General features: G+C 49.3%; 60 protein-coding genes (2 of these 60 cut by a window edge). 26 read left to right on the forward strand and 34 right to left on the reverse strand.

The annotated features are described in order from the left end of the window. The 3 genes from AB4875_RS02060 to gshA all read right to left on the reverse strand — a co-directional run. Positions 1–82 carry the start of a disulfide bond formation protein B gene (locus AB4875_RS02060; protein WP_368374376.1) on the reverse strand. It extends 413 nt beyond the left edge of the window, so only the first 82 of its 495 coding nucleotides appear in the window; its start codon is at positions 80–82; the stop codon falls past the left edge of the window. A gap of 100 nt (positions 83–182) precedes the next feature. Then, complete coding sequence (locus AB4875_RS02065; RefSeq protein WP_368374377.1) at positions 183–800, reverse strand: acyl carrier protein phosphodiesterase; 618 nt, start codon at positions 798–800, stop codon at positions 183–185. Further along, a complete protein-coding gene (gshA, locus tag AB4875_RS02070) occupies positions 797–2,362 on the reverse strand; it encodes a glutamate--cysteine ligase (protein WP_368374378.1) in 1,566 nt (521 codons plus the stop codon). The genes AB4875_RS02065 and gshA overlap by 4 nt, the downstream gene beginning before the upstream one ends. A 137-nt stretch (positions 2,363–2,499) precedes the next feature. On the opposite strand from gshA, the gene AB4875_RS02075 reads away from it, so the two are divergent. The 5 genes from AB4875_RS02075 to AB4875_RS02095 all read left to right on the forward strand — a co-directional run bounded on the left by AB4875_RS02075 (position 2,500) and on the right by AB4875_RS02095 (position 9,916). After that, a complete protein-coding gene (locus tag AB4875_RS02075; RefSeq protein WP_368374379.1) occupies positions 2,500–3,396 on the forward strand; it encodes a Dyp-type peroxidase in 897 nt (298 codons plus the stop codon). 198 nt (positions 3,397–3,594) lie between these two features. After that, a complete protein-coding gene (locus tag AB4875_RS02080; RefSeq protein WP_368374380.1) occupies positions 3,595–5,706 on the forward strand; it encodes a PQQ-dependent dehydrogenase, methanol/ethanol family in 2,112 nt (703 codons plus the stop codon). 353 nt (positions 5,707–6,059) lie between these two features. After that, entirely contained in the window at positions 6,060–6,272 is a 213-nt protein-coding gene (locus tag AB4875_RS02085; protein WP_368374381.1) for a hypothetical protein, read from the forward strand. 211 nt (positions 6,273–6,483) lie between these two features. Next, a complete protein-coding gene (locus AB4875_RS02090) occupies positions 6,484–6,765 on the forward strand; it encodes a YidH family protein (protein ID WP_368374382.1) in 282 nt (93 codons plus the stop codon). Positions 6,766–6,928: 163 nt separating this feature from the next. After that, a complete protein-coding gene (locus AB4875_RS02095; RefSeq protein ID WP_368374383.1) occupies positions 6,929–9,916 on the forward strand; it encodes a hypothetical protein in 2,988 nt (995 codons plus the stop codon). 71 nt (positions 9,917–9,987) lie between these two features. Here AB4875_RS02095 and AB4875_RS02100 read toward each other — a convergent pair whose 3' ends face one another. Next, positions 9,988–10,851: an acyl-CoA thioesterase gene (locus AB4875_RS02100; protein WP_368374384.1), complete on the reverse strand. Its 864-nt coding sequence runs from the start codon at positions 10,849–10,851 to the stop codon at positions 9,988–9,990. Positions 10,852–11,021: 170 nt separating this feature from the next. Between AB4875_RS02100 and AB4875_RS02105 the strand changes: the two genes are divergently transcribed. From AB4875_RS02105 to AB4875_RS02125, 5 genes are all read left to right on the forward strand, one after another. After that, positions 11,022–11,180, forward strand: a complete 159-nt coding sequence (locus tag AB4875_RS02105; protein ID WP_103685093.1) for a YqaE/Pmp3 family membrane protein — start codon at positions 11,022–11,024, stop codon at positions 11,178–11,180. After that, on the forward strand, positions 11,177–11,560 hold the full coding sequence (locus AB4875_RS02110; RefSeq protein WP_368374385.1) for a DUF4112 domain-containing protein: 384 nt from the start codon (positions 11,177–11,179) through the stop codon (positions 11,558–11,560). The genes AB4875_RS02105 and AB4875_RS02110 overlap by 4 nt, the downstream gene beginning before the upstream one ends. Positions 11,561–11,856: 296 nt before the next feature. Beyond that, positions 11,857–13,872, forward strand: a complete 2,016-nt coding sequence (locus AB4875_RS02115; RefSeq protein ID WP_368374386.1) for a hypothetical protein — start codon at positions 11,857–11,859, stop codon at positions 13,870–13,872. A 211-nt stretch (positions 13,873–14,083) separates the two neighbouring features. Continuing rightward, a complete protein-coding gene (locus tag AB4875_RS02120) occupies positions 14,084–14,512 on the forward strand; it encodes a BLUF domain-containing protein (RefSeq protein WP_368374387.1) in 429 nt (142 codons plus the stop codon). A 532-nt stretch (positions 14,513–15,044) separates the two neighbouring features. Continuing rightward, entirely contained in the window at positions 15,045–15,770 is a 726-nt protein-coding gene (locus AB4875_RS02125; protein ID WP_368374388.1) for a spermidine synthase, read from the forward strand. A 134-nt stretch (positions 15,771–15,904) separates the two neighbouring features. On the opposite strand, the gene AB4875_RS02130 is transcribed toward AB4875_RS02125, so the two are convergent. Further along, on the reverse strand, positions 15,905–16,858 hold the full coding sequence (locus AB4875_RS02130; protein ID WP_368374389.1) for an NAD(P)-dependent alcohol dehydrogenase: 954 nt from the start codon (positions 16,856–16,858) through the stop codon (positions 15,905–15,907). A 278-nt stretch (positions 16,859–17,136) separates the two neighbouring features. On the opposite strand from AB4875_RS02130, the gene AB4875_RS02135 reads away from it, so the two are divergent. Continuing rightward, complete coding sequence (locus AB4875_RS02135; protein ID WP_368374390.1) at positions 17,137–18,504, forward strand: WS/DGAT/MGAT family O-acyltransferase; 1,368 nt, start codon at positions 17,137–17,139, stop codon at positions 18,502–18,504. Positions 18,505–18,575: 71 nt separating this feature from the next. Then, positions 18,576–19,067, forward strand: a complete 492-nt coding sequence (locus tag AB4875_RS02140) for a DUF2505 domain-containing protein (RefSeq protein ID WP_368374391.1) — start codon at positions 18,576–18,578, stop codon at positions 19,065–19,067. A gap of 254 nt (positions 19,068–19,321) precedes the next feature. Here AB4875_RS02140 and AB4875_RS02145 read toward each other — a convergent pair whose 3' ends face one another. From AB4875_RS02145 to AB4875_RS02190, 10 genes are all read right to left on the reverse strand, one after another. Then, a complete protein-coding gene (locus AB4875_RS02145; RefSeq protein ID WP_368374392.1) occupies positions 19,322–21,019 on the reverse strand; it encodes a Na(+)/H(+) antiporter subunit D in 1,698 nt (565 codons plus the stop codon). Continuing rightward, positions 21,006–21,290: a hypothetical protein gene (locus tag AB4875_RS02150; protein WP_368374393.1), complete on the reverse strand. Its 285-nt coding sequence runs from the start codon at positions 21,288–21,290 to the stop codon at positions 21,006–21,008. The genes AB4875_RS02145 and AB4875_RS02150 overlap by 14 nt, the downstream gene beginning before the upstream one ends. Continuing rightward, positions 21,287–22,786, reverse strand: coding sequence for a proton-conducting transporter transmembrane domain-containing protein (locus tag AB4875_RS02155; RefSeq protein ID WP_368374394.1), 1,500 nt, complete (start codon positions 22,784–22,786; stop codon positions 21,287–21,289). Before AB4875_RS02155 ends, AB4875_RS02150 begins: the two co-directional genes overlap by 4 nt. After that, positions 22,786–24,261, reverse strand: a complete 1,476-nt coding sequence (locus AB4875_RS02160; protein WP_368374395.1) for a monovalent cation/H+ antiporter subunit D family protein — start codon at positions 24,259–24,261, stop codon at positions 22,786–22,788. Before AB4875_RS02160 ends, AB4875_RS02155 begins: the two co-directional genes overlap by 1 nt. Further along, positions 24,255–24,611 (reverse strand): cation:proton antiporter subunit C, encoded by a 357-nt coding sequence (locus AB4875_RS02165; protein WP_368374396.1) that lies wholly within the window; start codon positions 24,609–24,611, stop codon positions 24,255–24,257. The genes AB4875_RS02160 and AB4875_RS02165 overlap by 7 nt, the downstream gene beginning before the upstream one ends. After that, a complete protein-coding gene (locus tag AB4875_RS02170) occupies positions 24,608–25,612 on the reverse strand; it encodes a DUF4040 domain-containing protein (RefSeq protein WP_368374397.1) in 1,005 nt (334 codons plus the stop codon). Before AB4875_RS02170 ends, AB4875_RS02165 begins: the two co-directional genes overlap by 4 nt. A gap of 10 nt (positions 25,613–25,622) precedes the next feature. Further along, a complete protein-coding gene (gene mnhG, locus AB4875_RS02175) occupies positions 25,623–25,925 on the reverse strand; it encodes a monovalent cation/H(+) antiporter subunit G (protein WP_368374398.1) in 303 nt (100 codons plus the stop codon). Next, complete coding sequence (locus AB4875_RS02180; protein WP_368374399.1) at positions 25,922–26,200, reverse strand: MrpF/PhaF family protein; 279 nt, start codon at positions 26,198–26,200, stop codon at positions 25,922–25,924. Before AB4875_RS02180 ends, mnhG begins: the two co-directional genes overlap by 4 nt. Next, on the reverse strand, positions 26,197–26,667 hold the full coding sequence (locus AB4875_RS02185; protein ID WP_368374400.1) for a Na+/H+ antiporter subunit E: 471 nt from the start codon (positions 26,665–26,667) through the stop codon (positions 26,197–26,199). Before AB4875_RS02185 ends, AB4875_RS02180 begins: the two co-directional genes overlap by 4 nt. A gap of 66 nt (positions 26,668–26,733) precedes the next feature. After that, positions 26,734–27,171, reverse strand: coding sequence for a Rap1a family protein (locus AB4875_RS02190; RefSeq protein ID WP_368374401.1), 438 nt, complete (start codon positions 27,169–27,171; stop codon positions 26,734–26,736). 270 nt (positions 27,172–27,441) lie between these two features. Here AB4875_RS02190 and AB4875_RS02195 point away from each other — a divergent pair, with 270 nt between their 5' ends. From AB4875_RS02195 to AB4875_RS02220, 6 genes are all read left to right on the forward strand, one after another. Next, on the forward strand, positions 27,442–28,311 hold the full coding sequence (locus tag AB4875_RS02195) for a dienelactone hydrolase family protein (protein WP_368374402.1): 870 nt from the start codon (positions 27,442–27,444) through the stop codon (positions 28,309–28,311). A 159-nt stretch (positions 28,312–28,470) separates the two neighbouring features. Further along, positions 28,471–28,899, forward strand: a complete 429-nt coding sequence (locus AB4875_RS02200) for a DUF1353 domain-containing protein (RefSeq protein WP_368374403.1) — start codon at positions 28,471–28,473, stop codon at positions 28,897–28,899. A gap of 235 nt (positions 28,900–29,134) precedes the next feature. Next, the gene (locus tag AB4875_RS02205; protein ID WP_368374404.1) at positions 29,135–29,557 is read left to right on the forward strand and encodes an MAPEG family protein; all 423 of its coding nucleotides are present in this window, start codon (positions 29,135–29,137) and stop codon (positions 29,555–29,557) included. A gap of 87 nt (positions 29,558–29,644) precedes the next feature. Next, complete coding sequence (locus AB4875_RS02210; protein ID WP_368374405.1) at positions 29,645–30,082, forward strand: hypothetical protein; 438 nt, start codon at positions 29,645–29,647, stop codon at positions 30,080–30,082. A 153-nt stretch (positions 30,083–30,235) separates the two neighbouring features. Next, complete coding sequence (locus AB4875_RS02215; protein WP_368374406.1) at positions 30,236–30,637, forward strand: DUF1330 domain-containing protein; 402 nt, start codon at positions 30,236–30,238, stop codon at positions 30,635–30,637. Positions 30,638–30,692: 55 nt separating this feature from the next. Beyond that, entirely contained in the window at positions 30,693–31,637 is a 945-nt protein-coding gene (locus AB4875_RS02220) for a 2-hydroxyacid dehydrogenase (protein ID WP_368374407.1), read from the forward strand. A gap of 93 nt (positions 31,638–31,730) precedes the next feature. Here AB4875_RS02220 and AB4875_RS02225 read toward each other — a convergent pair whose 3' ends face one another. The 6 genes from AB4875_RS02225 to moaA all read right to left on the reverse strand — a co-directional run bounded on the left by AB4875_RS02225 (position 31,731) and on the right by moaA (position 37,888). Beyond that, positions 31,731–33,191 carry a TrkH family potassium uptake protein gene (locus AB4875_RS02225; protein ID WP_368374408.1) on the reverse strand — a complete coding sequence of 487 codons (1,461 nt, stop codon included), beginning with the start codon at positions 33,189–33,191 and terminating at the stop codon, positions 31,731–31,733. Between the two features lie 49 nt (positions 33,192–33,240). After that, on the reverse strand, positions 33,241–33,864 hold the full coding sequence (locus AB4875_RS02230; protein ID WP_368374409.1) for a DUF502 domain-containing protein: 624 nt from the start codon (positions 33,862–33,864) through the stop codon (positions 33,241–33,243). A gap of 116 nt (positions 33,865–33,980) precedes the next feature. Continuing rightward, a complete protein-coding gene (locus AB4875_RS02235) occupies positions 33,981–35,426 on the reverse strand; it encodes a VWA domain-containing protein (RefSeq protein WP_368374410.1) in 1,446 nt (481 codons plus the stop codon). A 5-nt stretch (positions 35,427–35,431) separates the two neighbouring features. Next, the gene (locus AB4875_RS02240) at positions 35,432–36,364 is read right to left on the reverse strand and encodes an AAA family ATPase (RefSeq protein WP_368374411.1); all 933 of its coding nucleotides are present in this window, start codon (positions 36,362–36,364) and stop codon (positions 35,432–35,434) included. Positions 36,365–36,389: 25 nt separating this feature from the next. Then, entirely contained in the window at positions 36,390–36,875 is a 486-nt protein-coding gene (locus AB4875_RS02245; protein ID WP_368374412.1) for a cupin domain-containing protein, read from the reverse strand. Positions 36,876–36,886: 11 nt separating this feature from the next. Next, positions 36,887–37,888: a GTP 3',8-cyclase MoaA gene (moaA, locus tag AB4875_RS02250; RefSeq protein WP_368374413.1), complete on the reverse strand. Its 1,002-nt coding sequence runs from the start codon at positions 37,886–37,888 to the stop codon at positions 36,887–36,889. A gap of 124 nt (positions 37,889–38,012) precedes the next feature. On the opposite strand from moaA, the gene AB4875_RS02255 reads away from it, so the two are divergent. The 3 genes from AB4875_RS02255 to AB4875_RS02265 all read left to right on the forward strand — a co-directional run bounded on the left by AB4875_RS02255 (position 38,013) and on the right by AB4875_RS02265 (position 40,330). Continuing rightward, positions 38,013–38,630: a hypothetical protein gene (locus tag AB4875_RS02255; RefSeq protein WP_368374414.1), complete on the forward strand. Its 618-nt coding sequence runs from the start codon at positions 38,013–38,015 to the stop codon at positions 38,628–38,630. Between the two features lie 233 nt (positions 38,631–38,863). Further along, a complete protein-coding gene (locus AB4875_RS02260) occupies positions 38,864–39,877 on the forward strand; it encodes an aromatic ring-hydroxylating oxygenase subunit alpha (protein ID WP_368374415.1) in 1,014 nt (337 codons plus the stop codon). A gap of 114 nt (positions 39,878–39,991) precedes the next feature. Continuing rightward, positions 39,992–40,330, forward strand: a complete 339-nt coding sequence (locus AB4875_RS02265) for a hypothetical protein (protein ID WP_368374416.1) — start codon at positions 39,992–39,994, stop codon at positions 40,328–40,330. Here AB4875_RS02265 and murI read toward each other — a convergent pair. Together murI and AB4875_RS02275 are read right to left on the reverse strand one after the other, a co-directional pair. After that, positions 40,317–41,102, reverse strand: coding sequence for a glutamate racemase (gene murI / locus AB4875_RS02270; RefSeq protein WP_368374417.1), 786 nt, complete (start codon positions 41,100–41,102; stop codon positions 40,317–40,319). The genes AB4875_RS02265 and murI overlap by 14 nt on opposite strands. 23 nt (positions 41,103–41,125) lie before the next feature. Beyond that, the gene (locus AB4875_RS02275; protein WP_368374418.1) at positions 41,126–41,605 is read right to left on the reverse strand and encodes a peroxiredoxin; all 480 of its coding nucleotides are present in this window, start codon (positions 41,603–41,605) and stop codon (positions 41,126–41,128) included. A 226-nt stretch (positions 41,606–41,831) separates the two neighbouring features. Here AB4875_RS02275 and AB4875_RS02280 point away from each other — a divergent pair, with 226 nt between their 5' ends. The 4 genes from AB4875_RS02280 (at position 41,832) to AB4875_RS02295 (ending at position 44,700) form a co-directional block, all read left to right on the forward strand. Further along, positions 41,832–42,596 (forward strand): adenosylcobinamide-GDP ribazoletransferase, encoded by a 765-nt coding sequence (locus AB4875_RS02280; RefSeq protein ID WP_368374419.1) that lies wholly within the window; start codon positions 41,832–41,834, stop codon positions 42,594–42,596. A 116-nt stretch (positions 42,597–42,712) separates the two neighbouring features. Then, complete coding sequence (locus AB4875_RS02285) at positions 42,713–43,270, forward strand: glycine zipper 2TM domain-containing protein (RefSeq protein WP_368374420.1); 558 nt, start codon at positions 42,713–42,715, stop codon at positions 43,268–43,270. A gap of 85 nt (positions 43,271–43,355) precedes the next feature. Next, on the forward strand, positions 43,356–43,757 hold the full coding sequence (locus AB4875_RS02290; protein WP_368374421.1) for a PA2779 family protein: 402 nt from the start codon (positions 43,356–43,358) through the stop codon (positions 43,755–43,757). Further along, positions 43,744–44,700, forward strand: a complete 957-nt coding sequence (locus AB4875_RS02295) for a PA2778 family cysteine peptidase (RefSeq protein ID WP_368374422.1) — start codon at positions 43,744–43,746, stop codon at positions 44,698–44,700. The genes AB4875_RS02290 and AB4875_RS02295 overlap by 14 nt, the downstream gene beginning before the upstream one ends. A 95-nt stretch (positions 44,701–44,795) precedes the next feature. Here AB4875_RS02295 and AB4875_RS02300 read toward each other — a convergent pair whose 3' ends face one another. From AB4875_RS02300 to AB4875_RS02335, 8 genes are all read right to left on the reverse strand, one after another. Further along, positions 44,796–45,125: a hypothetical protein gene (locus AB4875_RS02300; RefSeq protein WP_368374423.1), complete on the reverse strand. Its 330-nt coding sequence runs from the start codon at positions 45,123–45,125 to the stop codon at positions 44,796–44,798. A 118-nt stretch (positions 45,126–45,243) separates the two neighbouring features. Continuing rightward, positions 45,244–45,477 carry a CDGSH iron-sulfur domain-containing protein gene (locus AB4875_RS02305; protein WP_368374424.1) on the reverse strand — a complete coding sequence of 78 codons (234 nt, stop codon included), beginning with the start codon at positions 45,475–45,477 and terminating at the stop codon, positions 45,244–45,246. A gap of 90 nt (positions 45,478–45,567) precedes the next feature. After that, positions 45,568–46,137: a hypothetical protein gene (locus AB4875_RS02310; RefSeq protein WP_368374425.1), complete on the reverse strand. Its 570-nt coding sequence runs from the start codon at positions 46,135–46,137 to the stop codon at positions 45,568–45,570. Between the two features lie 99 nt (positions 46,138–46,236). Continuing rightward, positions 46,237–46,974, reverse strand: coding sequence for a DUF4145 domain-containing protein (locus AB4875_RS02315; RefSeq protein ID WP_368374426.1), 738 nt, complete (start codon positions 46,972–46,974; stop codon positions 46,237–46,239). A gap of 463 nt (positions 46,975–47,437) precedes the next feature. Further along, the gene (locus AB4875_RS02320) at positions 47,438–49,756 is read right to left on the reverse strand and encodes a Tex family protein (RefSeq protein ID WP_368374427.1); all 2,319 of its coding nucleotides are present in this window, start codon (positions 49,754–49,756) and stop codon (positions 47,438–47,440) included. A gap of 79 nt (positions 49,757–49,835) precedes the next feature. After that, positions 49,836–50,480: a TetR/AcrR family transcriptional regulator gene (locus AB4875_RS02325; protein ID WP_368374428.1), complete on the reverse strand. Its 645-nt coding sequence runs from the start codon at positions 50,478–50,480 to the stop codon at positions 49,836–49,838. A 194-nt stretch (positions 50,481–50,674) separates the two neighbouring features. Further along, positions 50,675–51,160, reverse strand: a complete 486-nt coding sequence (locus AB4875_RS02330; protein ID WP_368374429.1) for a phasin family protein — start codon at positions 51,158–51,160, stop codon at positions 50,675–50,677. A 183-nt stretch (positions 51,161–51,343) separates the two neighbouring features. Then, positions 51,344–51,820, reverse strand: coding sequence for a hypothetical protein (locus AB4875_RS02335; RefSeq protein ID WP_368374430.1), 477 nt, complete (start codon positions 51,818–51,820; stop codon positions 51,344–51,346). 322 nt (positions 51,821–52,142) lie between these two features. Between AB4875_RS02335 and AB4875_RS02340 the strand changes: the two genes are divergently transcribed. Beyond that, on the forward strand, positions 52,143–52,979 hold the full coding sequence (locus AB4875_RS02340; protein ID WP_368374431.1) for an esterase/lipase family protein: 837 nt from the start codon (positions 52,143–52,145) through the stop codon (positions 52,977–52,979). On the opposite strand, the gene AB4875_RS02345 is transcribed toward AB4875_RS02340, so the two are convergent. The 3 genes from AB4875_RS02345 to hslO all read right to left on the reverse strand — a co-directional run. Beyond that, a complete protein-coding gene (locus AB4875_RS02345) occupies positions 52,976–54,196 on the reverse strand; it encodes a class I SAM-dependent methyltransferase (protein ID WP_368374432.1) in 1,221 nt (406 codons plus the stop codon). The two genes, AB4875_RS02340 and AB4875_RS02345, sit on opposite strands and share 4 nt — an antisense overlap. Positions 54,197–54,327: 131 nt before the next feature. Beyond that, positions 54,328–55,980 (reverse strand): phosphoenolpyruvate carboxykinase, encoded by a 1,653-nt coding sequence (locus AB4875_RS02350; protein WP_368374433.1) that lies wholly within the window; start codon positions 55,978–55,980, stop codon positions 54,328–54,330. Between the two features lie 69 nt (positions 55,981–56,049). After that, on the reverse strand, positions 56,050–56,706 hold the 3' portion of the coding sequence (hslO, locus tag AB4875_RS02355) for an Hsp33 family molecular chaperone HslO (protein ID WP_368374434.1). Its footprint extends 195 nt past the window's final position; only the last 657 of its 852 coding nucleotides appear in the window; the start codon falls outside the window, past its right edge; its stop codon occupies positions 56,050–56,052.

Consider the following 56,706-nt stretch of genomic DNA (forward strand, 5'->3'; position numbering starts at 1 on the left):
ACTGGGTGTAAAGTGCATACGCTAGCAGCGCGCTGCAGCAGACAACAATAAAAGCGTATATCCATCGGGGCGTCAGTGACATAGATTTTTCTCTCTCCGTAAGCGCCATACAGTAGGGGATTGCGTAAATACTGACAAGTACGACCTTGGTCGCGGCAGTTGGTGCCAGTTTCACTCAGTTTTTAGGGTGTAGATAAGCTGCTAAATTCCTCAAACAACTGCTCCTGCAGCGCCGGGTATAGGCTAAGGAACTGCTGCTCAATAAAAGGCAGGCGAAGCGCGAGTTCCCCACCGCAGTAACTCAAGGGGTTTTCTCTAGGTACTCGCTTTGCGATACGCGCCAGCATGGCCTCAATGTTATCCCAGCTGTCCATTTTACTGAGGACATCGTATTCCGCCAAAAAATGTATTTGCCTTGCGGCCGCTCGCGGGTAGTCGCCCTTGTTCAGGAGTACGTGCTGATAGCAATCCTGAGTAAAGCTATTAATCGGACTTGCGTGTAGCTCATTCCAGCGCAGACTCAGGCAGTGATCAAAGCACACATCTAACATAATGCCGCCGTAGCGACGATAGCCCGCTGGCAATATAGCGAGGCACTCGCTAACCAGTGTATGACTGTCGGTGAGTGCGTCTATGCGGCGGTGAAGGCGAATGCCGATTTCCCATGCTGCGGGATAATTACCCTGCAGTGGGCCTTTAACAAAGTCGCCTAGCAGCCCACCAATCAATAGGCCCTGTTGATCTAAGCCAGTGCGACTTGCCAGCTGGTGGGCCAAATGAAAGTGGGCGAGATAATTCACAGATCCTGATACTGCTCATAGAAGCGACGGAGATATTCGTCGAAGTTTTCGTTTTGCTCGGCCTCAACCTCTGCTAGGGCAGCAATCGAGGTTTCGCGCATGCTTGCAAAGCGTTCGCTCTCTTCGGCGCTTAGGCCGCGCTCGCGAAATACCTTGGCGTGTTGCAGCGACTCTTCCATGGCGTAGTGATAGTAGCTGTCGTTGCGTTTCTCTAGCGCCGCCAAAATCTGTGCCGACGGGGTGAGGCTGACATCGTGAACCTTGGCAAGTTGGGCTTCGCAGCTTTGGCTATACGCATCGCTGCTGTGGGCAGAATCGAGCTGGGCGGCAACCCGACCAATCTCGCCGATTAATTCTTCCGCCCATTCTGCCAGCGGCCTAGGACTGCCGCTTTGTTCTAGCTCTAGACCAGGTTCACGACCGCGATTCACCACCGTCAATAAATTGCGACTGATCTCAGCGTTGTGGTCGTCGTTACAGGGCGGGCTATCTTGATAAAGGCAGTAGAGTAAAAAGGCATCAATAAAGCGGATTTGCTCTGCGTTAATACCCACCGGCAACATGGGGTTCACATCAATACAGCGCACCTCTATATATTCCACCCCACCACGGCAGAGGGCGCCCAGCGGAATCTCGCCGCTCTCGGTGACACGCTTAGGGCGAATGGGGCTGTAAAATTCGTTTTCAATTTGGAGCAGGCCGGATGATAGTTGCTCGCCCTTGGCAATACCTTCGTAGTCGCTATGCGAAGTGGTGATGGCACCCTTCAATGTCTCCACATAGAAATCTAAATGGTTGTAGCAAATGTGCAGGTTTTTCTGGGCGTTGCTTTGATAGCCCAAGTCACCCATACGCAGTGACGTCGCGTGCGGGCCGTAAAGGGTGTGCTCTCCCAATGGCTGCAATTGATGTGGTTTACCGTTTAAAAAGCAGCGCGATACTGCCGGTGCGGCGCCAAATAAATAGATGAGCAGCCAAGCATAGCGGCGGAAGTTACGAATTAAGCCAAAGTAGTTATTGGTGATATAGGTCTTGAGTGGCAAATCGCTATTTTCGGCGGCGTGTAACTCTTCCCACACCGATTTGGGTAGAGAGAAATTGTAGTGAATACCAGCAATGGTTTGCATTTTGCGACCGTAGCGGTGCCCTAAACCTAGGCGATAACGGGTTTTCATAGTGGCGGTATTGCTGCTGCCAAAGCGGGCGACGGGAATGTCGCTGTCGTTTTTGCCCAAGCGACAGGGCATGCTCGCATTCCAAATGGTTTCATCGCCCATTTCACTCACAGCAAAGCGATGTATGGCGTCTAACTCATTTAAGGTGTCGTCTATAGAGTTGCTTACCGGGGTGATGAACTCCAGTAAGGCTTCTGAGAAATCGGTGGTGATTGAGGGATGGGTCATGGCCGAGCCAAACGCCGCGGGGTGATCGGTTTGGGCCAGTATTGCCTCGGGGTCGGCTCTGAGGCTTTCTTTCTCGACGCCGCGCTGGATCTCTCGCAAGAGATGTTGTCGTGGAGCTGCTGCAAAAAATGCCAGCCTTTGTTCTAGCGATGTGGCCAAAATGGCTTCCTCAGCGGAGCTTGAAAAGGCCGCTAAGTGTAAATCCGTGCTGGGTTGTGAACAAGCGTTGTAAGTGACGTGATTGTCATGTTCATCAAGTCCTGATAAAAGAAGGCCCTGAATTGAGGAGAACGATAATGTCTGAACCACAGGCCGGTATTTTTGTTGAGGGGAGCAGCTCTCATTTTTTTCTGGAATATAAACTTGTTGACGGTCTAAGCCTTGAGCAGCTGAGCGATTCGGTGTCGAAGGCAGTGGCTTTGAGCGACGCCGGTGTAAATCGGGTATGGGCATTTGGTGCCGATTGCTGGCGCAGTATTGCACCGGCTGCCTGCCCCGCCGATTTAAAGCCGTTTGCGGCAATTGGCGAGGGTCGGCAGGTAGCCCCTGCAAGCCAGCGAGGTATTTTTCTGTGGCTGCATGGCGATAATCATAGTGCAAACTTTGATGCGGCGATGACTGCCACCGCTGCATTGGCGGCCGTTGCGACGCTGCAGTTAGAGAAAATCGGCTTTTTGTATAAAGACTCCCGGGATTTGACCGGCTTTATAGATGGCACCGAAAACCCCAAGGGGCGAGGGCAGCAGACGGTCGCCTTAATTCCGGAGGACGAGCCCGGCGCCGGTGGTAGCTATGTGATGAGTCAGCAGTGGGTGCATAATTTAAGGTCGTTTAGCGCCCTGAGTCAGCCTGAGCAAGAGGCGGTCATTGGCCGTACCAAGCCCGACAGTATTGAACTCAATGACGAGGCAATGCCGGATAATTCCCATGTTAGCCGCAGTGATGTAAAAATAAATGGCGTTGCCCAAAAATTATACCGGCGTAGTGTGCCCTATGGTGGTGTCTTGGAACATGGCTTGTATTTTCTGGCATTTAGCGCCGATATTCGCCGATTCGACCATATATTGCAGAGCATGTTTGGCGTCAGCGGCGATGGTGTTCACGACCGTTTAACGGACTTTTCCACGCCAGTGAGCGGAAGTTATTGGTTTGCGCCATCAGCCGCTGAACTTTTTGCAATCGGCTCCCTCTAATCATTTGAAGTCTCCTACTCAAGGTATATTTTGAGCGCTCATATGAGCGCTCTTTTTTTTGCCTGAATTTTCTTGTCCCCCTCCGTACTGAAGCTGACTGGCAACAAGCTTGCCGAATTACGAATCACTTTACTCCTGTCAGTTTGCTTGGCATTGTTCGTCCACAGTTAAGTGATTGTCTAAGATCTGGAGATAATAATGAATAATATCGGTCTGCCCCCCTTGCGGTGGGTCAGTTTGGTTTGTGCTCCGCTATTTCTATTGGCGTGCAGTAAAGCGCCTATACCGGCAGATATGGCGTCGGCTGCTGAGCCAGTCATCGTTCAGGAGTGGAGTAAGCACGGCGGCAGTGACGCAGAGCAGCGGTTCTCGCCGCTTGAGCAGATTACCCCTGCCAATGTTGAGCAATTAGGCTTGGCGTGGGCATTCGATTTGGGCGTTAGTCGCGGTATTGAGGCGACACCGCTAGTGGTTGATGGTGTGATTTATGTGACCGCTACCTGGAATAAAGTGTCTGCGCTAGACGCGAGAACGGGTGAGCTGCGCTGGCAATTTGACCCCCAGGTCGATCGCAGCAAGGCGGCCGATTTGTGCTGTGATGCGGTGAATCGTGGGGTCGCTTATTCCGACGGCAAAATCATCACGGGCACTATTGATGGTCGCTTAATCGCATTAGATGCCAAAACCGGCAAAAAATTATGGGACGTTGTCACCGTAGATCAAAGTCAGCCATACACCATTACCGGTGCGCCGCGGATTGTTAATGGCAAGGCCATTATTGGTAATGGCGGCGCGGAATACGGTGTGCGTGGCTATGTGTCAGCTTATGACGTTAATAATGGCGACATGGTTTGGCGCTTTTATACGGTGCCCGGTAATCCTGCCGACGGCTTTGAAAGCCCAGCAATGGCCAAGGCCGCAGAAACCTGGAAAGGCGAGTGGTGGAAATACGGTGGTGGCGGCACGGTATGGGACTCCATGGCCTACGACCCAGAGCTGGATTTACTTTATGTTGGGGTTGGTAATGGCTCACCCTGGAATCAAAATATTCGCAGCCCCGGTGGCGGCGACAATCTCTATCTCTCTTCGATAGTCGCGCTGCGGCCCGAGACGGGCGAGTACGTTTGGCATTACCAAACGACCCCAGGAGAGACTTGGGATTACACCGCCACCCAGCATATGATTCTGGCGGAGCTAGATATTGATGGTAAGCCGCGCAAAGTTATTATGCAGGCGCCCAAAAATGGCTTTTTCTATGTGATTGATCGCGCCACCGGTGAACTTCTGTCGGCAGAGAATTACGTTCCCGTTAACTGGGCAACGCATATTGATACGAAAACTGGTCGGCCGGCAGAAGTGCCCGAGGCACGTTGGGGTGGACGAGCGCCACACTTACAATTGCCGGGCCCGTTTGGCGGGCATAACTGGCATCCCATGTCGTTCAGCCCCGATACCGGACTTGTTTATATTCCTGCTATCGAAGCCCCCTATATATATTCAGATGATAAAAACTTTAGCTTTAAAGAAGGCCATTGGAATACCGGTGCAGACAGCGCGATGGGTTCGCTGCCCACCGACATGGCGCAATTTAAAGCCATAAAGGCTGCGCTGAAAGGTCGCCTATTGGCCTGGGATCCGGTTAAGCAGCGTCCGGCTTGGCAGGTGGAGCATGGCAGCCCTTGGAATGGCGGGGTCTTGTCGACCGCAGGCGGCTTGGTATTTCAGGGTAATGCCGATGCCAAGCTGGTTGCCTATCGGGCCGACACAGGTGAGCGTTTGTGGGACTTCTTTGCCCAGACCGGGATTGTGGCGCCACCGATTAGCTATGAGTTAGACGGTGAGCAATACCTTGCGGTGGCCTCAGGTTGGGGCGGAACCTTCACCCTGGTTTATGGTGGTCTGTTCCCCGCAGGAAGCGATGCCGGTGTCGGCCGTTTAATGGTATTTAAACTAGGCGCCACCGCCAAGTTACCGGTCTTGGCAGAGTCTACTATGGCAAAACCGACACCGCCGGCATCTACTGCCAATGCGGCGACGATCGCTAAAGGTAAGCAACTTTACGATAACAATTGTGTTGTTTGTCATGGCGATCACGTTATTTCTAGTGGACTAATTCCTGACTTGCGCTGGTCGCCGCTACTTAATAGCGATGAGGCGTTTAAAGCCGTGGTGATTGACGGTGGTTTAACGTCGCGCGGTATGCCTGCTTTTAGGGGCATAATCAGTGAAAGCGAATTAAAAATACTGCGTGCCTATATTATTTCTGCGGCCAATGAAGGCCTGGAAGAGAAGCTGGGAATAGGTAAATAAAATAAGTTAGGAGCGACAGGTTTTCTGTCGCTCCTAACAAGCATGCCATCATTGCCTCGCCTTTCCGAAATTTTAGAAATGATAGCAGGGCTTATGTTTAACTCGTGTTCAACTTTCTCGCCGTTTTTATTCTATATACCCTGTTTTTTAATATAGTTGTTCTAGTTGCGTAAAAATTATTTTTGCACATTTCAAATACATGGCATAAAAAACATTTTTCATGGTAATTTGCTAAATGTTGGTCTGTTTTAGTGATTAATTTGCAAAACCTTTTTTAAAAATTTGACGACGGAACCGAGTCATATCTTCAAAGTCTAATGATCGGTTATTTTCTGACGAGGCGTTGAGACATTATGAAAAATATTCTAATAGGAAGTTCTTTGGTGGTGGCGGCGATATTTCTAAGCGCATGTTCAGATGATAAAGCAGCAGCGCCAGCAGCGAATCAAGGATCAACTGCCGTAAGTATTGACACCGGCGATGGTTCTTTTTCGTTTAAAACTAATAGTGACGGAGATAGTACTTCCGTCAGTGTGGATGCTGGAAAAGACAGCGATAAAAAGTAGTTTGTAGTAATAGAGTTTTATCTCTGCGTAGTTAATCCCACGCAGAGATAATTCTAAACAATAAGTAAAAAGCCAATTCAAATAGTTCAAAACTCATAGCAAGCACTTGCCTCGCGTCTCAGATTATTAAGGTATGGGCTATGGTATAGAAGACATAGCTTGCATATATTGTCATCATGCACGGGCAAACCTTAACGAAGCGATTAAATGTATGAGTAATGACTCAGAGATACGTGACTTACTGGCTTTGGAACGCACACGTCTTGCTAATGAGCGGACATTTCTTGCATACATCCGCACGGCCCTATCATTGATTGCTGGTGCAATAGTATTATTTCAGTTTTTCGCATCTCTGCATGCCTATCTTGCGATAGCGTGGGTTCTCGTAATTTTTGGCTTACTAGTGCTCATCTTTGGAATCTATAGATTTTTTTATGTCCGATCTGAGCTTAGTAGATATCGAGCTAAGCCAAGTAATTCACCCAATCAATAGACATAGATTCGCACATTAAATTGTATAGTTATTAAGCATTACCCCCCCGTTCACGGGGTAGCGCTTATTGGCGTAACGAAATATTCTCCCGAGTTAGCTAGCAGTACTGCGTTGGTTTATAGCGCGAAAATACTGAGCGGAATAATTAACTCTGGAGAAGTGTATGTCTCGCATAAAATGTCTGCATTTGCCGTTACTTGCTGTCGCGGTCTCATTGGCGGCTTGTAATGAACAAAACCCCGGCGCAGGCGCTGAACAGCAGTCAGTGGCGGTCGCTCCATCATTAGGCCTAATCCGTAATGCACAGGTTAAAATATTTCAGGGAGACGGTACGACCTTACTCGGCGAAGGAACGAGTGCCGCCAACGGAACGGTTGATGTTAGTTACCTTAATTACACGGGGCCGGTCGTCATTGAAGTTCTTGGTGGTAGCAGCGCGACCTATTTTGATGAGTCTTTAAAGCAGTTTGTTGCGCTTCCAGCGTCAGCGACTGTTCGTGCAATTGCAGTATTACCAGCTGTGAGCCTTGCCGTAACTCCTTTAACGAATTTAGCCTATGAAATAGCTAAAGCGCGCAGCAGTGCTGCGCTTACGGCCGCCGAAGTTGCTGATATTAATGAGCAAGTACGCCTGAGCTTAGCTCCCGGTATTAGCAGTATTTTGGCGATTCCAGAGTTAGTTAGCAGCGCCACAGGCCCAAAGCTCGATAATACAGATGCTGGTAAACACGCATTAGTTCTAGCGGCTTTGGCTGACTTGTCTTCTGGCAACGCCAGTCCAGCCTTGAATACATTGCTGGCTATGGCAAGTGATGGTGCGGATGGGGCGTTGGATGGCTTGGTGGATGGTTCTTCAATAACCGTGCCCTACGTCGATTTTATCGCCGATATGGCCGCAGCATTGTCGCGGCAAGCAAATACCTATGGAAACGATGCCTTGAAAGCGGCTTCGGCAGATCAAAAACCTAGTAGTGCCACTATTGAAGAAGGGAATACGGGTGGCACTGGCGGTTCAGGTACAGGCGGTACCGGTGGGTCGGGTACAGGCGGAACGGGTACAGGTGGAACTGGCACGGGTGGAACAGGCACCGGTGGAACAGGTACAGGTGGAACAGGTACAGGTGGAACAGGTACAGGTGGGACAGGTACAGGTGGGACAGGTACAGGCGGATCAGGTACCGGCGGTAACACAGACCCCGCAGTTAACAATGAAGGTAAAGGGCGTTTCACCGGTGATGGCTTTACCGGTGACGTAAATGGTGTGACATACACCTACACCGATTCAGTTAACGTACTACCAAATAACGCCGACAAAACTCAGTTCTATATTGAAGGTCGCGACAGCGCCGCGACAAGCAAGTGGCGAGTAGTCATTCCGAATGCAGTTGGAACATATAACTGTGATGACTCCGGCGATGAAACGGTTTTGCAGCACCTTAACCAAGGCGGATTAGCGGTTAATTCCGGTGTGGGTTCAAATGATGGCGACTGCATAGTTAAGGTCTTGCAAGTTGGTGCGGTTTACGAAGGATACTTTACTGGGAAACTCTATGGCGCAGTAGGAACCCCTCTGAAGCCGGTAACAAATGGCTACTTTTATGCAACCTCAGAGGTTGTTGATACTGGCGGCGGTGGCGGTAATACGGGCGGCGGCAGCACCGATGGTGGCGTTAGTGGTGATCTAAACAATGCCGTTTACGATTCCTTGAATGGTCGAAATGGCGCAACTGTGAGCTTTGTTGGCAGCGCGGAATCTTATAATCTAGGAGTTGCTGACGTTGGTAGTGGTTTTGGCTTGCGCGGCCTCGACTTCTATGTTGATCGCACAAGGGACGTGAATACGACCTTATTCCAAGAAGCTTATCCAAGTTATTTAGAGGTCGATATCACTAATCCAGTACTGGGCGAGCAAGATTGTGGCGATGAGCTAAAAATCCGCTTGAGTATGGCAGGTGGCGCAAATTCCGGACGCTATTCTGCGAGCGAGTGTAAAATGCGTCTTGATTATGCCAGTGATATTGGCGGTCTTCAGGGTGTAATTTTATCGGCTACATTAACTTCGACATCAGATACCAGTCCGACATTTGAGTTAGTAAACACGCCATTCCGTATTTACCACCATGTCGGTACTGCCGGTGAATTGGTCGGTGACTTGCCGCTGGATGTTTATGGTTCTATTGAAATAGGTGATGAAGGCAGCTTTGAGCTTGGGCCTGATCAGCACTTCTTATTGGAAAATCGCGTTGGTCTTGGCGGGACGAGCCCTGATGATGGCTCACCAGCATTTACCGGTAATGCATCAGATGTAATCAGCATAGTAACTCAGGGCCATCCTAGTTCTGGCTTTGCGGTAGATACGACCTACAACTGCGGAACAGAGTATCGCTCACGTGCTGGTGGCTTAGAGCTGGCTATAAAAGTGGGTACTTACCTTTTGGAGACTAGGTATAGCTCGTCTAATAATGAGGCCGCAAATTGTCAGATTGTAACGGTAGGGCGTGGCGGCAAGTATTATGATGCGTCTTACACTGCAACGCTAATATCAAATGACACCTCACTGGAAGAGTCGCTGCGTACTTTGCCAGTGACTGGAAAATTCCGCAATTACGCGATACGCCTAAATCGACCAGAAGGTGGTGTCGATGATGAAGGCGCTTTCACTAGTGAAGAGTCAGGAATGACTTTGCAAATTGTTGATGGCAGCGCCGATTGGCAAACAGGAGATCGATTCAAATTCCTAGATGATCAATTCGACCAAGTTTCCAGCTTTGAAACCGGTTATAACTTCTATGCGAGACGTGGCGAACGCAATATTCAACACGGTGTTGAGCTTAACAATATTCCGCGTGGGGTAGGCGTTTATGATTGTGCTAACTTGGACGCCAATAGTTTTAATCGAACACTAAATGTTGTTTTATCAGGCGGCGTTATATACGAAACTACCAGCTATGATAGCGAGCTAAAGAAAGTTGTCACCTTACCGGGTGCTGCATGTCAGGTAGAGGTTATTAGCGAGGATAATGGCTTCGTTAACGGCACTTATTCTGCAACGGCGATTGTTGTAGATGGTGAGCAGATCATGCCTGACGGTGATAATGTTGTGCGGATTTCAGGGAGCTTCCGTCGCAAATTAGAGCCAGCTCAACAGTAATTTACGCAGCTTCCTTGAAGTATATTATTTTGCCCCAGCAATTGCTGGGGCTTTTTTTATGGGAACGCGGTTTAGCGCAACACGGCCTCTTGGGTAACGGACGCAATTAGCAGACCTGATTGTGTAAATATTTTGCCGGTGACAAGACCTCTGCCATTCGCAGCCCAGTGGCTTTCGGTTCGGTATAGCAACCACTGATCTACTTTAACCGCTGCGTGTATCCACAGCGAGTGATTCAAAGACGCCAGAAATTTTATCCCGGCTTCGCGTCCGTGTGGCACGGCTATTGTACCCGGCAGCCAATAGTCGGACATCATAGCCAGAAGAGAGTGGTGGTCGCGTTCATCGCCGACATCAGCAGCCGAGGGGGTGCGAATCCAAAAATCGCGAAAGGCGGTATCGGGACTTTCAAAATAGTGTTCTGGATGCAGCATCCGCAGCTCAAAAATATAGGGCTTGGAAAGCACCGCAATGATGTGCTCTGGTAGGCGATGACTATTTTGCTGGGCAAACATTTCTAGACTGAGTAGTGACTCAGGGTCGGGCGGATTGCCGAGCTCAGTAAATTGATGACTTAGACCCTCCTCGCCTGCGTGGAAAGAGCACAGTAGCTCGAATATCACCCGCCCACCTTGCTCTGCCGTCACCCGGCGAGTCGCAAAGTTTCGGCTATCACTGAGGCGTTCAACCGCATAATCAATGGTGTCATCGATCATCCCGCCCCGCATAAAAAAGCCGTTTAGGCTGTGGCATTTCCAATTGCTTACCGTGCGTGTCGCGGCGGCTAGCGATTGACCAAGGGCTTGGCCGCCAAAGGTGACGCCGGCCATATTGTCGAGGTTGTGGCGAGCGCGAAAGCGATCTTTAGCAATTTCGTCTAATTGCAGCATTTCACTGGCAGTGGGAATGTATCGGGTATTTGTAGAGACGTTCACTGAGATCTTACTCGCTGCAATGCGTGAGGGGCCTAGAGCATATGGAACAACAGCGATCACTTCAACCAGGGCGCTTGATTAAAGCGCGCTCGACTTAATACTGAGCGCTGTTATTATGTATTAGTAAGCAGGCGGTATAAGACTATTCAATAGTATAAGGAATCAAAAACTTGGACATCATCCGTATTATTTTTGCGATATTGCTGCCGCCACTTGGGGTATTTTTACAAGTGGGTTTAGGTAAGCACTTTTGGTTAAATATTATTTTGACACTCTGCGGTTATTTGCCGGGAATTATTCATGCGGTTTATATCATTGCTAAAAAATGATAAATCCCACGGCAGAACAGCGACTGCAACGCAGTCGCCAATTCGCGATTTTATTAGACGGCGCCTGGGGTATTCCTTTTACCCGAGTAAAATTTGGTGTCGACGCTCTACTTGGTTTGCTGCCGGTCGCGGGTGATTTAGTAAGTGCCATACTTGGCTTAGGTATTGTTTGGCAGGCGCATATGCTTGCTGCGCCCTCCTCGGTAAAATTCAAAATGTTGGCTAATATCGGCCTGGATTTTGTGCTTGGAATTGTGCCAATTATCGGTGATATCGCGGATGTGGCGTTTCGAAAAAATATCCGCAATGTTGACTTGCTTGAGGACTGGTTAAAAAACAAAGCTCTTAAGAGGGCAAACCCCCAAACCAAATTGGGCTAGCTGCATCGCTATAGACCCCTAGTTAGCCTAGTGTTCCGATACTCAAAGCGAAAATGGCGCCCATACCGCAGACTCCAATATTGATGGCTAAAAATGGGTATTCAGCTCTAGCAGAGTCAGGCACGCGCAGTCTTTGCGTGCTAGTAAGCAAGTGAATTGTCCCCTAAGCGCCGAGCTTAATGTTGTATACGCTCGTTGTTGTCAGCGCGAATCAAATGTAAAAGGCGCAGCCTAGCTGCATTTTACCTGTGAAGTCGTAGTAGTATGGGGTCACGATTATATGAAATCAGCTATTTATGACTATAGAAAACCAAAAGTTGGTCGAGTTACTTGGCGACCTTGATGATGCAAGTCGAGCATTGGCAGCAGCAGAAGCAATCGCCAAACATGCAGAAATCGGGCGGGTTCTAGATACCGCACGGCTTATTATGGTTGAAGATGGTGGCCCGGCCGCACTTGAGAGTCGCTCTCAGGTATTGGAGGAAGCTGGGGTGTACCTAGGCACCGACTGGGCTGAGCCCCAGCAACTGCTTCCAACCCTAACCCCTTTTTCTTTAGCCAGCGCAGAGGCGGCCACGGTCACCATCGAGTGCTTAAGCGAGTTGCGCTTGCTTGCCGTCGCACTTGGGGAATATAAGCACTCAGCCATTTCTGCTGAGCAGGCCCACCACTTCTTAACCCAGTCTATTGCACTTAACCTTGAGTTACTGTTCTCGGCGGCATCGGAGGCTGAACGGGTCAAGCAGGGCTCACTTGCAATGGTGCCCCGAGCGCTTATGCAGCACCTCGCCCAGCGGATTGGCTTTGAACATATTATTGACCAGCTAATAGAGGAAATCTGGCGTTTACTCCGACAACGTCCGATTCAAGTGAATCCGGTCAAGAGTATGATTACCCAAATCGCCATATGTCAGACCAGCGAAGGTATGGATTTTGGTACCAGTGGCCTCGGTGCGGCAAGGCTAGTAAGCAGCCTCTACGGACCGACTCAGGCCAGCACTGGCGATCCTGGTATTCCCTATTACGAGCAGCGCTTGGCAAGCTTGGACGGCCAAGCTCTGCAGGCCGAAGCCTTGGGCTTTTCTAGGGCAATGTACGACACCGGTTTGGTGTCGCCTTACCATGCCAGCTTTCTGCGCTTTATATTAGATGACTATGAGAATTTACTCATTGATGCGCTCGGACTGTCAGGAACCGGTCGCGACGGTCTTCTTTGCTACGGAGATTTGATCAAGGCCCTGATTACCGAGTGTGTATCGCCTTCCACCGCCCAAGCCGTCTACGGTATTGCGATGTTGCTGGAGCGCGGTATTTTGTATCAACAGGGGGTGGCTCAGTCACTCTGGCGGCAGATTAATTTAACTCTGACTGATTGGGCTGAGAGCCGCCTGCAGTTTATGTGTGATGCCACCACAACCCCCCGCACTCGTCTTATGGAGGGCGTGGTATGTATGCTGGGGTCGCCATTGGGGATTGGCCAAGGCAATAACCCCACCTGCCAATCGGCGCGGGCGCTTTCTATCTGGGCCACTAGTGACCCTACGTATTTGCTGCAGATGATCACTGCCATTGCTCGCGATAATGATTTGACTATGCACTTTGAAGGCCAGGCGATTTCGTCCAAGCAATGTCTTGACGCTTCTCTTTCGCTTTTGCCCTTTGATCTCGATCCAGTATCGATGCTGCTGGTTCCGCATCTGGACGCAACCTACTTGGAAATGGGCCGTTTATGTATAGGCCGCGAAGGCGATCCTCACCGCTGGATTAATCCCGAGTTTCACGGCTGGTGGGTTGGGCGGGGCTTCTGTATTAATGTCGACGTGGCCAGCGGCCAACTGATTGACCTGGAAGCATTCATTCGTAATTTTCACGCGCATTACCATCCGTTTTACAACGGCAACCAACCACTCATTCATCCGCAACCAGCGGGAATAGCGATTACCGATAGCGCGGCGCGGTTTATCGGATGGCATGCTATTGCCATTATGCGAGTTGCCTTAGATCAAAACTCAGAGATGCGGGTTTATTTTTTCAATCCCAACAATGATAGCGGTCAAAACTGGGGTAACGACGTCATTGTTAGCACCGCTGACCATGGCGAACGTTTTGGTGAGGCCTCGTTGCCGTTTGAACAGTTTGCCTCGCGCTTATATATTTTTCACTACGACACCCTAGACTACGGCGAACCTGAAAAAGTGCCTGAAGAATCCTTCCAGAATGTAAAATCGCTTATTGAATTAAGCTGGGGGCTCGATAGGATTCCCGACACCGGTCTTCAAGCCAGTGCCGGTACCGATGGGCCGCATAGCTAATAATATCGCCCTTAAAATATGTGAAAGGAAAATACTCTCAGCTGCGTATGCTTAGAAAGTGCGCCTAGCTGATGGTGAAAACCTTAAAATAATACCTCAAGGGCACCAGTCGGCAGCTGGTTTTTACGTAGTTGAATGCCAATATGTCGCTGCGTTAAAATATTGTTTGGCAGCATTATTTAAAATTCAGGAGTGACGGGGGAGTGTGGTGTTGAGGCAACTGATATACGTTAGCGCTTTGTCCAGAGCGCAAAGTCCCTCATGTGTTGACGATATCTTGCGGCAATCAATTCGCAACAATAAGGTTAGTGACATTACGGGGATATTATTGTTTATCAATGGCAGTTTCCTGCAAGTCTTGGAGGGTCCATCTGATGCCCTTGATTCTACATACGCAAAGATTCTTGATGATCCCAGGCATACCGACGAGCTTAAGATTTTAGACACCGAGATATTGGCGAGACAATTTGATGGGTGGTCAATGGGCCATGCTGAACTTTCGAGAAAAGAGCTTGATCAATTTATAGGGAAAAATAACTTTTTCACCAGCGGTCGCTGTCTTACAGAGCTAAACAGCGGGACGGTACGCCGAGTGTTAACTGAATTTCGCGAGGGCAGATGGCGTCGCCAGATCCGCTGATTTAAGGTCTCGGGCGATTTTGTGTAAGTCTCAAGATTGTTGTTAACGACCTTGTCAGGACTGCCGTTTTGCTGCGGATAGAACAGTTACGAAAAGGGTATTAAAAAGCGTTTAGCAGTGAAGTGTAGTTTTTATAAACTTTTAAATTAGACACCCCACTAGGATGCCTACTATATATGCTCAAGTCGTTATTTTCCCTGTGCCTGCTATTTACTCTGAGTGCCTGTGCCAGCCACCCCGATTGCGAGCGAGCGGACATATTTGGGCATTGTAAAAAATGGCAAGGACAAGAAAATCCCTGTGAAAACCCAGACTTTCTTGGCTTTTGCCCGCCGACAAAATAAGTTCTGAATAGGTGGTCTAAGCATTCCCACTATCTATCTGCACAGCTCTAAAGTACTTAGCTAAGGTGATACTTTTAAGCCCTGTCTACCGTGCTACTTAAAATCAACACTTGAGATCGCTGACTTGTGCTTTTCCGCCACGGAGTAAGTATGATGACCACCCATATAAGCTTTAGGACCTTTTAACAATGGCCGCATTATTTGAAGAAATTGATAGCCGAGCGTCCGCTTTAGGTGAAATCTCTCTGCGCAGACGGCGCATCCCTGCGTTTGGCAATAGAGACATCTATGAAGTTAAGTTGGGCGATGAATATTTAATGTCGAGCATGTTTGTCGAGGCTGAAGAGGCTTTATCCACACTTGGTTTGGCAGCGGTAAAGGGTGACAAACTCTCTGTAGTTGTCGGTGGCTTGGGCCTAGGTTACACCGCCGTGGCGGCATTAAAAGACGAGCGAATTGCAGACTTATTTGTGGTGGAAGCCCTAGATACCGTGATCGGCTGGCATAAAGATGAGCTGGTGCCGCTAGGTAAAATACTCAATGCGGATAGCAGAAATCACTATGTACTAGGCAGTTTTTTCGATCTTGGCACATCTCCGAGTACGGGCTTTGCACCAGACAGCAAGGGTAAAAAGTTTGATGCGATATTATTAGATATCGACCATTCACCCACCGAATTTCTGAACGCCGCCAACGCCGGTTTTTATACGACTGAAAATCTAGCGCTTATGGCAGATCAACTTAAGCCTGCAGGTGTGTTTGCGATGTGGTCGCAAAATCTGCCGGAGCAAGGTTTTGAGGATTTGCTGAAAACCGTGTTTGAGAAAGTCGATTCTCACGTGGTGTCTTTTTATAATCCTTTTCAAGATGGTGAATCGACTAACTCGGTATATGTTTGTGTGAAAGCGGCATAATACAGAGGAGCAGTTAAGGGCTAGAAGTTGCGCTACAGCTGCTGATGCAAAGTCCATTTCGGGTAATCAGAGTGCGATAAGGGGCCGCAGCCAACGCGGTCCCTTCAATATCCGGCCAATTAAGGATGTATCCCTCACACTATTTGTATGACGACTTTACCTCGGCTTCTACCCGTTTTGTTTCTAGTATACGCATCCTCAATATTAGCTAGTTGATGAACGCTATCGATGACGGGGGTAACGGCACCGCTTTCAATAAAGTCGGTTAATATCTCTAAGTCGCTAGTATAGGACTCAACCCATACTGGCCTAGCGGATTTACTGCCCATAAAGAGATGGGGGCGGTAGGCATTAAAAAGCGCTTTCCCGTGGCCTGAGGTAGTCACAAAGAGGCCGTCTTCTGCCATTAATGATGCGCATGTTGTCAGGCTTTCGTAGGCGGTTGCATCGAATACTAAATCGAAATTATTGTTCTCTGCTTTAAAGTCCCCCTGGGTGTAGTCAATGACCTTATCGGCACCAAGGCTTGTCACCAGCTCTATATTTTTTCCGCTACACACCCCAGTCACCTCAGCCCCCATCGCTTTAGCGATTTGTATAGCGAATGTGCCGACGCCCCCTGACGCGCCGATTACAAGGACTTTACTGCCATCACTGACGGGGCCCATTTGAAAAGCCTGTAAGGCTGTTAGCGCGGCGAGCGGAACGGCTGCGGCCTCGTTAAAGGATATATTTTTGGGCATATGCGCAATCCGCTTAGTGGCAATGCAGGCGTACTCGCCACAAGCCGCTGTGCGCAATCGCATATCCATACCATATACTTTGTCGCCGACCTTAAAATTACTGACATTACTACCCCGCTCAACGATGACGCCGGCTAAGTCATCACCAATAATATGGAAATTAGATAAGCTGCCGACTTTAGGGACCAAGCTGGAAATATTGTAATTAAGCTTCCAGTCTTTGGGATTAACCGACGATGCATGCACTTCAACCAATACATCATCGGCGCCGATCTTGGGCTTGTTGACGTCTTTGATCATCAATCTTGCTCTAGGGCCAAAGCCTCTGGTGGTGGCAGCTTTCACTATTGGGTACTCCTGGTAAATTTATTAGAATTAGGGGTGGCTATTGGGCCACATCGGGCAGTGACGCCAATTCAGTAAAGCGCTAATAAAGCGACTCGATGATGACTTTAACTGTCTGCCTCATATCTTATTGTACTTCGTTGCGGGCTGAAAATATTTCTTATACGCTGTATGGGATGAAGAGCGTGTATGCCCGTATACTTGATTCCAAACTATAATTTTATATATATGTCTGTGAGCTTGAATGAGAGCTGACTTACTATCTTGAGGTTAGCAATATGAAAATGCTCTCTCCAACGGATGCCTTGTTTTTGATGGCTGAGCACCGCCGTCAACCAATGCATATAGCGGGTCTACAGATATTCGCACTGCCAGATGGAGCCCCCAAGACGTTTATTCGCGACTTGGTAAAGGATATGCGGCGTCATTCAGAGCCGAGTCCGCCATATAATCAGCGCCCAGTATTCCGGGGCACATGGTTCTGGCGAGATGATGATCATTTTGAAATCGACCATCACGTGCGTCATCTCTCCTTACCTGCGCCTGGCCGAATTCGGGAACTGTTGGAGATGGTGTCGCGCCTGCACAGCGCGTTAATGGACCGCAGTCGCCCGCTCTGGGAAGTGAGTGTGATAGAAGGGTTAGCGGACGGCCGTTTTGCTATTTATACCAAAGTACATCACTCCGTATTCGATGGTGTTTCGGCGACCTTAGAGGTCGTTCGATCTCTCAGCGAAGACCCGAATCAGCGGGCAATGCCGCCTGTTTGGGCGCGAGTGCCTAGTCGTCGTAAGAGATCGGGCGCCTTGGTTCCTCCTGTTGGACCGGTCAATGCCCTTATACATTCAATGGAGACTAATTTTCGTATTGTTCCCGGTGCAGTCCGCGGGGCATTGGATTTGTTGCGCAGGAGCCGCGGTAAACCCGCTGATGCGACGCCCTACCAAGCACCGCCAACCATGTTCAATGTGCCCATCAGCAGCTCGCGGCGCTTTGCGGCGCAGTCATATTCATTAGCGCGTATTAAAGCGGTCGCTAAGGCGGCGGGCGGCACTATTAACGATGTGGCTTTAGCGATGTGTTCAGGCGCCATACGTTCATACCTAGAATCAAAAGACGGCCTGCCTAAAGCGCCGCTCATCAGCATGGTGCCGGTATCTGTTAGGGCGGCGGACAGTCCGGAAGGTGGTAATCAGGTTTCCGTAATTTTGGCTAATCTGGCGACTCATATCGTGGATCCGGCTGAGCGCTTACAAGCGGTTATGGCATCGACTCGCAGAGCTAAAGACCGCATGGCCAAGATGAGCCGGGTAGAGCAGCTTGCCTATGCAGCCACAGGATTAAGCCCAATGGCGGTTACGTCAATTCTCGGCTTAGACCGTGTTCGTCCGGCGTTTAATGTGGTCATTTCCAATGTACCAGGCTCTAAAAAGCCCCTGTACCTGAATGGCGCTATGCTGGAAGAAACGTATCCGATTTCGATTCCAATTGATGGCCAGGCTTTAAATATCACCTTGACCAGCTATTGTGATTCCGTAGCCTTTGGCTATACCGCCTGCCGCCGGTCTGTGCCGAATATGCAGCGTCTGCTAGATTTTACCGAACAGGCATTATCAGAGCTTGAAGCCGCCGTTGGGCTTGCATAGAATTGCTACGGTGTTTGCCGGTGAGTGTTAATTCAAACGAGCCGTACATTTTTTAATACATAGGTTGGATTATGAAAAAAAATATAAAAATAATGTTTCCAGCAACAACAGACACGGTAATTACGATGTATACCGACAAGGATTACTTTCTGAATAAGTATAAGAATCTGGGCGCGCAAAATATTGCACTTCTCGACGAGTCTTTTGAAGAAGGTAAATTTTCCATCAATATCAAACGCTGCCTGCCTGCCGATGTGCCTGTGCCAAGCTTTGCCAAGAAGTTTTTTAGTGGCACCATGACAATCGTTCAACGTGATACTTGGGATGCGTCCAGCAAAACTGGCCGCCTAGATATTGAGTTTAAGGGTGTGCCCGTTGAGGCCAGCTGCGATATGAAGCTAGTGGATGAGGGTGCCGGCTCGGCCTTATTAATGGGCTGGAATATTAACGTTAAAGTACCCTTGATTGGCGGTAAACTTGAAAAAGTATTGATGGAAGATATGAGTAAAAAAGTCGAACTAGATCACCTTGAAAGCGCCAAATTATTAAACGCTTATATGTGATCTTTAGGTTTGGGGAATGATAGTCGGCACGCCAATTTTTCATTAAATAAAAAGTCGACTAATTATTTTTTCGTCACCGCAAAGTAATAAAGACAACTACCGTCGATATTATTCACGTCGAAAAATTAGTACAGATAAAAGCAAGAGCGCAAACTATCTAACTATTATATTTATGAGACTGCGCGTAACATAACCAAGCGGGACATATTGCTCCCTGTGTCTTGGAACGCGCTGTCGTTTTCAGCATGATGCTATTAAACGAAACTCATCAATAATATCACGGCCAGCAAGCCACACATCCACGCGACCATACTGCTAATGGAGATTTCTCTGGCGAGTAATCCCTCATTAGGCCGGTATAAGGTGGCTACGCGTTTGCCAAAGGCTTTTATAACTATCATGGCTTGCCCGCGGACCTGCTGATCTAAAGCCCACATCAGGGATAATGAGCCCTTAACCAGACGCGCCAGCGGCCGCCGATAAAACCAATCGCTATCTAGGTTGGTTGACGGCAGCTCGGGCGGATACATTCCCTTTAGATTCAACCAAACAAAGGCCAAGGCTGAGAAGAACAACAACTGGGTTTGCGTCAATATATGAGTTAGGTCATACGCGCTGTAGTTAGTTGAATAGGGCAGGTGTTGATAGAGCAAATTTGGGAAACTGCCGATACCGATACACAGGGCTGCCGCAATAGACATTGCCAGCAACATATTGCGCGGCGCTTCTTTGCAGCGAATGCCAGAGTCGTGGGCAAAAAACGCAAAGTAGGGAATTTTGATACCAGCGTGATGGAACACACCCGCTGAGGCAAAAAGTAGCAGCAACCAGGTAATGTCGTAGCCCTCTTTCAGGGCCGCCGACATAATCATCGACTTACTAACAAAGCCACTGAACAGCGGGAAGGCAGAAATAGATGCCGCACCGACAATACACAGGATCGCGGTCTTCGGCATAGACTTGTAAAGTCCGCCCAGCTCGGAGCCATTGATACGGCCGGTTCGGTATAGCACTGCCCCCATGGACATAAACAGCAGGCCTTTAAAGATAACGTCGTTAAAGGCGTGAGCGACGGCGCCGTTAATGGCCAGCTCGGTACCAATGCCGATACCAATAATCATAAAGCCTAACTGGTTAATTAAACTGTAGGCCAGCACGCGCCGAAGGTCGTTTTCTATTACTGCGAAAAAGATCGGGAAACAGGCCATTACCGCACCGATCGTCACCAGTAACTCGGTGCCGGGAAATGCGCGGGCCATGGCATAGATCGCCACCTTGGTGGTGAAGGCGCTCAGGAATACCGTGCCTGTGGGCGTCGCCTCTGGATAGGCGTCGGTGAGCCAGGTATGGAATCCCGGAAATGCACACTTGATGCCGAAGGCGATGAATATCAGCCAGGCGGCTAGGCCCTCTAGACCAATATAAGTGAATTCAAGGCTGCCGGTATTTTGATAGTGGATGATAATCCCGGCCAGCAGTAGCAAGCCCGACACAACCTGGAGAATCAGATAGCGCATTCCCGCGCTATAGGCTCTGTCAGTGCCCCGCGCCCATACTAGGAATACCGAGCTTAAAGCGAGCATTTCCCAAAACAAAAATAGCGTCAGCAGGTCGCCAGCAAATACCGCACCTAGGGCGCTACCGGCATAGAGCATGGCGGCCGATTGCTGTACGCGATCTTGCACATGCAGTGAGTAAATAACCCCAATCAGGGCGGCAATGTGGAAGAGATAACCAAACAACAGGTTCAGATTATCCAGTTTGACCGGAGTTAGCTCCAGGCCCATAAAGGAGGCTAGCACGGTGTAATTTTCGGGCAGCTGCCATAAATTTACGGCACTAAGGGCAATGGTGCCCAGCAAGGCGGCCGCGCGCACTCGCCCCTGGCAGAGACCAGCCAGTATGGCGCCTAGGTAAAACAGTAGGAAAGGAGGCAGTTCAATGCTCAACACGGTTGGACTCCTCTACCTTTGGTTCGTCTTGCTGATAATAGTTTTCATCACGCATCACCACTTTGCGCATGAGTGTTGCCACCAATACCAACACCACACATCCCACAAAACCGTATAGGGGATAAAAACTAAAGAGTCCTTCCCAGGGGTGTTCCGTATGACGATGAACCACTAGCTCCAGTGCCACCAGCAGACCACAAATGACATACAGGCCAGTGAGGATGTGCTTCACATTTTTAGGTTTGTCGAAGAAATCTTGAGATTCACTCATGGCATGGGCACCTCATTAAAAATCCCCGTCGCGAGTTCGTAGGGAATGTCCGGCCAGAAAAATAATGCTATGCAGGCGAGACTGGTAATTATGATGGCCAGCAAGGCCGGCAAAGGCGCTTCCTTTATCGCAACTGCGGCGGTGCCAGATTTGGATTGTTCTTTTAAGAATTTTTCCCCTGGGAAAAATGCTCGCAGTGGAATGGGTAGCAAGTAGGCAATATTAAGCAGCGAGCTGACTAGTAAGATCACCATCATTGCCCACTGCCCGGCATCCATGGTGGCGCTTAGTAGTAACCACTTACTCCAGGTGCCACCTGTGGGCGGTAAGCCAATAATGCTTAGCGCACCGATAAAGAAGGCCACCATGGTGATGGGCATTTGCCGCCCCAAGCCACGCATTTGGCTGATTTCACTTTTATGGCTGGCAACAAGAATGGCACCGGCGCAAAAGAACAAGGTAATTTTTCCCACCGCGTGCATGGCAATATGGGTGGCGCTGCCTATCACGCCGCTCTGGGTGGCTAAAAACGCACCCATACTAATATAGCCAAGCTGACTCACAGTTGAGTAGGCGAGTCTCGCTTTGAGATTGTCTTGGCGCATGGCAACGAGTGATGCCAGCAACACCCCTGCGCCAGCCAAGTAGAGAAGATAATCAGTAAGCGGAATTTCCTGTAGGCGATCGAGGCCAATAACAAAGATCAGGATCTTTAAGAGGCTGAATACGCCCGCTTTCACCACCGCAACGGCGTGTAGGAGTGCGCTAACCGGAGTGGGCGCCACCATCGCCGCTGGCAGCCAGCGGTGAAAAGGCATCATGGCTGCTTTCGCCACACCGAATACGAAAAAGGCTAGGAGTATCGAGAGTAGAGGACCGGAGAATTCATCAGGCAGAATGCCGCCTAGACGAAATTCCAGAGTACCGCTGATAACCCAGGTAAATATCATTGCCGGTAAAAAGAAGGCGATGGAGGTGCCCATTAAAATCGACAAATAGACCCGGCCACCTTGCTTGGCTTTTTCGGTTCCGGCATGAGTTACCAGTGGGTAGGTGCACAGCGAGAGCACTTCATAGAAAACAAACAGGGCAAAAAGGTTGTCCGCGTAAGCGATGGCCATAACCGCTGAGATTGCTATGGCAAAACAGGCGTAAAAGCGGGTTTGATTTTTCTCATCGTGTCCGCGCATATAGCCAATGGCGTACAGCACTGTCACCGGCCAAAGGGAGCTGGCCACCAAGGCGAACAGTAAACCTAAGGCCTCAACCCGGAAACTCAAGCTAAGACCGGGCAGAATATCTAGCCAGTGTCCATGTAAGGCTACGCCACCCTGCCACTGCTTATAGATTGCAATATTGGTCGCCAGCAACACCAAGCCAATGACGATGGAGACGGCTTCCCGAAGATTGGGGAAGCGTCCTGTCACACTAATTAACAGTGCTGCCAGTAAAGGCAGCGCGATGGCGAAATTTATTAACATAGATTCGCTACTCATCACCGAATACCCTCTAGCAGGCTGCGGGCAGCCTCAGCTGTAATTTCAATGGGGAGTCGGGTATCAATACCAAAATACACATTAGCGGAAATCAATATCCACAGTGGAATCAGCATCATCAGCGGTGCTTCTCCTGTGGGCGCACCGGCCTCAGACTCTTTGAAATACAGCCTTTCGACAACGCGCCAGATATAGGCCAGTGCTAACAGCGAGCCCATTACAATCAGCATGGCTAGCGGCCAACGACCAGATTCAATAGCTGCACTCACCAGATACCACTTGCTGATAAAGCCCACCGTGAGCGGCACACCTATTAGACTCAAGCCGCCGATGGTAAAACTCAGCGACGTGATCGGCATGCGCTTGCCCAAGCCATTGAGGGCGTCAAGTTGACTGCTGCCGAGGCGATACACGATGGCGGCGATTGACAGGAACAAGCCGCCCTTCATTAAGGCGTGATTAAACAAATGCAGCAGTGTTGCCTGCATACCTAGGGCGCTTCCCAAACCGATACCAATGAGCATGTAGCCAATTTGCGCGACACTCGAATAGGCAATCGCCTTTTTAATATCTAATTGGAAGATGGCGGTAGTTGAGGCGCTGAATACTGCCAGCACACCCAGGGCAACAAGAATGTCTGTCAGCGGCAGCGCAGCGGTTTCTAGCTGACCATCAAACACCGTGTAGGTGAATCGAATCAGCAGATATACCGCTACCTTAGTTGAGCTAGCAGCAAGAAATGCGGTGGCAATAGATGGCGCCTCGGCGTACGCCTTGGGAAGCCAGAAGTGCAAGGGGAACATGGCCATCTTCAGGCCGATACCCACCACAATAAAAGTATAGGCAACAAAGACAGCTTGGGAGTCTTCTACCTTCGGTAAGCGCACGGCTAAATCTGCCATATTCAAGGTGCCGGTCATCATATACATGAAGCCGATACCGATAAGAATAAAGGTGGCGCCGATGGTGCCCATAATGAGGTAGCGGAAGGCGGCCCATAGGGCTTGTCGACGCTTGCCTAAGGCGATCAGAGTGTAGGTGGAGAGAGATGACACCTCAAGAAACACAAAGACGTTAAAGGCATCACCGGTTGATAGTATCCCCAGCAAACCGGCTAAACACAGCAGCCAGGCAACATAGAAAAACAGCTGTTTATCGGGCTCAATTTCTTTTTGAATACTGGTTTGAGCGGCAAACAAACAGACTGTACTGCTCAGTGAAATAATGACTAGCAGCCACGCGCTCAGTAAATCTAGGCGATACTCAATGCCCCAGGGCGGAGCCCAGCCACCCAGCTCATAGGTCAGGCTACCAACATCGTAGACCTGCGCCAAAAGCAGACAAGCGATTAAGAAAGATACCGCACTGACCAGCAGCGCAAACAGCCAGGCGGCCCGGTTGCGACCAACGATAAGGCAGCAGGGGGCGCCCAGCAGCGGTACGATAACCTGAAGAATAATTAGATGGTTTAGCACGAAAGGTCTCTTTTCTGAATGTCGGCTTCTTCGATACTGCCGTAAGCTCTTTTGATTCGGATGGTCAACGCCAAGCCCAGCGCCGTGGTGGCAATGCCAACCACGATCGCGGTTAGAATTAGTACATGGGGCAGAGGATTGGAGTAAACATTGCCAGAGTCATTCAATATTGGCGCAGTACCACTTGTGACCTTGCCGGCGCTGATATAAAGGATAAATACCGAGGTCTGGAAGATATTCAAACCAACCAGCTTCTTCACTAGATTGCCCTGAGCAATAACGATATAAAAACCAATCATCATTAGCGCAACGACGATCCAGTCATTGTAATGAGAAAAAATAATACTCATCCGTCTTTACGTCCTTGTTTGTCGAGTTGGCTTACAAAACTGTAGAAGATCAGCACCATCACTGCCGCGACCGTAATACCCACGCCCAGCTCAATTACAATAATACCAATGTGCTGCCCGGTAATTGGATTGCCGGCCAGTACTGAGTAATCCAGAAAGTTGCCGCCCAAAAGCATCGATGAAATGCCAACCGAGCCGTAAAGCAGGGCGCCAAAGGCGGCTAGAAAACGAAGCGCGGGGACATCTACAACCCGGCGCGCAAAATCCACACCGAAGAACATCGTGTAAAGAATAATTGCTGCAGCGAAAATAACCCCAGCCTGAAACCCCCCGCCGGGGCCATAATCGCCGTGAAACTGCACGTAGAGGCCAAAGATCATAATAGGCGGAATCAAAATCTTACTGACGATCCTAAGTACTTTATGGCTGTGAGCGCCCTCAGCCTTGGGAAGTATGGGCAAGGCGCCGGTGCTTAGTAATGACATCACACCGATAGCCGCAGTAAAGACCACCACTACTTCACCGAAGGTATCAAAGCCGCGATAGCTGGCCAGCACTGAGGTGACTACATTGGGAATGCCAATTTCGGCGGCAGAATCGGAAATATAGCGCGGCGCAACGTGCAGCTGTGCAGGAGAATTTGCGTCGCCAAATGATGGCAGACCCAGCGTGCCATAAATTAATAAGGCGCCAGTGATGCCCACCAGAATCAGCGCCGGTAAGCTCCTCGATCTAGCGCAGGTTTCATGTCTTCCTACTAGCGCTAGGGTTAGCAGCATCAATAGGGGGGAAATGCCAGAGCCGACGGCCGCCTCGGTAAAGGCGACATCTACCGCGTCCATCAAGACAAAAAAGCTTGCCGACAAAAATCCGTAAACACCCGTTAACATCACAACCGCGACTAAGTCGCGGCTATGCGCAATCGCCAACGCAGTCACTACCAGCATGCTGAGTAGGCTAATATCAAGTAAGAGTTCTATGACCTCACCCTCCCAAACCAATCATATACACTCATTGCCCATCACCCCGTTGTTGCCGAGTCCAAATTGCCTTGGCCAAAGCATGGCTGGCAGCTGGGCTGGTGAATAAAAGGAATAGCAATACCATCACTAATTTAAGAAGCACCAAACTCCAACCGGCCAGCAGCATTAAGCCGCCTAATATCAGCACGGTCGCCATGGTCTCGGATACACCGGCAGCATGCATTCGGCTGAGCGTGTCTGGAAAACGCAGCACACCGAGCGCGCCGGTAAAAATTAGAAAACAACCGCTGAGCAGCATTAGGCCGCTCAAAACGTCGACAAAAGTAGTCATTCCGATTCCCCCTGCTGCTGCAATCTGTCGGTGTACTCAAAGTAACGCAGCAAGGCGATAACACTAATAAAATTCATCAAGGCATAGACCAGTGCAATATCCAAAAACTCTGGCCGCCCAGACAAGAAGCCCAGCACCGCAATAAACAGTACCGTCTTGGTACCGAACAGATTCACTGCCAGAACACGGTCAAACACACTGGGGCCGGCGATGGCGCGAAAGATCGCCATGGCCATCACAATAAGCAAGGTAATAGCGGTAATAGATAGAATCATTGTTCTAACCTGCTGACACGATCACTCATCTCACCGTCTTCCAATTCTGCGATATTTTCTGGCACCAAAGCGTGTACCAAAATGGTGGTTTCATTGACCTCTAAGGACACGGTACCCGGCGTGAGGTTGATGGAGTTGGCGTAGATAACCCGCCCCATGTCGGTCTTCTGAGGAAGGTTTAAAGTTTTGACCATAGGTTGAATAGACCCGTTGCCCAGCCATACGCGCTTAATCACATCCCAATTACTGAGGATAATTTTCCACGCCAGCCAAACATAATAGTTCGGTAGTGCTAAGGTAAGATGAATCGGCTGGGATTCGTGATCGATCACGTCCATGCGATGACATATCCACACCACAAAGGCGACAGAGCCAATGCCAAAGCAGATCATAAGAAAATTATAATGCCCGGAATTCGCGAGCCATATTCCTGATAGAAGCGCAGAAATACTGATGGTATGACGCATTAAATTATCCTTAAGCCGAGTCGACTTTCCTCTCGCTAATTCCAAATCAAAAACCAATTATGGCCATCAACAGAGGTAATGAGCCTTAAATATCTGTTCCAGCAATGATGCTGCGGTGCCGGTGTAAGTCGGACTAGACTCATCAACAACCAGTATCGCAAGCTCTCTGATGGTGGTCGATTCAGAAAGGCAGTATTTAACTGTTTTTAAAGTATTGATACTTGTCGAACCGCTAGGAGCGCGGGAGAGCAAGGCGCGTTGTGTAAAACTCAGATCACCCATTTCGCCAATTCGAATATGTGAATTGGCCTCTATATACCCTCTTATAAACGCCGCGCAGGCAGAATCTGCCACACCGCTGTCGGCATTTAATGATGCTTCACAACTACCACTCAAGTGCTCAGCGCTCATGGGCTTTAAGCCATACGCTGCACCACAAAGAGTCAAAGCTAAGAGGGCGGCAATAAATCGAGACGTATGAAATGTTGTTTTCATTATATTCATAGGTAAATCCAAGATTTGCGTCAGTTTACTTTGGCATTGCCGAGAATGGCAAGCATATGTACCTCCTTATAGCCTTGATTTGGGCCTTTTGGGTGTCGTACGGCCCTCTTTTTTTAACTATATGGTGACGACTCAGAGTGCGCTTCAAGCTCATCAAGGTTAGTCTACACATTAGCAATCCGCCAACGCGCGGCTTATTCTGGCAGGATAATCTATGCGCCAATGCTAGTATTAAAAATGAACGAGTGTTCATCACATAAGGGAAAGATAATGTCTCATAGCGATGTTGCTACACCCGAGTGGCAGGCAGGTGAAACCCAGCAGGCTCCAATCATCGATGCCTATCCAGAGTTTGAACCGGGCAGTTACACGTTCAAGGGTGTGACTCGCCCGGTCTATAAATCCGGAAAAGGCCCTGCCATTGTCGTGATTCATGAAGTGCCTGGAATCTATGATGACGTGTGTGATTTTGCTCAGCGCTTAAATGAGGAAGGCTTCACAACGTATTTGCCCTCTTTACTTGGCACGCCAGGGATGAACTACTCCACCCCAAACCTTATTAAGTCCATGTCTAAGCTTTGCGTGTCTAAGGAATTTAATCGCTTCGCGTTTCGCGAGGAGGCGCCCATTGCCGATTGGTTAAGAGCATTGGCGCGCGATGCTCACCGCGCTTGCGGCGGGCCTGGCGTTGGCGCTATAGGCATGTGCTTTAGCGGCGGATTTGCCTTGGCGATGATGGCCGATGAGTCGGTGATTGCTCCGGTACTGTCGCAGCCCTCCATGCCATTTATGCTCACTAAAAAGCTTCGCCATGACATCGATGTAAATCCCAAGGACATCCCTAAAATAAAAGCCCGAATGGAGCGCGATGATATATGTCTTATTGGTCTTAGATTTAGCGGCGATAAGATGGTGCCTGGTGACCGCTTTAAATATTTAACCGAGTTGCTCGGCGACAAGTTTGTCGGTATTAGTATTGACTCTTCACCGGGTAATTCAAACAACATCAAGGCGGCGGCACATTCTGTTTTAACTCGTGACTATGTAGACGATGAACACCATCCCACTTACCAAGCGTTTCAAAAGGTATTAGCGCTATTTAAAAAACAACTTATGCCAGTGCCAGCGCAGGTCGAGTGATAATTCGGGATATGCAGATCTTTAGTCTCATAGTGGTATTGTTGCGAGGGGCTGGCAAACCGATATTGATTGAAATTAGAGCTATTAGGCAATAGACGGCGCGGCTGAGAAGGGAGTAATTTACAAGGCTTATATAAAAACACTATGGGAGCATAAAGTATGGCTACGACAGAGTGCATTCGGTATAGCAGTGATTATAAATACCAGCTCGCAGATACTTATGAAATTAAAATTCTAATTACCCCAAAAGATGACATTGACGTTGATTTCATTGCCTTGACGGCCGGCGGCACTCTGCTTATTAAGAAGGGCTATGCCTGGGATGGGCCGTCGGGGCCGATAAAAGATACCGAGGAAAACATGCGAGCCTCGCTGGTGCATGACGCCCTCTATCAGTTAATGAGAATGGAGGAGCTGAGTACCAGAAGTCACAGAAAAGCTGCAGATCAATTGTTTAAGGATATATGCAAGGAAGATGGCGTATCCAATTTCTGCGCTTCGGCCTACTATAAGGCCCTACGTAAATTTGGTAAACCGGCCGCCAGCGCACAGAGCAAAAAAATCGTACACCTTGCGCCAAAACCATAAGTCGAATAAGCATTCCCTAACTTTGGTTTACATGCCACATTGCTGAGGAGCAAAGAGCTTTAATCCTTGTTGGCAGAATTAAGGTCACGCGAAGCATTGTAAAAAGCTAAGGTTGGCCAAGCCCGTTATTTAATAGAAACGCTAAAAGTTGGCTGGCGTTGGACTCGTATTATTTTAGCCAACTATTGTCAGCCGCCCATTGCGGCTCTATGCGCAAGCCAATAAGGAGTAGTACATGAACGCAACGTTGATTTTTTGGCCAGTTTTGGCCCAAGTAGTTTTGACCATTCTGGTTTTTATTTTGATGGGAGTTAGAAAGGCTAAATCTGTAAAAGCGGGCACGGTCAATCGTAAAGCTGCCGCTTTAGATAATAGAGTTTGGCCCGCTGATGTTGTGCAAGTATCCAATAATATTGCCAACCAATTTGAAACCCCAATATTGTTTTATGTGCTCTGTATTGTGCTTTACATCAGCGGTGGTGTCGGTGTGCCGGCGCTCGTCTTAGCATGGGCATATTCCTTAAGTCGCTATGCTCATGCCTTTGTACATACCAGCTCGAATTACGTGCCGACCAGAATGCGGATCTTCTTATTCGGTATTTTGGTTCTACTGCTTATGACCCTACTTGCAGGTTTTGAGCTGGCATCCTTAGGGTAGGCTCCTATACAGGTGCTTAAGCCTGCTGCTACTGAGCAGTACTGCTTAGGCAACGGTCTTATGGGAGTGAAGCGGGGGGTATCTTCCATGAATGTTGATCTCTTGATTGTAGCGGGCTCATTTAGCTTGCTTGCTGCGGGCCTCCATGTCGGTATCGTGTTAGTGGGGCCAAGTTGGTTTCGCTTGTTCGGGGCAGGAGAGTCCATGGCATTGATGGCCGAAAACGGTTCTCTAAAGCCAACGCTGATAACCCTTGGTATCGCCGTGGTTTTACTAATATGGGCAGCCTACGCTTGGTCTGGCGCCGGCCTCTTGCCAAGTATGCCTTTCACCAAATTAGCTCTATCCGCGATTACGGCTATTTATTTAGTTCGTGGCCTAGGTGGTTTAGTTGCACCATTTGTTACCGATCATTATCAAATTCAACAGAACAGCTTGGCGTTTTGGCTATGGAGCTCAGCAATTTGTTTAGTCATTGCTTTATTCCATTTACTGGGTCTAATGGCGGTATGGCAAACTCTATAAAATCCCTTAGTGATCTCTTAGGGCTGACATTGGCATTATAATAAGCAGATTCTAGACCTACACTAGGTCGCTGACATTCTTCCTCTTATGCGATCATTAGATATTAGGACTTCTATATCATAATTTTATTACCCACCATCTACTGGAGAACAGATGAGTAACATTCCCAAGGATTTAAATCGTGAGCTGGTCGAATCGCTGCCAGATACCGGCGCAGTGGTTATGGTGAATTTACTTCGTTTTCGAAAAACCGCCTTAGACGGTAATGGCTCTGGCTGGGACGCCTACTCACGTTACGGTAAGGCAGATAGGCCACTCCTCAAAAAGGTCGGCGGTATTATTTTGTGGGCAGGCCATGTTGAGGGTGTGGCTTTAGGAGATTTGGGCGACGGCCGCTGGGACTTTCTGGTTCTAGTACATTATCCGTCGAAGGCAAAATTTTTAGAGATGATGACATCTGAAGACTACCAAGTTATTAACAAAGATAGAGAAAGCGGTGTAGAAGACCATATCATTCTTGCGGCGGATCAAAGCTATTCGAAGTTTATAATTTAGACAGGACTAATAATTATTTGAGCACGTTTTTTTCTAATCAGCGCAGCATGACTTTATGAATAGAGAGATCGCATTTATAGGCAAGATGGCTAGTAAAGATCAAGAAGTTTGGTTGGCTGCCATAGGGCCGCTCCTAGTGGATGCGACCATTATCCCGTATGAAGAAATAAGCGCTGAGCAGAGGATGAATATTGAAGTCGCCATTGTCGCCAATCCCGACCCAAAGGAACTGACAACGTTCCCGGCGCTGCGATGGGTCCAAAGTTTATGGGCTGGTGTAGAGCGACTTGTGCTCGAGTTACCTAAAGTAGATTTTGATATTGTTAGACTTATTGATCCCAATTTAGCATCGACAATGGCAGAGGCCGTGCTTGCCTGGACGTATTATCTGCACCGCGATATGCCTAAGTACTTGTTTCAGCAGAAACATAAAATATGGCAGCAAGGCGATTTGGTGGAACTTAAAGATCGCAATATTGGTGTTCTAGGTTTAGGGCAATTAGGTAGGGCAGCTGCAGAAAAGCTACGACTAAATGGTTTTAATGTGGGCGCTTGGAGTAGACGCTTAAGTAATATAGCGGGCGTTAAATGCTTTGCGGGTATGGAACAGCTAGAGGACATATTGGCCCAAACTGACATACTTATTTGCTTGCTGCCGCTAACGACCGAAACCCATGGCTTACTAAATGATAAAAGACTGAGCCTTTTGCCTACGGGGGCGTCAATTATTAATTTTTCACGTGGCCAAATAATAGATCAAGACGCCTTAATACGACACTTGGAAAGTGCCCATTTAGACCATGCTGTTTTAGATGTTTTTGAAACAGAGCCGCTACCTATTACTAGCGCCTTATGGGAGTCGCCAAAGATAACAGTGTTACCGCATATATCGGCGCCCACAAATATTCGCACAGCATCCCAAATTGTAGCGCGTAATTTAATGACTTACTTTGAGACCGGCGAGATACCGGAAGCCATCGGCCGCGCCCGTGGCTATTAGAAGCTTAAATTTAGAGCCTTAGGGCTTCAGTGATATTTTTATAGAAGTGGTGAGATAAAGTGAATAGCCTCGCAGGCGCTTTGTGCCACCGTGTTAGCTTTTCCAGTACGTTGGCGTTAGCACTAAAATAATCGTCATAAACTCTAGTCTGCCCAGCAACATTCCCACACTGAGAATCCATTTACTGCTGTCTGGCAAGCTAGAGAAGTTGCCGGCGGGTCCGATGATGTCGCCAAGGCCGGGACCGACGTTCATGAGCGCGGTGGAGGCGCCGGTGAGGCTGGTGACGAGATCTAGGCCGCTAAAGGCAAGCAGCAGGGTAATAATGACTAGGGAGACCAACATAATAAATACAAAGGTGACGGCCGAAAGCACAATACTGTCGTCTACTGCCCGGCCGTTGTAGTAGCGCCGGATCATGGCGCGGGGGTGAACGGCGCGCACTATGCTTTCTTGCATCATCATAAATAATAATTGAAAGCGAAAAATCTTAATGCCACCGCTGGTAGAGCCAGAGCAGCCACCGATAAACATGGCGAAGAAAAATGCAGCGACGGCAAGTTCTCCCCATTGCGAGTAGTCGCCGCTGGCGTAACCCGTGGTGGTGATAACAGACACTAAATTAAACGTGGCATAGGTGAAGGCATGCAGCAGATCAATGCCGGTCTCCGACATAAGATGCAATGTGATAACGACACTGATGATGGCAATGGTGAGTAAAAAACCGCGAATTTGTTGATCGTTAAATGCCCGCCAATTGCGCTTCATTAAAAAGTGCACGTAGATCGCGAAGGGCAGGGCGCCAAGGATCATGAATGTAATCGCTACCCAGTGGCTACCGAGGTCTGCGAACTGTGCGAAGGAGCTATCTGAGGTTGAATAGCCGCCAGTGGAGATTGTTGTCATGGCGTGATTGACCGCGTGGAAGCTATCCATACCGGTGAACATAAAGGCGAGGGTGCAAAGAAAGGTCAGAATGATATAGACGTAAATGATCATGGTAACCATGGTGCGCGAACGCGGCATGGCTTTGTCCGACCAGTCAGAGGATTCGGTTTGGAATAAACGCATACCACCGACTTTGAGAAAGGGCAGAATCGCTACCGCCATGCCGATAACGCCCAAGCCGCCAACCCACTGCAGCATTGAGCGCCACACCAAAATATCGTGGGGCATGGTGTCTAGGCCGGTGAGTATGGTGGAGCCTGTTGTGGTGAGGCCAGACACAGACTCAAACACCGCGTCGGTAACACTGGAAAAACCGGGAATCAATAAAAACGGCAGCGCTCCGGTTAATGAAATGAGAAGCCATGAGCTAGTGGTGATCAAAAACATTTGCCGTGGATTGAGCATATTGATGCGGTGTGATCGAGACAACAGCCATCCGCCGGCGGCAAGGCCGACGGTGAGGGCGATGGAATTGCTAAAAGCCGCAGTGTTCCCAGTGTGGTAAATAATTGCCATCAGCAGTGGCACGGTCATCAATAGGCCAAAGACCAGCAATATTAAGCTGCAGACTTTTAGCACCGGCTTGATGAGTGTTGACTGAGTCATTATCGGGTCGCTGTCATTGTTAATAGCGTTTGGCCACGTTTGGTGAAAATTAGTTTTCCTGAGACCGGATGAGGCCCAGCTCAGAAGAACCTGCACCACAGGAGATAATCGATTTAAACGCGGTATCGAGTTTTATATCTGGCCGGGCTTCCACGCACTCGGGTGGCAGATGGTAGACAAACCCAGAGGTGGGATTGGGGCCGGTGGGCACAAATACCGTGAACCAGCCATTGCTGTGGCGACTGGTGATTATGGCCGTGGCGCGCACGGGGTTTTGGGTGCCATAGAGTTGCACCACAGCGACCTCACCTTTTGTAAACGGGGAGTTGCTATTGGTGCCAAACATTTGCTGAATGATGTCACGAATTAGGCGATAGCCAGGTGCGAAACGGGCTAAATGCGCGTCGATGAAATCTTGTGCCCAGCGGCCTGCGCTAGTGGCCACGACCGTACCCACAATAAAGCAGCCAAAGAGAATAAGCGCGATAACGAGCAGGTCCACGAAAAGTGGCGGCGCACCGCTTATACGGACTAGTGGGCTGGTCATGGGGGCTATTAAGGACTGCACGCCATTGACTGCCCAGCGCAGGCCCAGCAATAGAATAATGACCGGGGCGATAACTAATACACCACCGATAAACGACTGATTAATAAAGTGCTTTAATTTATTCATGATGGCCCGAGCTGACGAAGATGTGCTGCAATACTAGCAAAGTTGTGTGACGCCTTTGCATGGCGGATCACCTGACAAGGATACCGCATTTGCGATGATCTTAGTGCTAATGTTTATTAGCGCAGCAGGCTTAGTAATTGGTCTAGCAGGCGCTCTAGCTTGCGCAGCGATCCGCACTCAGCGACGTAGTGACTGGCACTCTGATAGCGGCGTATTTCTGAGTCGCCGGTATTCCAGCTGTGGTGTGATTCTGGATTAAACCAAAGTACCAGTCTGGCGCGATGATAAATACTGCGCAGTGCCTCGATTCCGGTGTCTCCGCCGTTGCCGCGGCCGTCGCCAAGAATGATAACGCAGCTGCGGCGATTGAGCTTGTCTTCAATTTGGGTCCAAAAGCTATTTAGCGCCAAGCCGTAATCGCTGCCCCCCAGACCGTGACGCTGGTGAATAATCGCCAAGGCTTCGTCCACCGGATATTGCTTAAACAAGTCGCTGACTTCAATACTTTGGCCACAGAAAACAAAGCTGCGGGTGTTGGGTAGAACATCGCTTAAGGCCTGCACAAAAAGCAGTAATACCCGCGACCACGCGCTGACAGAACCACTGATATCGCACAGTACAAAAATATCGCTTTTATCTTTGCGAGTAGTCTTCCAAAAACGGTGGAAGGGAACACCGCCATAGGCGATGTTCCGGCGCAGAGTTTTACCCAAATCGAGTTTGCCGCGACGAGCGCGCTTATGTCGCTGCCTATGGCGAGAGGCGAGTTTCTTAGCGAGTTTACGAATGATGGGCGGCAGGCGCTCGCGGTGATAATGTTCCATTGCTGACAGTGAGGTGTCTTGCAAGGTGGCGTCGCGAAGTTGCTTGCTAGCGTTATCGTTGTTTAACAGTAGCTGCCGGTCGATAAGGTATTTTACGGCGGCAATTTGGCCTTCGCGTAATTGTTCCAGCACATGGGCTTTTTCGTCGTCGCCGGCGTCGTAAAGTTTTTTAATGTCCTCTAATGTTTGTTCGTCATTTAGCGCCGTTAAAATCTTGCGTCGGTAGACACCGCGCTGAGTGCGGTATTGGATCTTTTCGAGGTTTATTTCTGCGGCGGCGCGTATAACGTCTTTGAGCGTGCTGTCGCGCTGGCCGCTGCTTCCGCTTCCGCCCTTACCTTCGCCCTTACTCTCACCTTCGCTCTGGCCATCACCGGCGCCTTGTCCGTCATCTCCTCCTTGGCCTTCGCCGCCGGCGTCGCCACCACCCGCTGTTTGGTCTTCGTTTTGGCTAGCTTGCGCTTCTTTCGTATCGTCATTTTCAGGACGTTGTTGATCGTCAGGGTCAGTGGTATTTACACCCGCTTCAAGTTGAAAGAAGCGCTCAAAGCATTCGCCAAAGCTGTTGTAGTCATCCACGGTTTTGGCAAGGCAGCTCGCTAGGCCGTCTCTTAATAGCCTGGGATCGCTGTAGCCCAAGGTGGCCACCACACGCATTGCGTCCAGAGTCTCGGCGGTGGATATTGCCAAGCCGTGATTTCTCAGGTGGCGAATAAATTGCAGTAGGGTTTCGTCCACGGGGTTTACAGCTGGCTATTCGCGCGTTTAATTAGGCTGTGTAATTCTGGCCCGACCATATTGATATCTTCTTCGTACTTGAGCAGTACGTTAAGCGTGTCATCGACTAGCTGCCGCGACAGGCTATCGCAATGCAGTAGCAATAAGCTGCGCGCCCAGTCTATGGTTTCGCTGATGGCGGGTTGCTTCTTTAAATCGAGTTTGCGGACATCGTGTACAAAGTTGACCAATTGGCGGCGCAGTTCGTCGGGGACTTCTGGCACTCTGCTCTGCACAATCCGGCTTTCCAGTTTTGCCTCTGGAAAGGGAATATATAAATGCAGGCAGCGGCGTTTAAGCGCGTCACTGAGGTCGCGGGTGTTGTTGCTGGTTAGAATCACCAAGGGTTTGTGAACGGCTGCTAGGGTGCCAATTTCGGGCAGGGTGACTTTAAAGTCGGCGAGAATTTCTAAGAGCAGTGATTCAAATTCGTAGTCGGCCTTGTCAATTTCGTCTATCAGTAAGACAGCGCCATTGTCGCTTTGCAGGGCTTTGAGCAAAGGCCTTGGTTCTAAAAATCGCTCAGAGTAGAAAATGTCATCGAAATTATGCAGGCGCTCTACCGCATTCGATAAACCATCGGCACCGTCGAGAATCTCGTTGAGTTGTTCTTTTAATACCTGCACATACAGCAGCTGCTTGCTGTATTTCCAATCGTAGAGCGCTTTGCTTTCATCTAAGCCCTCGTAGCACTGCAGCCGAAACATCGGTTTGTTGAGCATGGCGGCGGTGGCATTAGCCAGCTCAGTTTTACCTACACCCGGCGGCCCTTCAATCAGGATGGGGCGTTCCAGCTGCTGCGCAATATAGAGCGTGGTGGCAATGGCGGAGCTGGCGATATAGCCCTGCTCGGCGAGCTTGGCAATGAGCTGATCTATGTCCTTGCGGGCGTCTGTCATAAGGTGTTCCGGTATATTGTATAAGTTAGCCAGAGATCAGTGGTCGTAATGCAGTCCAATGTTGTGGGTAGTTCTTTTTAATCTCTTGGGCATTGGCGAGTTGGTGATCATTAAAATCAAAACCGGGGCACACCGCCTCAGAGACTAGGCCGTGCTCACCGTCTCGAAGTTCAGATGCTTTCCAGTATCCGCCGGGTACCAGCATTTGCAGCTGTTGGCCGGCGGCCAAATCTGGTCCCATAACGACATTCTCTATACTGCCGTCTGGCGCCACTAAGGTGTAGTAAAGGGGGCTGCCGTGCTGCCAAAAGTGGAGTATATCTGAGCGGTTACTATGTAAATGGCCGACCGGGCTGTCTTGAGTGAGCAGATAATATATAGCCGACATAGCAGCTCGGTCGCCGCTCAAATGGCCGGAGGTAAAGGTTCTACAAAAATAACCACCTTCAAGGTGAGGCTCTAAATTGAGCTGCTCAATGAGATCATTGCTGTTGATGTCTGCGGAAACCATAGAGTGCTGCGTTAGCCGCCTGTGGTGTTCATAAATCGAACAATTTGAGGTTCGTCGTCTAAGGAGAAATGATGGCTCTCGGGTTTGAGATCCATGGCCTTGATGATGGCTTGCTGCAATTTTTCCTCATCGCCGGGATAGCGATCAATAAGCTCTTTGAGACTGACTGAGTGTTCATTGCCAAGGCACAGTAACAGACGGCCCTCTACCGTTAGCCGAACGCGATTACATAGATGGCAGAAGTTATTGCTGTGCGGCGATATAAACCCGATCCGCGATGTGCTGTCGGCCATACGATAATAGCGCGATGGCCCACCGGTGTTCTCGGTGGTAGGTGTTAGCGCATAGCGCGCTTCTATCTGGCTGCGAATTTGCTCGCTGCTAATAAAGCTCAGCGCGCGGTCGTGCTCGCTAATATTGCCCAGTGGCATCTCTTCTATAAAGCTAATGTCGATGTGCTTGTCGCGAATGAAGTCGATGAGATCTAAAATTTCGTCATCGTTGCGTCCTTTGAGGATCACCGCATTTAATTTCAGGCGGTCAAAACCAGCATCGCGGGCGGCGTCAATGCCGGTCAATACTTTGTTTAGGTCACCAAAGCGGGTTAATTCCTTAAAGCGGGCGGGCTGCAGGCTGTCTAGGCTTATGTTCATGCCGGTCAGCCCAGCGGCTTTTAGCGGCGCCGCGAATTTATCGAGCTGGGCGCCATTGGTGGTCAGGTGCAGTTGTTCTAGCTGTTCAATTTTCCCCAGGCGCTCTATGAGCGACATCACATTATTGCGCACCATGGGCTCGCCACCGGTCAGGCGAATTTTTTTAACGCCCAGCTGCACAAAACTGCTGGCAATGTCGTACAACTGTTCCAAACTAAGAATTTGATTACGCGGCAAAAAAGTCATATCTTCCGCCATGCAATAGACACAGCGGAAATCGCAGCGATCAGTGACCGATAGGCGAAGGTATTCAACTCCGCGGCCAAAGCGATCTTGTAGTGGGGCGTCAGTGTTAATCATGGCGTCGATATTAGCACATGTATTGAGTGCTGGCAGCGCTGCGTTTCATTATGGTATTTCAGGGTATTAGTGCTATCTGGCCGATATCACAATAATTAATTTTGAATGATAAATAGGGCGATATATGAAATTTTTTAAGACCGTGGCTTTAATGTCAGTCTGTGCGGCAATGCCTGTGTATGCGGCAGACAATGCGGCTAGTACCGTTAGCCCGGCACCAAACCAAGCGGCCACAAGTAACAATGCCGCCCAGTCTGGTGCAATTTATGATCGCAATGGCCAGCCGGTAACTGCGATTCAGGTTGGTAAGGCCCGGGCAGCAGAAGCCGCAGTGAAAAAGGCGGGGGTGGCATCTGACTCGACTGAAGCGGCCATGATCCGCATTAGCATGGGGCAGTCACCGGAAACGGCGTATCAGCCATACGACGGTATTTACGATGCCCAAGGTAATCGCATTAGTAGTCGCCAGGCTGCGGAAGACTTGGCAGTGGAAGAAGTGGTGCGTCGCAGCGGTGCCGAGCCGGGCTCTGAGCGCGAAGCCATTATTCGCGCTGCCGCAGCCGGTGAAGTCGAAACCGCTGAGGGTGATGAAGTTGACGGCCCCACAATGGAAGAGGTCGCTAAGGAAGTCGCTGTGCAGCAAGCTATTTTGCGCACCGGCGTAGCGCCTGGCTCGGCAAACGAGTCGCTGATTCGTATGGGCGCCGATGTCATAATGGAGCGCTACAAAAACTGGAAGTAATGCGCTTCTGAGCGGCGATCCCAATGATCGCCGCAGAATATAATAAAACCCCACCCTGCGCTGCAATTGGCGTTTTTTGCCATCTTCATGTCTCATTTTGTCATTGTCTCTCCGGCTTCGAAGAGTAAAGTGTGAGGCAATTGTGGGGCGTCGATAGTGGCGCTTGCTTAGCACAGTACTGAGACTTGATTGCGCTGTTGTCGCGTCGGGTCAGTTCAGCCGAGGATAAGAATATGACTACCGAGACCAATACGATAAAACGCTACCCCATGCCAATGCCCTTTGGCTGGTTTGCGGTGTCTTATTCTGACGAATTAGCGCCCAGCGAATCACGCGCGGTGCATTATTTTAGTCAAGAGCTGGTGTTGTTCCGTACCGAGGCTGGAAAAGCCGTATTAATGGAAGCCTATTGCCCCCACTTGGGCGCGCATTTGGGCCACGGTATTCACGAGCGCTCCGGCACGGGTGGCGGTCGTATTGAGGGTAATAATATTGTTTGCCCTTTCCACTCTTGGAAATTTAGCCCCGAGGGCGAATGTGTAGAAGTACCCTACGCGAAAAATATGCCGCCGAAGGTAGTGGGTCAAAAATGTCTTAAGACTTTCCCCATCCGCGAAACTAATCAGGTGATTTGGGCTTGGTATCATCCAGATGGTGTTGCGCCGTTGTGGGAAGTGATTAGTCATGAGGAGGCCAATAGCGATGATTGGTCCCCACAAGATCGTTACGAGTGGATTATTCATACCCATCCCCAAGAGATGGCAGAGAACGCCGCTGATCCCGCCCATTTTAAATATGTGCATGGCACGGCTTCTTTCCCCGAGTGGGAAACAACCTACGATGGCTATTTTGTGCGCGGGTTGCAGGTGGCAAATATGCCTACCCCTCGCGGTGAAGTGAAAGGCTCTATTCACACTGGTAGTGCTGGCCCAGGCCAAGGCTATACCAAGTTTGAAGGCATTGCCGACACGTTTTTACTGGGGCTGACCACGCCGATTGACGAGCACAAAGTACAGGTGCGATTCGCGTTCATCCAACCTAAGATAAATGGCGAAGTGAAGAAAGGCGGTGTTAACGCCGCCATCATCGCTAATATTGTTGGTCAGCTTGAGGAAGACAAGCCAATTTGGGAGAATAAAATTTATCGCCCGCTACCTATTCTTTGTGATGGCGACGGCCCGATTGCTAAATTCCGCAAATGGTATAGCAGATTTTATGCGGAAGATTTTGATTCACGGGCTATGTAAGCCCTAGCAATAGGCTTTATCTTCCCTTCTTTACTTGCGTTGTGATCCGGTTAGGCTGTGCCTTGCCGGATTTTCTGTATACTTTGGCTATTCTTAAGACTGCCGGAAAGTGTCATGCGCTTTGTTGTTCCTAGTGTTCTTGTTTTCATCCTCTTTACGCCACTCGCTCATGCTGCCTGCGTGCTGCCCCTGCCACCGCTCAACTTCCCAGACGGTGCAACGGCAGATAGTGAGGCAATGGAATTTAGTAAACGCAGAGTTGAGCGTTATCTCGACAATAGTGCGCGGTTTATAAAGTGCTTAGATACCATGGATAAAACGGCCATCGGCACTGGCCGCGATAACGAGGAGCGCCGCCGTCGTCGTATTAATAGTTACAACGTGGGAATGGAAAATATTGCTAAAGTCGTGCGTGGCTATGAAGAGAGCGTTGAGCAGTTTAATAATCGATAAGGCGAAGGTTTGAAGCCTCAAGCCGTTCTTTTAACATCGGCGTCGCCCGCGCTTCGCCAAGAATAAGTACCTCTTGATTGCCCTTTTTGCTGGCGCTGTTCAGCGGCAAATTCAACTCTTTGATAATGTGCATCACGCGACGAGCGATGGCCTCTCCCGAGTCTATCCAGCTTATCGCTGGCATCAACTCGGCAAGCGGTTTTTGTATTAAAGGGAAGTGGGTGCAGGCCAATACCACTGTGTCCATTTCTGCCGAGCGTGGGTGTGCGTAGAGCGCGGCTTTGATTTCTAATAAAACCTCGTCGATGGCGGTGTTATTCCAGAATAGCGATTCAATGGCCGGTGCCAGAATACGACTACCCACAGGAACGACGCAGCAGTGTGAGGCAAAATCATTGATCAGCTGCGCGGTGTAGGCGCGACCGACAGTGCCAGGAGTAGCGAGCAGGCCAATGACGCCGCTGCGGCTGTGTAATGCCGCTGGCTTTATGGCGGGCACTACGCCGACGACGGGGATATTAAGCACACTGCGAAGCGCCGGTAGCACGGCGGTGCTGGCAGAGTTACATGCCATCACAACAATGTCGGCGGGGTGCCTTTGCAGCAGCGCGGTAACCGCTTGGCAAATATGCGTTACCAGTGCGTCTTCCTGCCACTCGCCGTAGGGAAAACCACCGTGATCCATGGCGTATAGCAGATTTGCTTGGGGAATAAATTCATGAATCGCGGCGCCGATGCTCAAGGAGCCGACGCCGGAGTCAAAAATAAGCACGCGTGGCGCGTGCACTTCGGGGTTCACAGCAGAGCGAGAATTTTATCTGCCGCGCTAACATCAACTGCACCAGCGGGCTCAACTGCTAGGTGGCTGATGGTGCCGTTATCGACAATCATGGCGTAGCGCTGTGAGCGCTTGCCAAGGCCAAAGCCTGAGCCGTCTAATACTAAGCCTAGTGCTTCGGTCAGCTCGCAGTTGCCATCGGCCAACATCATTAATTCTTCGGCATTCTGGCTTTTGCCCCAAGCGTCCATGACAAAGGCGTCGTTTACGGAAAGGCAGGCAATCGTATCCACACCCTTGGCTTTCATTTTGTCGGCATTAACCACATAGCCGGGCAGGTGAGTTAGGGTGCAACCCGGAGTGAAAGCGCCGGGTACGGCAAAGAGCACTACTTTCTTGCCAGAAAAAATCTCTTCACTGCTAATGTCTTGGGGGCCTTTTTCACCCATAACCTTGAGTGTAACTGCGGGAATCTTGTCGCCGGTCTGAATACTCATAGTGGAACCCTTTTATATTTAGTGTAGATGGAAGCTATTTAGACAAAAAGCGCTGATCAGTAATGATAATCAAATTAGCGCGAGCACGGCCTAGTCTAGCAGAGCGGCAGGGCTCTGGTAACGCGGTAAAAACATTGTATTTTTTGCGCCGCTGGGTCTTAGGCGACTTGGCGTACAATGGTTCGATAAACGTGGCTAAAGTTTCTGATATAGGTGGATGTTGTCTTTGATCAGTCGTCAAAAAGTACAGTACGAATGGCAGGTGTTTTTGCTCGCAGTTGGTTTTTTAAGCCGCATACCGGTGCCCGCCGATCCGGATTTTAGTGAAGATAAGCTCAATGGTGCATCGCGCTACTTTCCCTTGGTGGGCATATTGGTGGCAGGGGTCTCGGCGCTGGTATTTGTTGGCGCTGCGGCCTTGTTTGGCAATCAGCTTATTGCCGTGTTACTCGCAATGGTGGCCTCAATACTGCTGACCGGCGCGTTCCATGAAGATGGCTTTGCCGATAGCTGCGACGGTTTTGGCGGTGGTTGGACCCCAGAAGACGTACTGCGAATTATGAAAGACTCACGCATTGGCACTTATGGCGGGGTTGGATTGATATTGGTGCTCAGCTTAAAAGCGGCGGCACTATTTGCTATGGCGACCCCAGCAATTTTGATTAGCGCACTATTTTGGGCGCATATTGTGAGTCGCTGGTTGTCGGTGTCTTATTTACTGGATTTGCACTATGTGCGGGGTGAGGGAAAATCTAAGCCACTGGCAACCACCATGCCCTTATCACATTGGCTGTGGTCGGGATTGCCGATATTAGCGCTATTTGTTTTTACAGATTCACCGCCACTTATTCCGCTCTGTCTGGCTTTACTGGTTTTTCGCTTTGCTTTCGCGGCATATCTGCGCCGCCGCATTGGCGGATACACCGGTGACGCTCTCGGCGCAGCGCAGCAAGTTGCTGAAATTATAGTGTATTTGGTGTTTTTACTCTGACCTCACACTTTGCGGAGTGTGAATACTGCCTTATTTTTCTTGGCACTCTGCTGGGAACCTCCGGTCATAGTGTTACAAGAATTTAAAGCCTGAAACACAGGAACGGGGATAGTGAGATGAATACGAATTTATTGCTTGGCGGAATATTTGGCGCTGTTGCGGTTACCGCTGTAGGCAGTTATGCCGGCTACAACACCTATGTTGAGGCTAGCAAGCCGCGCTTTGCAGAGGTCATTGAGTCTAAACCGGTCACTGAGACTTACTATACCAGCCGCGAAGAGTGTTACGACGAAGTTGTGCAGCACCAATCTGAAGTGAAAGATCAAAATAAGCTTGCCGGCACCATTATTGGCGCGGTCATTGGCGGCGTTATCGGTAAGCAAGTAGGCGGTGGTAATGGTAAAAAGCTCGCCACTGCGGCGGGTGCTGCTGCTGGCGGCTACGCGGGCAATAAAGTACAGGGCAATATGCAGCAAAAAGATGTTTATACCACCACCGAGCGCCGCTGTAATACGGTGCAAGATCCCCAGCAGCGGGTCACTGGATACAGCGTAAGCTATACTCTAAATGGTGAAAAAGGCACGGTGATAATGGATCACGAGCCCGGCGCAACCATCCCGGTTCAAGATGATGGCCAGTTAGTATTGAGCAAGCCGACCACTGAGACGTTATAAGTGTTTTAAAGGCAAGTGGACAAAAAGCGTATGGCTGGCACATTGCATACTGTTGAGATAATAATCGGATTAAGGAAGTAACATTATGGCTAAGACAACATTGAAACGTAGTACCACGGCGATTGTGATGAGTGGCTTCATGGTCTGGACCGGCGTGATAGCAAGCACGGTATCTGCTGGCGTAATCACCACCGATCGCATGGTGGCAGAGTACGCGATCGATGAAAATCGCGCGGCAATGAAAGCGGCCTTGTCGCAGGACAATGTTCGCGAACGACTAGTAGAGCTTGGTGTTTCTCCGGCTGATGTTGGCGCCCGTATCGATGCGCTGACACCGAGCGAGCTGGCGATGCTACAGGAAAAAATGGATCAATTACCTGCTGGTGCAGGCGCCCTTGGTCTGTTGGCCCTCCTTGTGCTGATATTCTTCATTACCGATATTTTGGGTATTACCGATATATTCCCCTTTGTGAATGCGGCTAAGTAGCCTTCTGTTAGCATGCCTGCTTCTGCAGGCATGCTCATCCATCCCTTTAAACGACACCATCGGTTTACTGCCCAAACAACGGCAATTGTCGGTACCGTTCGTGCCTCAGCAAGCATTGTATTGTGGCCCAGCCGCACTCACCGAAATTGCGCGGTTCTGGGGCCTAGAGGCTGATCAGCAAACCCTCGCAAAGCAATTATTCATACCCGGTAAGAGCGGCTCTTTAGCGATTGAAATGCAAGCGGCATCGCGTCGTTTGGGCTTACTTCCCTACCCATTAGCTCGAAATTTGTCGGCAATACTCACCGAAGTAAATGCCGGTCATCCTGTATTAGTATTTCAAAACTTGGGTTTTTCCTGGTTGCCGCAATGGCATTACGCCGTGGTTGTCGGTTATGACCTAGATACCGAAGAGCTGCTGTTACATTCCGGTAGCCACGAAAATTACCGCCTGTCCTTTAAAACATTTATGGCGACATGGGCGCGGACTAGCCACTGGGCAAGGGTATTAACTGACAGTCGTCGGCTTCCTGCCACCGCCAAACCGGCGCAGTACATTGCGCTAGCATATGAGTTTGAGCAAGTTGGCGATGTTGAGCTTGCGCGCTCCTTTTACGCCCTGGCTGCTGAGCAATGGCCACACTCTAAACCGGTGTTAACCGCGCTGGCGAATGTGGCCCTGACTCAGGGAGATACCAGCGCAGCGATAGATTCTTTTGGCCAGCTGCTGCTGACAAACTCAGATGATCCTGCCTTGTGGAATAACTATGCCTTCGCGCTATTGGCTAAAGGTTGTCGCGCTGAGGCCGTGTTAGCAATAGATGAGGCGGTGAGTCTTGCCGAAGATAAATCCTCGTATCGGCAAAGCCGTGATGAAATTCTTGCGGCAAGCGCAAGCCCCAAGCAACAGTGCAGCGGTTTGGTGATGCCCAATAGTAACTAGTTAAGAGGTACATTGAGTAAGTAGGTGCTGTGCCTCAAGCTTTTCTGGCTCAACCGCAAGGAAAGTTGACACACTCACGATTATGAAATTTTCTTCTATCTCTGTTCTTGTTTTTTTAGTAATTCTTTTCTTGCGACTTCCATCATTACTAGTACTTCGCAAGGTGGAAACTGCTCTAGTAATGAAAGTGTACGGTAGCTTGTCCACTCAGCAACCGGATCAAATTTATCTTTCTTTTTAAAGTTTAACTCCTTAAGGCCGACTAAGCATTTACCATGCATTTTAAATGCATCAACTTCTTTTACTGACAATGCGACACCTGGGTTATTTGTTGATATTTTCTCATACGTAAATTCATTTGCATTTGCATTTGCATTTGCTTGAAATGAAAGTACTAATATTATTAAAAGTAGAATTGATCTCATCTTATACCCTTTTGGTATAAAGTTTTGGCAAGCGGCTGTCGCGCGCAGTGATGCAAGTTCAAAGCACGGTTTAGGCTGTCCAGCCACGAAGAGGCTATGGTTGATAAACTTGTTCTATTTATTTATGGCTGCCATCGCACATGGGTTTCGACGCAGTGCCTTTACAACCGCAAAAGAAAACCTTTTTTGATTCTTTGGCCTCATACTTTACTGGCGTGAAATCGCTACCCTTATGAGAGCCGTCGCAAAACGGTTGTGATTTGCTTTCACCACATGCGCACCAGAAATATGATTTCCCGGATTCTACGTCCACTGCATAAGGTGTATCAGATACTCTTTTTGGATTGCTCATTTCTATGTCTCCTTAGGTGATTTTGAAAATATAGCGCTGCGCTCTGGGCAAGTTTCGAGCGCAGTGAACTTGTCCGACAACAAGCGCTTGTTATGAATTTTCAATAAAGTTTTCCAGCGCCCTTTCAAACTCTTTTGTTTCATCAAGCGTGAGAAATGTAACCCAAAATACGGGAAATAGTACCAAGTGATTGAAAGAAACATTGTCGATTGAATATTTGTGACTTGCACTATTTTCGAGGTTCCTAAAAGTGTAGGTGTATTCATTTGGGCGAGTACCCCAGCTTGGGATTAAGCCAAACGAAAGGCCAGTTAACCACTCTTGACTAAGCGCACTATGATACGGGGATATTTTAACGTTGATAATGAAGTTTGCATGTTCCTTAGCTGATACTTGATTTGAGGAGCAAGGTACAGAACTGAAAACGTTTTCTATACTGTTGATATATTTTGACTCTGCTTTTTCAGCCCACTCAGCCCTTTCATTTGTTCCGGTGGTACGCTGCCTCATCTCAGCACTTATTTCTAAGAAGTACTCTATATTGCACTTTCCTTTGCTAAGGCTTGTCTCAGGTGAATTTAACTCATCATCAGTTTTATAGTACGCAACAGTGCATCCTTGAAGGATTAAGATTATTGACAGAAGTACGGTTAATCGCACATTACTCTCCTGAGCTCATAACGCCTGCACCACAGGCCGCGTTGTGGCGAAGCCACGCTTTTAGCTGTCCAGCCCGAAGGGCGATTGTGCCTGCACTTGTTATGTGCCATCTCGTTGCTTAATGTGATCTTGCGTTTCAGCTGGTATTAAGTCAGCGTAAAGATTTTCCAATTCTCTTGGCTTAGTAATTAGTTCTTCAGCGATAAAGTTTAATATGCCAAATAACTTTTGAGCTACTTCGGTATTATCTTCTAAATCTATTTGCCCGGGGTGAACCGCGTTATTACCGATAACCCTAAGCAGATCCAGTGCTTGCTGAATTTTTGGGCTCATACCTTCAGAAACCAGGGCTTTTATATCGTTGTTAATATTTTTACCGCTTTGTCCAACTTGCTCCAGTAGTTTTTGAAGAGCAAGCCGCAAAAGAGCTGTAGACCCTTTTGGCGAGTCGATAAGAATCGATGAGGCCTCGAGATAAAGTTCCTGAATGTCTTCGTTTAGGTCAGAGTTTGGAGGTGGCAATGTCGTTTTCTTAGGGTAAACAATATCTCTTGACACCCACAATGTGAAATCACTACAGGAGGAGCATGTGGCTACCGAAAACCCATCAGGAACAAGCCTATTAAAATTACTTTTGAAATTATGATCAATATTTTTTAAAAACTTGACGATATTATCTTGTGAATAATCAGGGATTGTAGATCTGTAATTTAGATAGAGATGACTAAGAATTCCCGAAGCTTTCTCGCTTGCATTATTCGCAGTAAACCATTCTTGTGTCGCAACCGTATTACAGTGAGGGCACTGAAATTTATTACTTCCATACTCAGGTATCATTAATTGCTCCGAAAGATGATTACACATAACAGCTAGTTATAGAGACTCGCGCTCCTTATCACTTTAGCCCCCTTATCAACGTAGCGGCTTCAGTATGGTTTAAAAAATATTAGGGAATTCAATGAGATGGCGGCTTTGTTATTAGCGCGTGCCGGTAAAGCGAAGACTAACTCCCTATATTTCTGTCTGACATTCCTTTCCCCTGATCATATCGATTTTTATGTTAATTACAATGAGTTAAGTAATTCGTCAGGGAGATAGTGGGAGGGGCGCTACTGTTCACATCCATTGACGGAGCGGAATTAGCAAATATACGGGATATTTAAGCAGCGCCATGCGTTGCGGGAAAGGCTTGCTGATCAGAAAAAACAGCGACTGAAGGCTAGGGTTACGGTACGAGCAAGTTAGCAGATAAATCTGCGCTTTTGTTTAAGCCCTTGCTAGTACCGCCCCTTTTTAGATTTTATAGCCTACCGTTTTTGTTTTGCTTAGCCTGAGCGAACAGGGCGGCCATGGTTGAGTTTGCGTCTTTTTTCGGTGGCGCTTGCTTGGCGGCAGCTGGGGCTCTGCGGCTTCCGCGACGATCACCGCCGTTGTTGCTAGCCTCTTGATCGCTGGCTTTGTCATCAAGGCGCATAGAGAGGGCAATGCGCTTGCGCTGGGCATCCACCTCCATCACTTTCACTTTGACAATGTCGCCGGCTTTAACCACGGTGTGCGGATCTTTAACAAATTGATTTGCCAGCGCAGAGATGTGCACCAAGCCGTCTTGATGGACACCAATATCTACAAACGCCCCAAAGTTGGTGACGTTGGTCACTACACCTTCCAAAATCATGTCGGCTTCGAGATCGGACATCTTTTCGATGCCGTCTTTAAAGGTCGCGGTCTTAAAGTCGGGTCGCGGATCGCGGCCAGGTTTGTCGAGCTCGGCAACAATGTCGGTAATGGTGGGAATACCAAAGCGCTCGTCGGCATACTCGCTAGGTTTGACGCTCTTCAAGAAAGCGCTGTCACCGATAACGTCGTTGACCGCGCGACCACAGCGCTTAACGATTTTTTCGACCACGCTATAGGATTCTGGATGCACGGCAGAGCCGTCCAGTGGATTGTCGCCGCCCATAACGCGCAGGAACCCGGCAGCTTGCTCAAAGGTTTTAGCGCCAAAGCGGCTAACTTCCATTAATTGCGCGCGGTTTTTAAACGCACCGTGTTGGTCGCGATAATCAACAATATTGGCTGAAATGCTTTGATTAAGCCCCGACACCCGAGCCAGCAGGGCCGGCGATGCGGTATTTACATCAACCCCCACGGCATTTACGCAGTCTTCAACCACGGTTTCTAAGGTGCGTGATAAGGCGGTCTGAGATACATCGTGTTGGTATTGACCAACGCCGATGGATTTCGGGTCTATTTTCACCAGTTCTGCGAGCGGATCTTGGAGGCGGCGGGCGATGGAAATAGCGCCGCGAATGGTGACGTCGAGGTTTGGAAATTCCCGTGCTGCGTATTCTGAGGCCGAGTAAATAGATGCGCCAGACTCGTTTACCATTACGCTGGTGCAGCCGAGCTCAGGGTGTGCGGACAGCAGGTCTTTTACAAAGCGCTCAGTTTCCCGGCTTGCGGTGCCGTTGCCAATAGCAATCAAGACCACATTGTGCTTTTTAATCATCGCCAGCAGAATGGCCGCAGATTCGGCTATCTTGTTTTGTGGCGGGGTTGGATAGATGGCGCAGTGATCCAATACTTTGCCGGTGGCGTCGATGGCGGCGACTTTTACACCGGTACGCATGCCGGGGTCGAGGCCTATGGTCGCGCGTTGACCGGCGGGGGCGGCCAATAGTAAATCCTTGAGATTGCGGGCAAAAACATCGATCGCGGCGGTATCGGCGAGCTCGCGTAACTGTCCGAGGAGGTCGGTCTCTAGGTGAGTGTAGAGTTTGATGCGCCAGGTCCAGCGTATGACTTCTTTCAGCCAGGTGTCGGCAGGACGGCCTTCATCGACGACATTCCAGTGCTTGGCGACCATGATTTCGCAGGGGTGAACACTACCTTCGTCTTCACTAAATTTAATCGCCAGGCTCAGAATGCCTTCGTTGCGGCCGCGGAACATAGCCAGTGCGCGATGCGATGGCGTGGTTTTCAAGGCTTCGCTGTGGGCGAAATAGTCGCGAAATTTCTCGCCTTCGTTTTCTTTACCGGTCATAACCGTGCTGCACAGCAGGCCTTCATTCCACAGGAAGTTACGCAGCGTGGCGAGAAGATCGGCATTCTCGCTGAGGCGCTCCATGAGAATGTACTTGGCGCCGTCTAGCGCGGCCTTTACATCAGCAACACCCAATTCGGCATTGATATAGTCTAGGGCCAGGGTTGCAGGATCTTGGCTGGGGTCGCTAAATAAGGTGTCCGCCAGCGGCTGTAAGCCCGCTTCTATGGCAATTTGGCCCTTGGTGCGGCGCCTAGGCTTATAGGGGAGGTAGAGGTCTTCTAGGCGGTTTTTAGTGTCTGCGCTGAGAATGTCGCGCTCTAATTCAGGCGTGAGCTTTTCCTGCTCGCGGATGCTCTTAAGAATACTCTCCCGACGATCTTCCAATTCCCGCAGATAGCCTAGCCGTGTTTCCAGATCCCGCATTTGAGTGTCATCCAGACCGCCGGTGACTTCTTTGCGGTAGCGGGAGATGAAGGGAACGGTGGCGCCCTCATCTAGCAATGTGACGGCGGCGCTAACTTGGGCTTCTTTGACACCTAGTTCTTGGGCGATGCGGTTGGGGATGGAATTCATAGGTCTTCTTTGTCCGGTTTCAGAAGCCGGACATTATGCAAAAACTATCGGTTTGGTGCGAGCCTTTGATTAGCCTGATTTAGGCCGGATCTGACATCGCTAGGGCGTCGAACAGCGCGCAGCATTCGTCATAGAAGTAGCGATACTCTGGACGCAGGTGCTGAGACACCAGTGACATCACTTGGAACACGCCTTGGTGAATCATTATTTCGTTACTGGTATTGCGTTCGCGGAGCTGGTTGTAGTTTAGCCAGAAGGTGAGTGACATGGCGACGTTGTCGCAGAGTCGTTCAAGCATGGTATCGTCGAGATCGATAATGTTCTGGCTTCGCAATTCTAATCCAACCGCGCGAACCGCCTGTACTTTTAGCTCTAGTAACTTCGAGAACCTTTTAGCAATGTGCGGATAGCGCTGCAGAATATCGTTGAGATTACGGTATAGATAGCGATGATTAAATATGTGTTCAAACACAATGTATAAATAGAACCAGGCGTCTTTGGCGCCCAAGCTCTTTTCGATGGGCGCTTTTAAAATATCGATGAGTTCAACTTCATACGCGGCGAACAATTCTTGAATGATCTCCTCTTTACCGTGGAAGTGGTAATAAAGGTTGCCGGGGCTGATGTCCAAATCGTTGGCAATATCGACGGTCGTGACCGTGGGCTCACCTTCCGCGTTGAATAAGCTTAGGCTGCTTAATAATATTTTGTCGCGGGTTTTCATTGGTGTAGCAAACCTCTTGTGATCGAGGCCACAAGGTGCCATGAAGCGAAGGTGGTGTCTAGGTTTGTGATATTTATGGTTAAGCTGTGGGACAGAAAAACCGTAGCGCAAATAAAATAGCCCCACGCCAAGAGTATTGACGTGGGGCTATTTTTCGCCTTCAAACGGCCGCATTAGCGACCGCATCAATGGCCTTACTCGGCTTTAGCAGCTGCTTTTTTTGCAGGCGCTTTGCGAGCAGCTTTAGGCGCAGCGGTTTTGGCAGCAGCAGGTGCTTTAGCAGCTGCTGGCTTAGTCGCTTTGCTTAAGGCATCAACTTTCTTGCTTAAGGCGTCCAGTTTCTTTTCTAAGCGCTGCATGTCGTCTGCGCTAGCACTGTGACCGAAGCCAAGGCTGGCGCGCATTTTACTGATGCGCTCTTCAATTGAAACGGTTTTACCAATGCTAGTCACTTCACCCAGTTTTTCGCGAGCTTGGTTTTCAAGACGACTGCCTTTGTCTACCAAGTCAGTAAACAGGCGAGGGGTCTCTTTGCTGGCTTTTTCGTAACGGTCATGGGCTTCATCATAAGCTCGGCCGTAAGCGCCAAGACCGGCAAGCCAAATGCTCTTCGCCAGTTCACTTGCCTGATTGGTGACATCTTTAAGATCTTGCAGGCTTTTTTTGCTGTCTTTGCTCATGGTGTTCTCCATTGCAAACGGGTCACAGCTTAGACGGCTAGATAAGTTTATTTATAAAACCAATCTACCATTTTCTTGCTATGACCGAATAAGAAAAAAGCACGATCGCCAAGTGGCGCATCGTGCAAAAGCATAGGTGAGATACAGACCTAGGACTTGGTACCTAAAGTAGGTACCGAATGCTTACGATGCGCTGACTTCTGCAGTAGCTTCAGTCGCTTCAGTTTTGCTGCCCGAAACTTTGCCTTTTACTTTATCAAAGCTTTCACGCAGAGTTTTCATCTGGCCTTCAACAGCGGCGTTGCTTTCGCTTTTCAGCTCTTCAAACTTAGCGATAGCCTGTGCCTTGGTGTCGTTAAACTTAGTCACAACTTGTGACTTGCTGCTTTCAATTTTACCAGTCAGTTCAGTTTTGCTTTCTTCAAACTTGGATACAGTGCTGCTTTGAACTTTCTCGCCGCGCGCTATCAAGCTGTCGAATAATTCGTTGCGCTTGCTGTAAGTATCTTTAACTTTACCTTCAGTTTCTTTAAGCTTGGCTTCAGTTTGCTTAAGCAAGTCTTGGCTTTGTTCAAATACTTTGCCGGCTAGACCAAGGTTGGCTAGGAATAAGTCTTTGGCTAGCGTGTTAGTTTTTTCGATTTTAGTTGCTTCAGTCATGTTGGTGTCCTCAATAAAAATTAGTGGGCTTATGGTGGGCCCGGTTCAGCCGAGAACTGCATAACCTCGCTGATTGGAAGTAAGGTTACGGATAAAAATTAGAAACTGCATACTAAAATCAAATTTTGTCCTGCGATGCCCCGTCTTCTTCTAGTCAGCAGGTATTAATATTTGTGATTACTCAGTAAATCCCGATTGCACCCTAGGCATTATTACGGTTATATAACTGTCACTATTTTGTGTAGCTTAATGTCAGAGGTTCTACCTTGCCGATGTTAAGCGCGCTGCACCCAGCGCCGGTTTGATAGTTCGAGAGGGTAATATGGATAATAAGAATAAATTTGCGAGTGTTGCCAGAGTTGCCGCGCCAGGGATTTTAAGCACAGCGAAGGAGTTGCGTGTTGTTTTTGAAATGCTCGCCATGGCATCGTTTCGATCTCGGCTGGATAATATTCAGACTGGCGATGGCCACCCCATTGTTGTGGCGCCGTCTTTTATGACCGGCGACGGTGGAACGGCTGCACTGCGAGCATTTTTGCGGCGTTCAGGCTTTGCAGCTTATGGTTGGGATCAAGGCCGCAATACTGGACTGCGGGAACAGGTATACCTTGATTTTGAAAGCCATATTAAAGATTTAGCGGCGCGCTATGGTCGCAAAGTCAGTCTGGTGGGTTGGAGTTTGGGTGGTGTCTACGCCCGAACAATGGCGAATAAAAATCCAGATATTATCCGCCAGGTTATTACGCTGGGGTCGCCAATCCATATCCCAGATATGAGCGGTGTTACTGGACCCGTATTAAAGCTCTATGAAATGCTAAATCCCGGTGCGATGACCGATCCAATGTTGGGCTGGGGAGATTGCTGGCGCGATACCCCGAAAGTGCCATCGACTGCTATTTATAGCGAAGGTGATGGCATTGTTGACTGGAGCTTCTGTGTTGATAAAACCTTGAATGTCGACACTGAGAATTTGCGGGTGCCGGGTAGTCACGTGGGCTTAACCCATAATCCGGCGGTGATGTACGCGATTGCAGATCGTCTGGCTCAGCGTGAAGGACAGTGGCGGCCCTTTGATTTGAGCGGTTTTAGAGGCCGCGTATATGGCCGAACACCCGCGCCTGTCGCGGTTAAAGAAGGCTTGCTGAATGTTGGCGCTTAGCCCGCTGCGTTCAGCAGCTCTTCTAGGCAGTGCACTTTAATCCCATAAAAACCTTTTAATTCTGAGATTTGCGTCAATATTGCGCTGTTGTCCCGCGGATGTTGGCGTTTTTGCGCCAGTATCATTTTATTCTTGTTAGTGTGCTCCAGCGAAATAAACTCAAATACCTGGGTGTCGTAGCCGTTTGCTTCTAAGAGTAGCGCGCGCAAGCCGTCGGTTACCATTTCTGCCTCTTGGCCGAGATGAATGCCATGCTGTAGCAGCGGGGCGAGTACCGATGGGCTTTTGAGCTGCGGTCGAATCTGTTTGTGGCAGCAAGGTGAGCACATAATGATGTCGGCATTACTGCGAATTCCCATGTTAATGGCGTAGTCTGTCGCCGTGTCGCAGGCGTGTAGCGCAATCATAATATTGATGTTTTGCGCTGCGAAATGCTGGACATCGCCCTGTTCAAATTTAATGCCTTCCAGGCTTAACTTGGCGACCGTTTGATTACATAAGTCGACTAAACCCTGTCGTAATTCCACGCCCGTGACTTGGGGTTTGATGGCGAGGGTGTCGTTGAGATAGTCGTGAACGGCAAAGGTCAGATAGGCTTTACCGGAGCCAAAATCTGCAATATGAATTTCCTGCTGATCGCTAAGCCCAGTATTTTCAATAGCCTTAGATAGCACTTCAATAAATCGATTGATCTGCTTCCACTTGCGAGACATGGCCGGAATGATCTGCGCCTTCGCATCGGTAACGCCCAACGCCGCTAGGTAGGGGCGGTCTTGTTTAACGAAGCGATTTTTTTCTCGGTTATGTGATAGCTGACTATCTGGCAACTCTGCACTGGCTTCTGGCTGGGCTTGGTCATTTGCAATGCGATGCTCATTGAGCAGCGCTTTGCCTTTTTTGCTGAAACGCAATTGAATTTCTGCGGCTTGGCTAAGCAAATGCGCGTTTTTAAAGTCAGCTCCCAGCCAGTGTGACAATAGGCTTAGTGACTCGTCGAGCGTGATGTTTTTGGTGATGTGGTTTGTCTGGTATTCGTATAGAAAGGAAAGTATCTGACTATTTTTTATCAGCACAGGGCGTACTGTTATGCGCTTTAGGTCGATGTCGTCGCCCTGATACTTTGATAAGACCAAGCGTTGAAACGAGCCGTTATTGAAGGCCTGTTGATACTGATCAAGAAAGTATTGGGTTTCTTCGGGGGTGCTTGTGACCGACATTTTCGACCTATGTTCTGGGATTGCTAAGATACAGTCGCACTATATTTTTAACAGTATAGTGCAAGGCTAGGGCATTTTAGTCAGCCAAAAAAAAGGGCAGCTAAGCTGCCCTTTTTGCATTATACGACGGTTTAGCCTTTAGGGCCGGCCGCGATAATAGCGTCAGAGACATCAAAGTTAGTGATGTTCTTTTGGAATAACTTAGCGAGTTTGCTGGCTTCAGCATCATAAGCGCTGTCGTCGCCCCAGGCTTTACGTGGATTGACATATTTGTCATCTACGCCCGGAATTGACTTGGGAATCGTTAAGTTAAGTGCTTCAAGGGTCTCGGTTTCTGCGCCGATCAGCAGGCCGTTTTGGGCCGCTGCAACAACTGCGCGAGTTACCGGAATCGGAAAGCGTGAACCCGTGCCGCCAGCAGCGCCTGAGCCGCCAGTCCAACCGGTATTTACCAGGTAAACCTGTGATTCGAAGTCGTCGATACGCTTCATTAATAGTTCAGCGTATTCACCCGCAGCACGCGGCATAAACGGCGCGCCGAAACAGGTAGAGAAAGTCGGGTGGATACCCGCTTCTGCGCCTAATTCAGTAGAGCCAACGCGCGCAGTGTAGCCACTTAGAAAGTGGAAGGCCGCGGCTTCTTTAGACAGAATTGAAATGGGTGGAATAACACCAGAAACGTCGCAGGTCAGGAAGATAACGGTCTTGGGCTCACCAGCGGCATTTTCGATAACACGCTTATCAACGTTTTCTAGCGGATAGCAGCAGCGTCCGTTTTCGGTCAGGCTGGTATCGTCGTAGTCCGCGTGGCGGCTGTGCTCGTCAATAACAACGTTTTCTACAATGGAGCCAAAGCGAATGGCGTCCCAAATAATGGGTTCATTTTGCTGACTTAAATTGATGGTTTTTGCGTAGCAGCCGCCTTCAATATTGAAAACCGAGCCTTTCGCCCAGCCGTGTTCGTCATCGCCGATTAAATAGCAGCTAGGATCGGCTGACAGGGTGGTTTTACCAGTGCCAGACAAGCCAAAGAATAAGGTGGTGTTGCCGCTTTCATCAACGTTTGCCGAGCAGTGCATTGGCATGACGTCTTTTTCTGGCAGTAGGAAATTCTGCACAGAGAACATCGCTTTTTTCATCTCGCCCGCATAACGCATGCCGGCTAGCAGTACTTTGCGCTGGGCGAAATTGATAATGACGCAGCCGTCAGAGTTGGTGCCGTCACGCTCTGGCTCGCAAACAAAACCAGCGCAGTTGATGATGGTCCACTCTTCCTTGGCTTTAGGATTGTATTTGCTCGGGCGTACAAACATATTGCGGCCAAATAGGCCTTGCCATGCGGTTTGGGTATTAACAACAACAGGGATGTAGTGATCTTCGTGGGCGCCAACGTGCAGGTTGGAAACAAAGCTGTCGTGATCTGCGAGATAGTCTTCTACGCGATCCCACAGAGCGTCAAATTTAGCTGCCTCGAAAGGACGGTTAACGCTCGTCCAGTCGATGGAATCAGATGTGGAAGGTTCTTGCACAATATAGCGGTCGCCCGGTGATCGACCGGTACGCTTGCCTGTGGTGACTACTAGTGCACCGCTATCTGCCAGTTGGCCTTCGCCGCGGCTGAGGGCCTGCTCAATCAATTGCGCGGGCGTTAAATCTTTGTATATGGTCGTTTCAGCACTCATTCTCTGTATTCCTGTCACGTAATCCTGAGAGCAGCCTAGGTCAAGCAGCGGGGTCGGAGAGCAAATAGAACCCCCGTTTTGGCTGATAATTTGGGGCTGCATTATTACAAAAAACCCCTAGTAGCGCTAACCTTTGCTGGTATAAATCTGCGTTTGGGCCATTTTTCGGTATTAATGGCGCGTAATTGTGGTGTTTTGGTTGAACATTGCGGCGATGTCAGAGGGGGTAAACTGGTATAAACGGTTGCAGAATTCGCAGTTGGTTTCTACTTTGCCCTGTTCCTCGATAATATCGTTTAGCTCTGTCTGTCCAATCGATACTAGGGCTTTCTCAACCCGCTCGCGACTGCATTGGCAGCGCGCAATCAGGGGTTTTGCGTCAAATAAGCGCACCGCGTCCTGATGATAGAGCCGATAGAGCAGGACATCGGCGTCTAGCGCAAGTAGCTCATCGTTTTGGATGGTGTCGGCAATGGCGGTGACATGTTGCCAGCGGTCTTTGTCCGGGGCCTTGCTGGGGAGTTCCTGCAGCATAAGCCCGGCAGCGCTATTGGCGTCTGCACAGAGCCAAATACGGGTAGAGAGTTGCTCACTCTGTTCGAAATACGCTTCTAAGCAAGCCGCCAAGCTGGCGCCGTTTAGGCTGACAATGCCCTGATAGGGCTTGCCGTTCTTGGGGTGTATGGTCATGGCAAGCTGACCGTTGCCGATCAGTGTTTTAAAGTCGAGACTCATCGCTTCGTTGGCGTCGCGGGCAATAGCGCGCAGTTCTCGTTCAGAATTCGCTTCAGCCATAATAAGTGGAACCTCACCATTGCCGCGAACTTG

The sequence above is a fragment of the Zhongshania sp. R06B22 genome, from assembly GCF_040892595.1.
GTDB classification, from domain to species: domain Bacteria; phylum Pseudomonadota; class Gammaproteobacteria; order Pseudomonadales; family Spongiibacteraceae; genus Spongiibacter; species Spongiibacter arctica.

Excerpts from the sequence above, each read along its gene's own strand:
- AB4875_RS02220 (WP_368374407.1), top strand. The coding sequence starts at position 30,693 with ATGAATAGAGAGATCGCATTTATAGGCAAGATGGCTAGTAAAGATCAA.
- AB4875_RS02245 (WP_368374412.1), bottom strand. The coding sequence starts at position 36,875 with ATGGTTTCCGCAGACATCAACAGCAATGATCTCATTGAGCAGCTCAAT.
- AB4875_RS02085 (WP_368374381.1), top strand. The coding sequence starts at position 6,060 with ATGAAAAATATTCTAATAGGAAGTTCTTTGGTGGTGGCGGCGATATTT.
- AB4875_RS02275 (WP_368374418.1), bottom strand. The coding sequence starts at position 41,605 with ATGAGTATTCAGACCGGCGACAAGATTCCCGCAGTTACACTCAAGGTT.
- AB4875_RS02300 (WP_368374423.1), bottom strand. The coding sequence starts at position 45,125 with ATGAGATCAATTCTACTTTTAATAATATTAGTACTTTCATTTCAAGCA.
- AB4875_RS02340 (WP_368374431.1), top strand. The coding sequence starts at position 52,143 with ATGGATAATAAGAATAAATTTGCGAGTGTTGCCAGAGTTGCCGCGCCA.
- AB4875_RS02265 (WP_368374416.1), top strand. The coding sequence starts at position 39,992 with ATGCGCTTTGTTGTTCCTAGTGTTCTTGTTTTCATCCTCTTTACGCCA.
- AB4875_RS02210 (WP_368374405.1), top strand. The coding sequence starts at position 29,645 with ATGAATGTTGATCTCTTGATTGTAGCGGGCTCATTTAGCTTGCTTGCT.
- AB4875_RS02260 (WP_368374415.1), top strand. The coding sequence starts at position 38,864 with ATGACTACCGAGACCAATACGATAAAACGCTACCCCATGCCAATGCCC.
- AB4875_RS02205 (WP_368374404.1), top strand. The coding sequence starts at position 29,135 with ATGAACGCAACGTTGATTTTTTGGCCAGTTTTGGCCCAAGTAGTTTTG.
- AB4875_RS02305 (WP_368374424.1), bottom strand. The coding sequence starts at position 45,477 with ATGAGCAATCCAAAAAGAGTATCTGATACACCTTATGCAGTGGACGTA.
- AB4875_RS02190 (WP_368374401.1), bottom strand. The coding sequence starts at position 27,171 with ATGAATATAATGAAAACAACATTTCATACGTCTCGATTTATTGCCGCC.
- AB4875_RS02125 (WP_368374388.1), top strand. The coding sequence starts at position 15,045 with ATGGCCGCATTATTTGAAGAAATTGATAGCCGAGCGTCCGCTTTAGGT.
- AB4875_RS02115 (WP_368374386.1), top strand. The coding sequence starts at position 11,857 with ATGACTATAGAAAACCAAAAGTTGGTCGAGTTACTTGGCGACCTTGAT.
- AB4875_RS02295 (WP_368374422.1), top strand. The coding sequence starts at position 43,744 with ATGCGGCTAAGTAGCCTTCTGTTAGCATGCCTGCTTCTGCAGGCATGC.
- AB4875_RS02185 (WP_368374400.1), bottom strand. The coding sequence starts at position 26,667 with ATGCGTCATACCATCAGTATTTCTGCGCTTCTATCAGGAATATGGCTC.
- AB4875_RS02350 (WP_368374433.1), bottom strand. The coding sequence starts at position 55,980 with ATGCAGCCCCAAATTATCAGCCAAAACGGGGGTTCTATTTGCTCTCCG.
- AB4875_RS02290 (WP_368374421.1), top strand. The coding sequence starts at position 43,356 with ATGGCTAAGACAACATTGAAACGTAGTACCACGGCGATTGTGATGAGT.
- AB4875_RS02135 (WP_368374390.1), top strand. The coding sequence starts at position 17,137 with ATGAAAATGCTCTCTCCAACGGATGCCTTGTTTTTGATGGCTGAGCAC.
- AB4875_RS02240 (WP_368374411.1), bottom strand. The coding sequence starts at position 36,364 with ATGACAGACGCCCGCAAGGACATAGATCAGCTCATTGCCAAGCTCGCC.
- AB4875_RS02345 (WP_368374432.1), bottom strand. The coding sequence starts at position 54,196 with ATGTCGGTCACAAGCACCCCCGAAGAAACCCAATACTTTCTTGATCAG.
- AB4875_RS02095 (WP_368374383.1), top strand. The coding sequence starts at position 6,929 with ATGTCTCGCATAAAATGTCTGCATTTGCCGTTACTTGCTGTCGCGGTC.
- AB4875_RS02150 (WP_368374393.1), bottom strand. The coding sequence starts at position 21,290 with ATGAGTGAATCTCAAGATTTCTTCGACAAACCTAAAAATGTGAAGCAC.
- moaA (WP_368374413.1), bottom strand. The coding sequence starts at position 37,888 with ATGATTAACACTGACGCCCCACTACAAGATCGCTTTGGCCGCGGAGTT.
- AB4875_RS02080 (WP_368374380.1), top strand. The coding sequence starts at position 3,595 with ATGAATAATATCGGTCTGCCCCCCTTGCGGTGGGTCAGTTTGGTTTGT.
- AB4875_RS02140 (WP_368374391.1), top strand. The coding sequence starts at position 18,576 with ATGAAAAAAAATATAAAAATAATGTTTCCAGCAACAACAGACACGGTA.
- AB4875_RS02315 (WP_368374426.1), bottom strand. The coding sequence starts at position 46,974 with ATGATACCTGAGTATGGAAGTAATAAATTTCAGTGCCCTCACTGTAAT.
- AB4875_RS02255 (WP_368374414.1), top strand. The coding sequence starts at position 38,013 with ATGAAATTTTTTAAGACCGTGGCTTTAATGTCAGTCTGTGCGGCAATG.
- AB4875_RS02285 (WP_368374420.1), top strand. The coding sequence starts at position 42,713 with ATGAATACGAATTTATTGCTTGGCGGAATATTTGGCGCTGTTGCGGTT.
- AB4875_RS02110 (WP_368374385.1), top strand. The coding sequence starts at position 11,177 with ATGATAAATCCCACGGCAGAACAGCGACTGCAACGCAGTCGCCAATTC.
- AB4875_RS02325 (WP_368374428.1), bottom strand. The coding sequence starts at position 50,480 with ATGAAAACCCGCGACAAAATATTATTAAGCAGCCTAAGCTTATTCAAC.
- AB4875_RS02330 (WP_368374429.1), bottom strand. The coding sequence starts at position 51,160 with ATGAGCAAAGACAGCAAAAAAAGCCTGCAAGATCTTAAAGATGTCACC.
- AB4875_RS02215 (WP_368374406.1), top strand. The coding sequence starts at position 30,236 with ATGAGTAACATTCCCAAGGATTTAAATCGTGAGCTGGTCGAATCGCTG.
- AB4875_RS02195 (WP_368374402.1), top strand. The coding sequence starts at position 27,442 with ATGTCTCATAGCGATGTTGCTACACCCGAGTGGCAGGCAGGTGAAACC.
- AB4875_RS02075 (WP_368374379.1), top strand. The coding sequence starts at position 2,500 with ATGTCTGAACCACAGGCCGGTATTTTTGTTGAGGGGAGCAGCTCTCAT.
- AB4875_RS02335 (WP_368374430.1), bottom strand. The coding sequence starts at position 51,820 with ATGACTGAAGCAACTAAAATCGAAAAAACTAACACGCTAGCCAAAGAC.
- AB4875_RS02165 (WP_368374396.1), bottom strand. The coding sequence starts at position 24,611 with ATGAGTATTATTTTTTCTCATTACAATGACTGGATCGTCGTTGCGCTA.
- AB4875_RS02200 (WP_368374403.1), top strand. The coding sequence starts at position 28,471 with ATGGCTACGACAGAGTGCATTCGGTATAGCAGTGATTATAAATACCAG.
- AB4875_RS02090 (WP_368374382.1), top strand. The coding sequence starts at position 6,484 with ATGAGTAATGACTCAGAGATACGTGACTTACTGGCTTTGGAACGCACA.
- AB4875_RS02225 (WP_368374408.1), bottom strand. The coding sequence starts at position 33,191 with ATGACTCAGTCAACACTCATCAAGCCGGTGCTAAAAGTCTGCAGCTTA.
- AB4875_RS02230 (WP_368374409.1), bottom strand. The coding sequence starts at position 33,864 with ATGAATAAATTAAAGCACTTTATTAATCAGTCGTTTATCGGTGGTGTA.
- AB4875_RS02155 (WP_368374394.1), bottom strand. The coding sequence starts at position 22,786 with ATGAGTAGCGAATCTATGTTAATAAATTTCGCCATCGCGCTGCCTTTA.
- AB4875_RS02180 (WP_368374399.1), bottom strand. The coding sequence starts at position 26,200 with ATGATTCTATCTATTACCGCTATTACCTTGCTTATTGTGATGGCCATG.
- AB4875_RS02320 (WP_368374427.1), bottom strand. The coding sequence starts at position 49,756 with ATGAATTCCATCCCCAACCGCATCGCCCAAGAACTAGGTGTCAAAGAA.
- mnhG (WP_368374398.1), bottom strand. The coding sequence starts at position 25,925 with ATGACTACTTTTGTCGACGTTTTGAGCGGCCTAATGCTGCTCAGCGGT.